This window comes from uncultured Limimaricola sp. (assembly GCF_964022235.1).
In the GTDB taxonomy this organism is placed as follows: Bacteria; Pseudomonadota; Alphaproteobacteria; order Rhodobacterales; family Rhodobacteraceae; genus Limimaricola.
Genome location: NZ_CAXHZL010000004.1, coordinates 111,489 through 168,069 on the forward strand (window position 1 = coordinate 111,489; position 56,581 = coordinate 168,069).

General features: G+C 67.0%; 52 protein-coding genes, 1 tRNA gene and 1 pseudogene (2 of these 54 only partly in view). 39 read left to right on the top strand and 15 right to left on the bottom strand.

Annotated features, from left to right (window positions below; translation table 11 throughout):
- The 6 genes from AADJ02_RS07270 to AADJ02_RS07295 all read left to right on the top strand — a co-directional run.
- Positions 1-839, top strand: partial view of a deoxyribodipyrimidine photo-lyase gene (locus tag AADJ02_RS07270; RefSeq protein WP_341212330.1) — the 3' portion only. It extends 577 nt beyond the left edge of the window; only the last 839 of its 1,416 coding nucleotides appear in the window; its start codon lies off the left edge, out of view; the stop codon is at positions 837-839.
- A gap of 89 nt (positions 840-928) precedes the next feature.
- Positions 929-2,140 (top strand): cyclopropane-fatty-acyl-phospholipid synthase family protein, encoded by a 1,212-nt coding sequence (locus tag AADJ02_RS07275; protein ID WP_341212331.1) that lies wholly within the window; start codon positions 929-931, stop codon positions 2,138-2,140.
- Between the two features lie 29 nt (positions 2,141-2,169).
- Positions 2,170-2,610 (top strand): TrgA family protein, encoded by a 441-nt coding sequence (locus AADJ02_RS07280; protein WP_341212332.1) that lies wholly within the window; start codon positions 2,170-2,172, stop codon positions 2,608-2,610.
- Positions 2,610-3,740 (top strand): NUDIX domain-containing protein, encoded by a 1,131-nt coding sequence (locus AADJ02_RS07285; protein ID WP_341212333.1) that lies wholly within the window; start codon positions 2,610-2,612, stop codon positions 3,738-3,740. The genes AADJ02_RS07280 and AADJ02_RS07285 overlap by 1 nt, the downstream gene beginning before the upstream one ends.
- Before the next feature lie 51 nt (positions 3,741-3,791).
- Entirely contained in the window at positions 3,792-4,826 is a 1,035-nt protein-coding gene (locus tag AADJ02_RS07290) for a cysteine synthase A (RefSeq protein ID WP_341212334.1), read from the top strand.
- Positions 4,823-7,468, top strand: coding sequence for a DUF3772 domain-containing protein (locus AADJ02_RS07295; protein ID WP_341212335.1), 2,646 nt, complete (start codon positions 4,823-4,825; stop codon positions 7,466-7,468). The genes AADJ02_RS07290 and AADJ02_RS07295 overlap by 4 nt, the downstream gene beginning before the upstream one ends.
- 7 nt (positions 7,469-7,475) lie before the next feature.
- On the opposite strand, the gene AADJ02_RS07300 is transcribed toward AADJ02_RS07295, so the two are convergent.
- Positions 7,476-8,600, bottom strand: coding sequence for an AI-2E family transporter (locus tag AADJ02_RS07300; RefSeq protein WP_341212469.1), 1,125 nt, complete (start codon positions 8,598-8,600; stop codon positions 7,476-7,478).
- A gap of 154 nt (positions 8,601-8,754) precedes the next feature.
- On the opposite strand from AADJ02_RS07300, the gene AADJ02_RS07305 reads away from it, so the two are divergent.
- A tRNA-Ser gene (locus tag AADJ02_RS07305) sits at positions 8,755-8,844 on the top strand.
- Between the two features lie 416 nt (positions 8,845-9,260).
- Positions 9,261-9,390, top strand: a pseudogene (locus AADJ02_RS07310) (IS481 family transposase); the annotation flags it as partial.
- A 138-nt stretch (positions 9,391-9,528) separates the two neighbouring features.
- Here AADJ02_RS07310 and gspD read toward each other — a convergent pair.
- From gspD to gspG, 5 genes are read right to left on the bottom strand one after another with little or no spacing between them, the layout of a single operon-like run.
- Positions 9,529-11,466: a type II secretion system secretin GspD gene (gene gspD, locus AADJ02_RS07315; RefSeq protein ID WP_341212336.1), complete on the bottom strand. Its 1,938-nt coding sequence runs from the start codon at positions 11,464-11,466 to the stop codon at positions 9,529-9,531.
- Positions 11,463-12,365: a type II secretion system protein N gene (locus AADJ02_RS07320; RefSeq protein WP_341212337.1), complete on the bottom strand. Its 903-nt coding sequence runs from the start codon at positions 12,363-12,365 to the stop codon at positions 11,463-11,465. Before AADJ02_RS07320 ends, gspD begins: the two co-directional genes overlap by 4 nt.
- Before the next feature lie 9 nt (positions 12,366-12,374).
- Positions 12,375-12,755: a type II secretion system minor pseudopilin GspI gene (gene gspI / locus AADJ02_RS07325; RefSeq protein ID WP_341212338.1), complete on the bottom strand. Its 381-nt coding sequence runs from the start codon at positions 12,753-12,755 to the stop codon at positions 12,375-12,377.
- On the bottom strand, positions 12,752-13,240 hold the full coding sequence (locus AADJ02_RS07330) for a prepilin-type N-terminal cleavage/methylation domain-containing protein (protein WP_341212339.1): 489 nt from the start codon (positions 13,238-13,240) through the stop codon (positions 12,752-12,754). The genes gspI and AADJ02_RS07330 overlap by 4 nt, the downstream gene beginning before the upstream one ends.
- Entirely contained in the window at positions 13,237-13,698 is a 462-nt protein-coding gene (gspG, locus tag AADJ02_RS07335; RefSeq protein ID WP_341212470.1) for a type II secretion system major pseudopilin GspG, read from the bottom strand. The genes AADJ02_RS07330 and gspG overlap by 4 nt, the downstream gene beginning before the upstream one ends.
- Positions 13,699-13,744: 46 nt before the next feature.
- Between gspG and gspL the strand changes: the two genes are divergently transcribed.
- From gspL to AADJ02_RS07355, 4 genes are read left to right on the top strand one after another with little or no spacing between them, the layout of a single operon-like run.
- Positions 13,745-15,013, top strand: a complete 1,269-nt coding sequence (gene gspL / locus AADJ02_RS07340) for a type II secretion system protein GspL (protein ID WP_341212340.1) — start codon at positions 13,745-13,747, stop codon at positions 15,011-15,013.
- Positions 15,010-15,471: a type II secretion system protein GspM gene (gene gspM / locus AADJ02_RS07345; protein ID WP_341212341.1), complete on the top strand. Its 462-nt coding sequence runs from the start codon at positions 15,010-15,012 to the stop codon at positions 15,469-15,471. Before gspL ends, gspM begins: the two co-directional genes overlap by 4 nt.
- Positions 15,468-17,021, top strand: a complete 1,554-nt coding sequence (locus tag AADJ02_RS07350) for an ATPase, T2SS/T4P/T4SS family (RefSeq protein WP_341212342.1) — start codon at positions 15,468-15,470, stop codon at positions 17,019-17,021. The genes gspM and AADJ02_RS07350 overlap by 4 nt, the downstream gene beginning before the upstream one ends.
- A 1-nt stretch (position 17,022) precedes the next feature.
- Positions 17,023-18,240, top strand: a complete 1,218-nt coding sequence (locus AADJ02_RS07355; RefSeq protein ID WP_341212343.1) for a type II secretion system F family protein — start codon at positions 17,023-17,025, stop codon at positions 18,238-18,240.
- A gap of 39 nt (positions 18,241-18,279) precedes the next feature.
- Here AADJ02_RS07355 and gspN read toward each other — a convergent pair whose 3' ends face one another.
- Positions 18,280-18,900 (bottom strand): type II secretion system protein N, encoded by a 621-nt coding sequence (gene gspN / locus AADJ02_RS07360; RefSeq protein WP_341212344.1) that lies wholly within the window; start codon positions 18,898-18,900, stop codon positions 18,280-18,282.
- 35 nt (positions 18,901-18,935) lie between these two features.
- Here gspN and AADJ02_RS07365 point away from each other — a divergent pair, with 35 nt between their 5' ends.
- The 3 genes from AADJ02_RS07365 to AADJ02_RS07375 are packed head-to-tail and all read left to right on the top strand — an operon-like array spanning position 18,936 to position 21,545.
- Positions 18,936-20,069 (top strand): penicillin-binding protein activator, encoded by a 1,134-nt coding sequence (locus tag AADJ02_RS07365; protein ID WP_341212345.1) that lies wholly within the window; start codon positions 18,936-18,938, stop codon positions 20,067-20,069.
- A gap of 34 nt (positions 20,070-20,103) precedes the next feature.
- Complete coding sequence (locus tag AADJ02_RS07370) at positions 20,104-20,691, top strand: prepilin-type N-terminal cleavage/methylation domain-containing protein (RefSeq protein WP_341212471.1); 588 nt, start codon at positions 20,104-20,106, stop codon at positions 20,689-20,691.
- On the top strand, positions 20,688-21,545 hold the full coding sequence (locus AADJ02_RS07375) for a type II secretion system protein GspK (protein ID WP_341212346.1): 858 nt from the start codon (positions 20,688-20,690) through the stop codon (positions 21,543-21,545). Before AADJ02_RS07370 ends, AADJ02_RS07375 begins: the two co-directional genes overlap by 4 nt.
- A gap of 122 nt (positions 21,546-21,667) precedes the next feature.
- Here the strand turns inward: AADJ02_RS07375 and AADJ02_RS07380 are convergent, their stop codons facing one another.
- Together AADJ02_RS07380 and AADJ02_RS07385 are read right to left on the bottom strand one after the other, a co-directional pair.
- Complete coding sequence (locus tag AADJ02_RS07380) at positions 21,668-21,871, bottom strand: hypothetical protein (RefSeq protein ID WP_341212347.1); 204 nt, start codon at positions 21,869-21,871, stop codon at positions 21,668-21,670.
- Positions 21,872-21,892: 21 nt separating this feature from the next.
- Complete coding sequence (locus tag AADJ02_RS07385) at positions 21,893-23,482, bottom strand: DUF4331 domain-containing protein (protein ID WP_341212348.1); 1,590 nt, start codon at positions 23,480-23,482, stop codon at positions 21,893-21,895.
- Between the two features lie 246 nt (positions 23,483-23,728).
- Here AADJ02_RS07385 and AADJ02_RS07390 point away from each other — a divergent pair, with 246 nt between their 5' ends.
- Positions 23,729-24,175, top strand: coding sequence for an A24 family peptidase (locus AADJ02_RS07390; RefSeq protein ID WP_341212349.1), 447 nt, complete (start codon positions 23,729-23,731; stop codon positions 24,173-24,175).
- Between the two features lie 740 nt (positions 24,176-24,915).
- Positions 24,916-26,223 (top strand): flagellar hook-basal body complex protein, encoded by a 1,308-nt coding sequence (locus AADJ02_RS07395; RefSeq protein WP_341212350.1) that lies wholly within the window; start codon positions 24,916-24,918, stop codon positions 26,221-26,223.
- Positions 26,224-26,578: 355 nt separating this feature from the next.
- Here AADJ02_RS07395 and AADJ02_RS07400 read toward each other — a convergent pair whose 3' ends face one another.
- Entirely contained in the window at positions 26,579-26,803 is a 225-nt protein-coding gene (locus tag AADJ02_RS07400; RefSeq protein ID WP_341212351.1) for a hypothetical protein, read from the bottom strand.
- Between the two features lie 600 nt (positions 26,804-27,403).
- Here AADJ02_RS07400 and AADJ02_RS07405 point away from each other — a divergent pair.
- From AADJ02_RS07405 to AADJ02_RS07485, 17 genes are all read left to right on the top strand, one after another.
- Positions 27,404-29,338 (top strand): PrkA family serine protein kinase, encoded by a 1,935-nt coding sequence (locus AADJ02_RS07405; RefSeq protein WP_341212352.1) that lies wholly within the window; start codon positions 27,404-27,406, stop codon positions 29,336-29,338.
- 13 nt (positions 29,339-29,351) lie between these two features.
- Positions 29,352-30,668, top strand: a complete 1,317-nt coding sequence (locus tag AADJ02_RS07410) for a YeaH/YhbH family protein (RefSeq protein ID WP_341212353.1) — start codon at positions 29,352-29,354, stop codon at positions 30,666-30,668.
- Positions 30,661-32,136 (top strand): SpoVR family protein, encoded by a 1,476-nt coding sequence (locus AADJ02_RS07415; RefSeq protein ID WP_341212354.1) that lies wholly within the window; start codon positions 30,661-30,663, stop codon positions 32,134-32,136. Before AADJ02_RS07410 ends, AADJ02_RS07415 begins: the two co-directional genes overlap by 8 nt.
- 89 nt (positions 32,137-32,225) lie before the next feature.
- Complete coding sequence (locus tag AADJ02_RS07420; RefSeq protein ID WP_341212355.1) at positions 32,226-34,520, top strand: bifunctional salicylyl-CoA 5-hydroxylase/oxidoreductase; 2,295 nt, start codon at positions 32,226-32,228, stop codon at positions 34,518-34,520.
- A complete protein-coding gene (locus tag AADJ02_RS07425) occupies positions 34,520-35,278 on the top strand; it encodes an SDR family NAD(P)-dependent oxidoreductase (protein WP_341212472.1) in 759 nt (252 codons plus the stop codon). Before AADJ02_RS07420 ends, AADJ02_RS07425 begins: the two co-directional genes overlap by 1 nt.
- Positions 35,275-35,736, top strand: coding sequence for a MarR family transcriptional regulator (locus tag AADJ02_RS07430; protein WP_341212356.1), 462 nt, complete (start codon positions 35,275-35,277; stop codon positions 35,734-35,736). Before AADJ02_RS07425 ends, AADJ02_RS07430 begins: the two co-directional genes overlap by 4 nt.
- Positions 35,733-36,524, top strand: a complete 792-nt coding sequence (locus AADJ02_RS07435) for an enoyl-CoA hydratase family protein (protein WP_341212357.1) — start codon at positions 35,733-35,735, stop codon at positions 36,522-36,524. The genes AADJ02_RS07430 and AADJ02_RS07435 overlap by 4 nt, the downstream gene beginning before the upstream one ends.
- Position 36,525: 1 nt before the next feature.
- On the top strand, positions 36,526-37,677 hold the full coding sequence (locus AADJ02_RS07440) for an acyl-CoA dehydrogenase family protein (protein ID WP_341212358.1): 1,152 nt from the start codon (positions 36,526-36,528) through the stop codon (positions 37,675-37,677).
- A 69-nt stretch (positions 37,678-37,746) separates the two neighbouring features.
- Positions 37,747-39,369: an AMP-binding protein gene (locus tag AADJ02_RS07445; RefSeq protein WP_341212359.1), complete on the top strand. Its 1,623-nt coding sequence runs from the start codon at positions 37,747-37,749 to the stop codon at positions 39,367-39,369.
- A gap of 14 nt (positions 39,370-39,383) precedes the next feature.
- Entirely contained in the window at positions 39,384-40,157 is a 774-nt protein-coding gene (gene kynA / locus AADJ02_RS07450) for a tryptophan 2,3-dioxygenase (RefSeq protein WP_341212473.1), read from the top strand.
- Positions 40,158-40,192: 35 nt separating this feature from the next.
- A complete protein-coding gene (locus AADJ02_RS07455) occupies positions 40,193-41,329 on the top strand; it encodes an ABC transporter substrate-binding protein (RefSeq protein ID WP_341212360.1) in 1,137 nt (378 codons plus the stop codon).
- A 54-nt stretch (positions 41,330-41,383) separates the two neighbouring features.
- On the top strand, positions 41,384-42,304 hold the full coding sequence (locus AADJ02_RS07460) for a branched-chain amino acid ABC transporter permease (RefSeq protein WP_341212361.1): 921 nt from the start codon (positions 41,384-41,386) through the stop codon (positions 42,302-42,304).
- 41 nt (positions 42,305-42,345) lie between these two features.
- Positions 42,346-43,326, top strand: a complete 981-nt coding sequence (locus AADJ02_RS07465; RefSeq protein WP_341212474.1) for a branched-chain amino acid ABC transporter permease — start codon at positions 42,346-42,348, stop codon at positions 43,324-43,326.
- A complete protein-coding gene (locus tag AADJ02_RS07470) occupies positions 43,319-44,068 on the top strand; it encodes an ABC transporter ATP-binding protein (protein ID WP_341212362.1) in 750 nt (249 codons plus the stop codon). The genes AADJ02_RS07465 and AADJ02_RS07470 overlap by 8 nt, the downstream gene beginning before the upstream one ends.
- Positions 44,065-44,754: an ABC transporter ATP-binding protein gene (locus tag AADJ02_RS07475; RefSeq protein ID WP_341212363.1), complete on the top strand. Its 690-nt coding sequence runs from the start codon at positions 44,065-44,067 to the stop codon at positions 44,752-44,754. The genes AADJ02_RS07470 and AADJ02_RS07475 overlap by 4 nt, the downstream gene beginning before the upstream one ends.
- A 4-nt stretch (positions 44,755-44,758) precedes the next feature.
- Complete coding sequence (locus tag AADJ02_RS07480; protein WP_341212364.1) at positions 44,759-45,214, top strand: thioesterase family protein; 456 nt, start codon at positions 44,759-44,761, stop codon at positions 45,212-45,214.
- Positions 45,204-45,602 carry a RidA family protein gene (locus tag AADJ02_RS07485; RefSeq protein WP_341212365.1) on the top strand — a complete coding sequence of 133 codons (399 nt, stop codon included), beginning with the start codon at positions 45,204-45,206 and terminating at the stop codon, positions 45,600-45,602. The genes AADJ02_RS07480 and AADJ02_RS07485 overlap by 11 nt, the downstream gene beginning before the upstream one ends.
- Here AADJ02_RS07485 and AADJ02_RS07490 read toward each other — a convergent pair.
- The 3 genes from AADJ02_RS07490 to AADJ02_RS07500 are packed head-to-tail and all read right to left on the bottom strand — an operon-like array spanning position 45,599 to position 49,180.
- Entirely contained in the window at positions 45,599-46,342 is a 744-nt protein-coding gene (locus AADJ02_RS07490; RefSeq protein WP_341212475.1) for a metallophosphoesterase, read from the bottom strand. The two genes, AADJ02_RS07485 and AADJ02_RS07490, sit on opposite strands and share 4 nt — an antisense overlap.
- A gap of 46 nt (positions 46,343-46,388) precedes the next feature.
- Positions 46,389-47,918 (bottom strand): CRTAC1 family protein, encoded by a 1,530-nt coding sequence (locus AADJ02_RS07495; protein ID WP_341212366.1) that lies wholly within the window; start codon positions 47,916-47,918, stop codon positions 46,389-46,391.
- On the bottom strand, positions 47,915-49,180 hold the full coding sequence (locus AADJ02_RS07500; RefSeq protein ID WP_341212367.1) for an ROK family protein: 1,266 nt from the start codon (positions 49,178-49,180) through the stop codon (positions 47,915-47,917). The genes AADJ02_RS07495 and AADJ02_RS07500 overlap by 4 nt, the downstream gene beginning before the upstream one ends.
- A gap of 214 nt (positions 49,181-49,394) precedes the next feature.
- Here AADJ02_RS07500 and xylF point away from each other — a divergent pair, with 214 nt between their 5' ends.
- The 4 genes from xylF to AADJ02_RS07520 all read left to right on the top strand — a co-directional run bounded on the left by xylF (position 49,395) and on the right by AADJ02_RS07520 (position 53,827).
- Positions 49,395-50,426, top strand: coding sequence for a D-xylose ABC transporter substrate-binding protein (xylF, locus tag AADJ02_RS07505; RefSeq protein ID WP_341212368.1), 1,032 nt, complete (start codon positions 49,395-49,397; stop codon positions 50,424-50,426).
- A 99-nt stretch (positions 50,427-50,525) separates the two neighbouring features.
- Positions 50,526-51,851 (top strand): sugar ABC transporter permease, encoded by a 1,326-nt coding sequence (locus AADJ02_RS07510; protein ID WP_341212369.1) that lies wholly within the window; start codon positions 50,526-50,528, stop codon positions 51,849-51,851.
- 1 nt (position 51,852) lies between these two features.
- Positions 51,853-52,635 carry an ATP-binding cassette domain-containing protein gene (locus tag AADJ02_RS07515; RefSeq protein ID WP_341212370.1) on the top strand — a complete coding sequence of 261 codons (783 nt, stop codon included), beginning with the start codon at positions 51,853-51,855 and terminating at the stop codon, positions 52,633-52,635.
- Positions 52,636-52,852: 217 nt separating this feature from the next.
- Entirely contained in the window at positions 52,853-53,827 is a 975-nt protein-coding gene (locus tag AADJ02_RS07520; protein WP_341212371.1) for a hypothetical protein, read from the top strand.
- A 4-nt stretch (positions 53,828-53,831) separates the two neighbouring features.
- Here AADJ02_RS07520 and AADJ02_RS07525 read toward each other — a convergent pair whose 3' ends face one another.
- Positions 53,832-54,548: an endonuclease/exonuclease/phosphatase family protein gene (locus AADJ02_RS07525; protein ID WP_341212372.1), complete on the bottom strand. Its 717-nt coding sequence runs from the start codon at positions 54,546-54,548 to the stop codon at positions 53,832-53,834.
- A 21-nt stretch (positions 54,549-54,569) separates the two neighbouring features.
- On the bottom strand, positions 54,570-55,958 hold the full coding sequence (locus AADJ02_RS07530; protein WP_341212373.1) for a phospholipase D-like domain-containing protein: 1,389 nt from the start codon (positions 55,956-55,958) through the stop codon (positions 54,570-54,572).
- 168 nt (positions 55,959-56,126) lie between these two features.
- On the opposite strand from AADJ02_RS07530, the gene AADJ02_RS07535 reads away from it, so the two are divergent.
- Positions 56,127-56,581, top strand: partial view of an LLM class flavin-dependent oxidoreductase gene (locus AADJ02_RS07535; RefSeq protein ID WP_341212374.1) — the start only. 580 nt of this gene lie beyond the right edge of the window; the window shows 455 of its 1,035 coding nt (coding positions 1-455); it begins with the start codon at positions 56,127-56,129; its stop codon lies beyond the right edge, outside the window.

Consider the following 56,581-nt stretch of genomic DNA (forward strand, 5'->3'; position numbering starts at 1 on the left):
GGGCGGTCGTGGCGAAGTACCTCACCGTGGGTGAGGCCGCGGCACGCGCGCGGCTCGATCGCTTCATCGCCGAGCGGATCGAGGATTACGGCCTCGCCCGCGACAGGCCCGACATCGATGGCACCTCGGGCCTGTCGGAAAACCTCACCTATGGCGAGATCTCGATCCGCACCTGTTACCGCGCTGCTCTTGCCGCGCGCGAGGCGGGGGCGAGCGGGGCCGAGACCTTCCTCAAGGAGCTGATCTGGCGCGAGTTCGCCTATCACCTGATGCACCACACACCGCGCCTGATCTCGCGCAACTGGCGCGCCGAGTGGGACCGGTTTCCGTGGTCCGAGGACGCAAGCAGCGCGGAGGTCACAGCCTGGACGCAGGGCCGCACCGGCATGCGGTTCGTCGATGCCGCGATGCGCGAGATGTATGCGACGGGGCGGATGCACAACCGGGCGCGGATGATCGTGGGCAGCTATCTCACCAAGCACCTGATGACGCATTGGCAGATCGGCCACGACTGGTTCGCCGACTGCCTCGTCGACTGGGATCCGGCCAACAACGCGCTGGGCTGGCAGTGGATCGCGGGTTCCGGCCCCGACGCCGCGCCCTATTTCCGGGTCTACAACCCCGAGAGCCAGCTGGGCAAGTTCGACCCCGAGGGGGCCTATGTCCGCGCCTGGATCGCCGAAGGGCAGGCCGCGCCGCCCGAGACCGCGCTCGATTTCCTGGCCGCCGCGCCGCGTCGCTGGGGGCTTTCGGCACAGATGGACTACCCCGAGCCGATCGTCGGCGCGGCCGAGGGGCGCGAGCGGGCGTTGGCCGCCTACAAGGCGCGCGATACCTAGGCTTTGGGCCTTTGGGCGCTCCGCCACGCGCCGCGTGACAACTTCGCAGCCTCGGGTAGTCTGAACCCTGCAGGACAGGGAGCGCGCGCATGACGATCCTGACGAGCACCGAGGGCCAGACGGATCTGCCGCGCTACTTTGCGCAGGTCTTCGCCATGACGCGCTCGATCAGGCACGGGCGGCTCGACATCGTGCTTCCCGACGGGCGACGGTTTCGCGCCCAAGGGGCCGAGCCGGGCTTTGCCGCCGAAATCGCGGTCCACGACCCCGATTGCTTTGCGCGGCTGATCCGCGAAGGGGATCTGGGGTTTTCGGAGGCCTATGTCGATGGCGCCTGGTCCTCGCCGGACCTGCTGGCGCTTCTCGATCTTGTCCATGACGAGGTCGAGGCGCTGTTTGACGGGTTTCCGGGCCGTGGCCTGCTGCGCGCCTTTGAACGCCTGCGCTTCTGGCTGCACGCCAACAGCCGCGCGCAGGCGCGGCGCAACATCAGTCATCACTACGATCTGGGCAACGCGTTCTACGCGCTCTGGCTCGACGAGACGATGACTTATTCCTCGGCGCTGTTCGACGGCGGCCAGCAAAGTCTCGAGGCGGCGCAGCGGCGCAAGTATGACAGCCTGCTCGACGAGATCGGGGCCAGACCCGGCGATCACCTGCTCGAGATCGGTTGCGGCTGGGGCGGGTTCGCCGAGCACGCGGCGCGAGAGCGCGGAGTGCGGGTGACGGGGCTGACCATCAGCCGCGCGCAGTTCGACCACGCGCAGGCGCGCATCGCCCGTGCCGGTCTCGGGGACCGGGTCGAACTGCGCCTGCAGGACTACCGCGACGAGCGTGGGGTCTATGACGGTGTCGCCAGCATCGAGATGTTCGAGGCGGTGGGCGAGGCCTATTGGCCAGTCTATTTCGACAGGCTGCACGACCGCCTCCGACCCGGTCGCCGCGCGACCTTGCAGGTCATCACCTTGCAGGATCACCGCTTCGCGCAATACCGCCGCGGCGTCGACTTCATCCAGAAACACATCTTTCCGGGCGGCATGCTGCCCAGCCCCGCGATCCTGCGCGGCCTGACCGAGGCGGCGGGCCTGCAGGTCGCACACTCCCTGACCTTCGGCGAAAGCTATTCGCGCACGCTGCGCCTGTGGCACGACCGCTTCAACGACCGCTGGGACGAGATCGCCGCGCTCGGCTTTGACGCAAGATTCAGACGCATGTGGAATTTCTACCTCTGCGCCTGCGCCAGCACCTTCCGCTCGGGCAATTGCGACGTTACCCAGTTCACCGTGACCCGCCCGGCCTGAACGATCCCGCCGCCCCCAAGGAGTGCCCCATGCCCACCGCCGCCAAGCTCGTCGGAGCCCTGCTTTTCGCGGCACTGGGATACGTTGCCACGCTTGTGGCCGTGCCGTTCCTGTCGGGGGTCTACATGGTGGCCTCCGCCCCCGTCATCAACGCGCTGATCGGGGCGATCACCGGCTGGTTCATCGCCGGGCCACGGGCCGGCGAAGGATGGCAGGGGGGGATCAGCAACGGCGTGACGGCGACCATCTCGGGGTTGTTGCTGGTGGGGCTGGTGCATGGCGTGATCTTCATGTGGCGCAGCTCGATGCGGGGCCGCTACCACGATCCGATGGATGCGCTGGAGGCGACGGCCGAGTTCTGGCTCACGGTGGCGGGGCGACTGGCGGTGCCGCAGATGATCGGTCTGCTACTGGTCGGCGGGGTCGTTATTGGGCTGGCGCTCGAATTCACGCGCGTGCGGGCGCACTGATGCAAAAGCTGTTTCTCGTCGGGCCTCTCGCGGCAGAGGGTGTCTTCGAGGCCGTCACCGGTCTCGTGGCCTCGCAGCGTCCCGCCCATTTCGCCGGTCATGCGCTGGTCGGGGCCCTTGACGCCGCGCCGGCCGTGGTCGCGCGGCAGGGGGCTACGGTGAAGGGACGTCTTGTTGCCCGCCCCGAAGGTACGGCGCGGGACCGGTTCGAGAGCTATGCCGCGGCGTTGGAGCTGACCGAGCACACCGTCGAGGTCACGCTGCCGGACGGCGACGTCGCCGCCGCCGCGCTCTGTGCCCCGATGCCGGACGGGGACGCGCCCGATTGGCACAGCGAGGATTGGCAGGACCGCTGGGCCGAGATCTGGCCGCTCATCGCCGCCGAGATCGCGGATCATGCGCCGCCCCTGTCGCCGGGCAGCTTTGCGCGGCAAAGGACGATGATGGCGGTGCGGGCAAGCGCGCGGCTGCGCGCGAAGCGAGATCCCGCGCCCGCCACGCTGCGCCGCGCGGCCAGGCCGGGCGATTTCGCATGGCGGGCGGACGCGCCGCTCTCGGGTGAGTTCTTCAAGCTGGCGGGGCTGCGGATAGAGCATCTGCGATTTGACGGCGGGCGTGCCGAGGCGCTGCCCCGCGAGGTGCTGGTCGGGGTCGATGCGACCCTCGTGCTGCCCTATGATCCCCGCCGCGACCGGGTGCTTCTGGTCGAGCAGTTCCGCACCGGGCCCGCCCGGCGCGGCGCGCCCAACCCATGGAGCCTCGAGCCTGTGGCGGGGATCGTCGATCCCGGTGAGACGCCCGAAGCCGCGGGCCTGCGCGAGGCGCGCGAGGAGGCGGGGCTGGCGCTCGATACGCTGATCCCGATCTTCAGCGGCTATCCCTCGCCGGGCTCGAACACCGACTACTTTCACTGCTACCTCGCGCTCACAGATCTGCCGGCCGAGGAAAGCTGGCGCGGCGGCCTCGCCGAAGAGCACGAGGACCTGCGGTTGCACGCGGTTTCGTTCTCGCGCGCCATGGATCTCGTCCAATCGGGCGAGATCGACGTGATCCCGGTACAGGGCATGCTCTATTGGCTTGCACATCATCGTGCGCGGCTGCGAGCCGACGCGGGGGTGTCTGACGCTTGAGTTCTGCGCCCGCGCTGCATATTGCTCAGGCAACACAGGAAAGGCCGCCAAATGGACATCAAATCCGATCTCGCCGCCGCCGTCGGCAACACCCCACTGATCCGGCTGCGCGCCGCCTCCGAGGCGACGGGATGCGAGATTTTGGGCAAGGCCGAGTTCCTGAACCCCGGCCAGTCGGTCAAGGATCGCGCGGCGCTGTGGATGATTCGTGACGCGATCGCGAAGGGCACGCTGAAGCCCGGCGGTACCATCGTCGAGGGCACCGCTGGCAACACAGGCATCGGTCTGGCGCTTGTGGGTGCCTCGATGGGCTTCAAGACCGTCATCGTGATCCCCGAGACGCAGAGCCAGGAAAAGAAAGACATGCTGCGGCTGGCCGGCGCCGAGCTGGTGCAGGTGCCCGCGGCCCCCTACCGCAACCCCAACAACTATGTGCGCTATTCGGGTCGCCTCGCCGAAGAGTTGGCACGCACCACGCCCGAAGGCGTGCTCTGGGCCAACCAGTTCGACAATATCGCCAACCGGCAGGCGCATATCGACGGCACCGGCCCCGAGATCTGGGAACAGACCAAGGGCAAGGTCGACGGCTTCATCTGCGCCGTCGGCACCGGCGGTACGCTGGCGGGCGTCGGCATGGCACTGCAGCCCAAGGGTGTGAAGATCGGTCTTGCCGATCCCGAAGGCGCGGCACTGCACAGCTTCTACACCACGGGTGAGCTGAAATCCGAGGGCGACTCGATCACCGAAGGCATCGGGCAGGGCCGGATCACCGCCAACCTCGAAGGCTTCACGCCTGACTTCAGCTACAAGATCCCCGACGCCGAGGCGCTGCCGATCGTGTTCGACCTGCTGCAGCACGAGGGCCTTTGCCTCGGTGGCTCCTCGGGCATCAACATCGCGGGTGCGATGCGCATGGCGCGCGATCTGGGGCCGGGCCATACCATCGTGACGGTGCTGTGCGACTATGGCACGCGCTACCAGTCCAAGCTGTTCAACCCCGACTTCCTCAAGTCCAAGGGGCTGCCGACGCCGGACTGGCTCGATCAGGGCCCGTCCTCCATCCCGGGCGTCTTCGAGGACGCATGAGCGCCCGCATCCCGGCGGCCCGCAAGGGATCGCGCTTCGCCGGTCGGCTGATGCTGACCATCTGGCTTGCTCTTGGGGCCGGCCCCGTTCTGGCGCAAGGTATCTCGCCCGCGCCGGGCGGGTTGTTCGACGCGCCAGAGGCCGAGCCTGCAACGCCGCCCGAAGCCGTCCCGTCGGACGCCCCGGCCGCCAGCGTCGATGAGGCGCTGAGCGTCGAGGCGACGGACGAGGCTTCCCAAGGGGACGCTGCGGAGGGGGATGTGCCAGAGGGCGGGGCGGAAGGCCAAGCGGCCGAACCCGACATCCTGACCCCCGTCACCGCCTATACCTCGGGCAGCACCAGCTTGCCGGGCACCGGGCCATTGTCGGCGGTGCTGGCCGAAAGCGGCGTGAACTGGGAGAGCTGGGAGCGCACGGCGGCGCGCAGCGAAGCCATTTCCGAGCGCGGACAGGGCTCCGATTTTGCGCTGCAGCGGCTGCGCGAGGATCTCGTGGTCTGGCGCGACAGGTTCCAGCAGGCGCGCAGCGCCAACAGCGGGCGCATCGGCACCGTCGAGGCGCAGCTCACCGCGCTGGGGGTCGCGCCCGAAGCCGGGGCCGAGGACGAATCCCTCGCTGCGCGCCGCGCGGCACTCACCGATCAATTGATGCGGCTGCGCGCGCCCGTGCGTCTGGCCGACGAAGCCTATGCCCATGCCGACGGGCTGATCCGCGAGATCGACCGGCTGATCCGCGAACGGCGGGGCAGGGCGCTGGGCGATCGCGGCGTCTCGCCGCTCAACCCCGGTCTGTGGCCTGCGGCTTTGGTCGTGGTGTTCGAGCGAGCCGAGGCGCTGCGTGCCGAGCTTTGGGCCGGCTGGACCTCTTCGTCGCGCCGCGACGCGCTGCGCGGGGTTCTGGCCGAGGTGCTGCTTTTGGGGCTGATCGGTGGGCTGCTGATGCGGGCGGGCCTCTGGGCCCGGCATCTACGCCGCCGCATTCTCGTCGCCGACAGGCGCGGATCGCGTGCCATGGGGTTCGGCGTGTCGCTGGGACAGGTGGCGCTGCCCTTTGCGGGGCTGGTGCTGATCGCGCGCGCGCTCGACCTCGCGGGGATGAACGGGCCGCGGGCGGGCGCTCTGCTGGCAGCGTTGCCGATGGCCGGGCTCGCCGTGCTGCTGGCGCGCTGGATGGCGGGGCAGTTCTTTGGCCCCGAGGCGGCGCAGCCGATCGCGGGCATCGCCGTCGCGCGCCAGACCCGCGCGCGACGACAGCTGATGATGCTTGGCTGGGCCATCGCTCTGGCGCAGGTGTCACAGGCCTTGATTGCCACGGCGGATGCCCCTGAAGGGGCCGAGGCCGCGCTTTATCTGCCGCTGCAGCTGCTGATGGCGATCCCGCTGTTCCTGCTGGGCCGTACGCTTGCGGGTGTGGCGCATGACGGTGCGCCCGCCACGGCGGTCTCGACCCCGCAGCCAGAGGCCGCGCGGCGCGACACCACCGGTTTCCGACAGGGGCTGCTCTCCGTTTTGGGCAAGGTGGCGATGGCCGTGGCGCTGGTGGCCCCCTTGCTGTCAATCCTAGGCTATGCGGCGCTGTCGGATGCGCTGCTGATCCCGGCGATCAAGACCATGATGCTGATCGGCGTTCTGGTGCTGTTGCAGCGGCTGGTGTTCGATTTGTGGACCGTGGCGACAGGCTCCGAGGATGTGGCGCGCGACGCGCTGGTGCCGGTGCTGATCGGGCTGTTCCTGATTCTCGCCGCTGTCCCGGTGCTGGCTCTGATCTGGGGCGCGCGCTCCGAGGATCTGGCCGAGGTCTGGACCCGCTTCCGAGAAGGCTATTCCTTTGGCGAGACCCGCCTGCAGCCGACCGACCTCATGTGGCTTCTGGTGGTCTTCGTGATCGGCTACGCGCTGACGCGGCTGATCCAGCGGGCGTTGCGCTCGGTGGTGCTGCCGCGCACCAAGCTCGACCTCGGCGGCCAGAACGCCGTCGCGGTGGGCTTTGGCTACGTCGGCATCACCACCGCGGCGATCCTCGCCATCACCACAGCCGGGCTGGATCTGTCGAACCTCGCCATCGTCGCCGGTGCGCTCTCGGTCGGCATCGGTTTCGGCCTGCAGAACATCGTGTCGAACTTCGTGTCGGGGATCATCCTGCTGATCGAGCGCCCTATCGGCGAGGGCGATTGGATCGAGGTGGGCGGGCAGTCGGGCTATGTGCGCGACATCTCGGTGCGCTCGACCCGGATCGAGACCTTCGACCGCACCGATGTCATCGTGCCCAACGCCGATCTGGTCTCGAACCAGGTGACGAACTGGACGCGCGGCAACTCGGTGGGCCGGGTCATCGTGCCCGTGGGCGTGGCCTTCGGAAGCGATCTGGTAAAGGTGCAGGAGATCCTCATGGAGGTCGCCGAAGACCACCCGCTGGTTCTGGCCAACCCGGCACCGGCGGTGCTGTTCCGCTCCTTCGGCCCCTCGAGCCTCGAGTTCGAGATCCGCGCGATCCTGCGCGACATCAACTTCCTCGTCGCGGTGCAGTCCGAGATGAACCTCGACATCGCGCGGCGTTTCAAGGCTGCGGGGATCGAGATCCCCTTCCCGCAGCAGGATCTGTGGCTCAAGAACCCCGAGACATTGCGCTCGGACGCGAGCTGAGGCGGCGCTACTCCGCCGCTTCCTGCCGGGGTCCGTTGTCGCGCGTCTCGGTCTCGGGCTCTGGCAGACCCTCTCGTGACAGCAGGATCGCGAGAGGGCGCAGCGCCGGTATCTCGGAGCAGACGATCATCGCGGCCACGGTGATCGGCACCGACAGGAACATCCCCGGAATGCCCCAGACCGCCCCCCAGAAGGCGAGGCTGATGATGATGCCGAAGCTAGACAGCCGAAGCGCGCGACCCATCATCATCGGATCGAGCACGTTGCCGTTGATGAACTGGATCGTGCCGGTGATCGCGAAGATCGCCCCGGTCGCGGCCGGATCTCCCAGCTGCACATAGGCCACCAGCGCTACCAGCGCCGTGGCGACAATCGAGCCGATGTTGGGGATATAGTTCAGAATGAAGGTGAGGATGCCCAAGGGCACCGCCAGCTCGAGCCCGAACAGCCCCGCCAGCGCCCAGACCATGACCCCGGTCATCAGCGACACCAGCGTCTTGACTGCGAGATAGCGGTTCACCCGCCGGATGATCGAACCGATGATCCGGCCCACGCGGTCGGCCTGCACCGGGTCGCCCACGAAGTTCACCAGCTTTGTCGAGAACCAGACCCGCTCGGCAAAGAGAAAGCCGACGAAGAGGATCACCAGCACCGTGCCCTGCATCAGGTTGCCGGCCTGGCTCGCGAGCGTGCGGATATAGCCGCCCAGCTCGACCGTGCGCAGCGAGTTGAGCACCGCCGCTTCGGTGTTCTGTCCCAGCCACGAGAACAGCGCCGCGATCGCCTCGGGCGCCTGGTCGGCATAGCTCAGCGTCGTGATCAGCACGGTGTTGATCTGCGCCAGAACGATCGAGGTGAGCGTCAGCAGCGTGGCGGCGATGGCCACGACCGCGGCGACCGAGGCCAGCCAGTTCGGGATCGCCAGCGGCCCGATGCGGGCGCGGGCGATGAAGTTGATCGCATCGCTCATAAGCGAGAAGATGACGATGGCTGTCACGAGAGAGATCAGCAAAAACCGCGCCTGCACCAGCAGAAACAGCACCACCGCAAAGGCGATGATGATGAGCGCGACGTCCTGCACCCGGTGCGGATCGCGGGGCGAAAGATGCGATCTCGAGCGATCGGATCGCAGAGTCTGGCGGGGCGGTTCGTTGATCAACTTGGAGGTCTCGCGTGATGTTGCCACCTTACTATGCGGGAGCGGCGGGCCGGTAGCAATCAACGCGCGATATTGCGCCCCGTCGGCCCTTGCAATGCTCTTCCGGCTTAGCTACTGAGCCCGCAACGGAGCGGTGGCCGAGTGGTCGAAGGCGCACGCCTGGAAAGTGTGTAGGCGGGGAACCGTCTCGAGGGTTCGAATCCCTCTCGCTCCGCCAAGACCTCATTTCCTGCCACATAGTCTGGTAGCGATCAGGTCATATTTCTTGATCACGCCGTAATTGAATCGCGCCGCAACACATGGGCGCGCTGCTTCCGGTCGCGATTTATTGCTAACTACTATCGCGCGGGGCAATGAATCGCAGCAGACGACATTACCATTTCACTTGCCCTATGCTCCCGACCCCAAGTGTATAGTCTCGCAAACAAGTGTTGCGATATCCGGCTTTGATATGAAGGCGGTTCTCGCCAGGTTCCCGATGGCAGCGCCCGAACGGCAGCGGCAGTTCGTCGAGAAAACCGAGGTAGTGAAAAGAGTATAGGGCCGCTCACCCGGTGATATGGAAACAGCCCGACAACGATGCAGATGTTATGCAAGCACCCTCCGATCGCCGACCCGTCGAAGGGGGCATCAGACCCCCGCTCGGAGGTGCTGAGCGCCAAGGAAGGGGGCCATCATCTTCGCCCCTAGGCGGCATTCTCTGCCGTCTAAGGGCGACTGCCTTTATGCGCTGCAGCCCGCCATCTCGGAATTGAGGCGCTCCGCCCCGAATGGGCTCTTTTTCATCGCCCGTCTCCTCACGTGGAAAACAGGCGCATGTCAAAGCGCAGTCATTTCAGGGCGAACAGTTCACCGAACAGGTCCACGTAGAGACGTGCGACGTGGCCATGGGATCAAACACCTAGTACAGCCCCTCGATTTCGAGCGGCAATTGACGCACTTCGCGCTGGGTCAACAGGGACTTTGGCAGGGGCGTGACATCTGCGGCCTGCAGCTTGTCGTAGCGTTGCTCCGCCGCCTCGCGGATGTCGCCGCGGTCGCGAAGGATCGTTGGGCGCAGGAACACGAACAAGGTGCGCGTGGTCTTTTGCGCGTTGCGCGATTTGAACAGGTTGCCGATCACCGGGACATCGCCGAGGCCGGGCACCTTGGCATCCTGTGACTGGCGGTCATCGGTGATGAGACCGCCCAGAACGACGGTGCCGCGGTCGTCGGCCAGAACGGTGGTGTTGATGACCCGGCGGTTGGTGATGAGATCGGCGGCCCCTTCGACATTGGCGTTCACAAGGCTCGACACCTCCTGTTCGATCATCAGCTGCACCACGTTGCCGGCGGTGATGCGCGGCACCACGTTCATGGTGATGCCCACGTCGCGGCGCTCGATCGTGGTGAAGGGCGTGGCGGTGTTGCCGTCGGTGGCGAAGCTGCCGGTGCGGAACGGTACGTTCTGGCCGACCACGATGGTCGCCGGCTCGTTATCGAGCGTGGTGACGCTCGGCGTAGACAAGAGCCGCGCCCGGCTCGACTGCGCCAGAGCCTGCACCAGCGCGCCGAAATCGTTGTTTCCCGCGCCGACGGTCAACCCCGTCGACAGCGCGACCGAGCTGGTGGCCCCGAGGGCGGCTAGCACGCCTTGCAGCGACACGCCGCCATTGCCGAACGAGGTCGCGGCAATTCGGCCCGGCGGTGCGGCGTTGCCAAAACCGAGCTGCACGCCGAGCCTCTCGGCCACATCGCCCGACACCTCGACAATCGCGGCTTCGATCATCACCTGCGGGCGGCGCACGTCGAGCGCATGGATCAGCCGGCCGACCTCGGCGAGCTGTGCCGCCGTGCCGCGAACGATGACCGAATTGGTCTCGACAGAGGCTTGTATAGCGACCGCGGTGGGGGTGGCGGGCGTGGCACGATCGAGTGCCACGAAGCCCTCGCCATCGTCCCCGCCGACAGCTGCGCCCTGATCGATGGCGACGGGGTTGCTCAGCTCGACCGCGTCACCAAGGGTGCCGCGAAGGATCTCGGCCACGACGGCAGCATCGCCGAACTGCATGCGGAACACCTGCGTCGAGATGGTTGCCTGCGGACTTTGCCGTTGTGCCACATCCATGGAGCGGGCCAAGTCGCGAATCTCGAGGATGTCGTCGGGGCTGCCGCGTACCAAAAGCTGGTTGGTTGAGGCGTTGACCGACAACCGCGCGCCGGTGCCCGCTTCGCCCAGCACTTCGACGATCGCGGCACCGACGGCGACCGCATCGGCATTTGCAAAACGGATCACCTCGGCGCGGACGTTCTCGTCACTGTCGAAGGCGCGAGCGATGGCGGAGATGCGGTCCACATTGGCGCGAGTGTCGGTGATCAGCACGGCGTTGGGATCGGCGATCGCCTCGATATACCCCGACTCTGCGATCAGCGGAGCCAGCACCCGCACCGCTTCGGCCGAGGGCAAGCGGGCAAGGCGGAGCATCGTCGTCACGAAATCCTGGCTGCCCGCCTCGGCGTTGGTCGTCGAGCCGCTGATCGTGCGGGCCCGAGCCTCGGGCACCACCTGCCACGCCGTGCCCGATTGCACGGCAACATAACCGCGGACCTGAAGGATCGATTGGAACAGCGCCCAAACGCCGTCCTCGTCGAGCGGTTCGGCCGAAACGACGCTGACGTCGCCCGCAAGATTGGGATCGAGCACGAGCGTCCGGCCCGTGATCTCGGACACCTGCTCTGCCAGTACAGAGATCTCGGCGCCGCGCAGGTTGATGACAAAGGTGTCTTGCGCTTGGGCCGGCAAGGCAAGCGGCAAGCACAGCAGGACACCCAGGGCCGATCGCAGGAAAGGGCTTTTCATCGAAGCGGGAACGACATGCTGATGAGACGCCCGTCGCGCTCGATCTCGATCTGCGCGAGGCCCGAGGCCGCCACCTCGTCATAAAGGCGTCGATCGCTATCGACGTCTCCGACTGTCTGTCCATTCACGCGTGTCACCAGATCCCCTGCCAGCAGGCCCGCGCGGCCTACGCCGCTGTCGTGGTCATCCGCCACCCTATACCCCTTGTCGGTCGGGATCAGCCCAATGCTATCGAGAACCTCCGCGGGGTTCTGTCTGATGCGTTCGCGCCACATGTCGATATAGTCCTGTGGAGTCTCCAAGCCGCGGTCAGCTTGATCGTTCTCGGGCGCATCCGCCGTCTCCGCCCCGGCGGTCTGCGCCGCCACGAGAGCCTGCAACCGCCCGAGCCCCTCGGATGGCTGCTCGAAAGCCGGTTCTGTTGCATCCTCGCCACCGGGAAAAGACAGCGTCTGCAATTCGCCCGCGACCTCGAGCACGACATGGCGAGCCGCGACCTCGATCAGCTTCGCCGCTCCGGCCACTTCATCGCCGAGACGGTAGCCTTCGTTGGTGCCATTGGTGCCGATGAAGGCCATCGACCTGGCCGGATCGCCGCGCAGGACCACCCCGTGCAGCACCAGATCGAGCGTCGTTTCCCCGACCGGGCCGGCGGGCTCGGAGGGCGGGGCCGTCACGCTGCCGAACGGTGCAAGTGCCAGCACCGGGCCGAGATCGGCGGGGGCAGCCTCCACAGTCGCCTGGGCAGGCGCCGCTCCGACGGGCCGGGCGGGCAGGGCTTCGGAATGCCCGGCCAGATGCCACAGTACCGGCGGCGCGGTGACCGCCGTTCCAAGCAGCACTGCAAGCGTCGCGAGCGACCGCACCGGCAGGGGGAAATGTGTGAGCGAAATGGTCATCATGTCAGCCTACCCGTCGCGTGCCGTATCAATATAGCCCGTCAGCCTCACATTCGCGCCATCCGCCTTCGCCGGGGCCACGCGGACCTCGATCCGGTCAAGCGCGATATCCGGGGTGGGAGTGGCCTCAACCGTCACACGCCACGCGCGGCCGAACATTTCGACCTCTTCTTGAGCATGGGCCTCGTCGATTTCGGGCAGCCCGAGCCGCCACGCGGTCAGCCGCTCCTCGGCGACCCATCGTGCGACGGTGCGGTCGGTCAGATCGCCGATCCGGGCGCTGTGGCCCTCGGTCGCTCCGAGGAGCGACACGGCCCCCACCGCGAGCACGGCCATCGCGATCAGCGCCTCGATCATCGAGAAGCCTGCCTGCGGGTCGCGGCGGCTCATGGGGCGGGCTCGCGCCGTGCCGAGACACCGTCCCAGACCAACCGCTCGGCCCCGGCGGGCGCGCCTTCACCGACGCTCAGCACCAGCGGCGTTCCCTGCGCGGGCAAGAGCTGCGCGGTGACCATGAACACGCCTTCGCGCGCCTCTTCCCGGCGCAACCGGATCGCATCCGGAAGCGCGTGCGGCGTGCCAAGGATCTCGACCTCGTGGGGGGCCCAGCCCTCCGGGGTCCAGCTCAGAAACCGGTAACCGTTCTGGCTCCAGGCAAAGGCTACCGGCGCCCCGGCCAGAAGCGCTTCGTCCGAGGCGCGCTCCATTCGGGCGCGCAGCAGCGCCAACTCCGAATCCAGCGTCGCCTCGCTGCGTCCCGGTCCGAGGTTGAGCCCGACCGCGCCCGCGACCGTGGCGATCAGCACCAGCACCACCAGCACCTCGACAAGCGTAAGCCCTGCGTCTCCGTCGCGGAGCGGTGCGGCGCGTGTCAATTCTCGACCATCGCCTGCCCATGGATGATATCGGCATCCGCCCCGTCGCCGCCGGGCTGCGCATCCGCCCCTAGCGAGATCAGGTCAAAGCCGCCGTTGTCGCCGGGAGATCGATAGGTATAGGCGTTGCCCCAAGGGTCGACCGGCACTGCGCCGAGATAGCCGCCCGCCGCCCAGTTGGGGGGCTGCGGCGGCGCGACGGGTTCGCGGACAAGGGCGTCGAGGCCCTGTGCGCTGGTAGGGTAGGTGCGGTTGTCGAGGCGATAGAGCTCAAGCGCCGAGCCAATGGCGCGGATGTCGGTTCGGGCCACGGCGACCCGCGCCTCATCGGGGCGACCGATCACGTTGGGCACGATCATCGCGGCCACGAGGGCGATGATCACCAGCACCACCATCATTTCGATCAAAGTGACGCCGGCGTCGGGGGATCGAGTCGCGAGAGACCGGGTTTCGGGCATATGGCGCGCGCGGCGCGCCATGGCTCCGATAAAGAGCTGGCGGATCATGAAACCTTTGCCTCTTGGGGGACGTATATGTAGTAAGTCTACACCAGTGGCGAGGTCTTGGAAAAGGCAAAAGCTCGTGAAAAATCAGGCGGTTCCAAGGGAAAAAGCGGCTCCTGAGCCGGGGCGCGACGCGTTGTCCGGCGACCCCCAACCACTTGTGACGCCCTTTCCCCGCTCCGGCCCATCCTCGGCGCCGCTGTCCGAGCGTTGCACGGCGGCCGCAGCTCGGCTGCGCCGTCCGGCACCTGTCCTGATCGGATCAGAGGTCGTGACAGCGCTACGAGTGGATTTGCCCGATGCCCCGGCGCGGCAGCGTCGGGCGCTTCTGACCTTTGCGGTCGAGGAACGCCTCGCCATGCCGATCGAGACGCTGGTAGTGTTGCCGGGCCCATTGTCCGGCGCACCCAAGAGCAGCGCTCTGGCACTGGTGGTCGACCGTGTCGCCCTCGCGACCGTCGAAGCCACCGCACCGCTGGGGGCGGCGATCCTGCCCGATTTTCTGGCCATTCCGCGCCCCGATGCAGCGGCGGGCGGTCCGAGTTGGGCGGTCTGGCGCGACGGCGCGCGCTGTGTGGTGCGCGTCTCCGACGGCACCGGTTTCGCGGTGGCGACCGAGATGCTGCCACTTGTCTGGCGGCGGGGCGGCCAGCCGCCAATGACCAGCCTCGGGGCGGCGCTGCCGTCCAGCCTGACGGCTACCGACCTGTCGCAGACACCGCCGCCGCCGGACCCCGCCGATCTGGCCTTCAGCTTCTCGAGCCGTTCGCGGGGCGAGGCGACACAGGCGTTGCGTCGCAGGAGCCTCGTGGCCGCGGGCATCCTGGCGCTGGGGCTGGCTTTGCAGTTGGGGCTGGCGGGGGTCGATGCCGCCGCGCTGAGCCGGATCGCGCAGATCGAGCGGCGTGCCGCCGAGGCGGCGTTGGAGCAGGTCCTTCCCGGTGTCGCCATTCCGGCCGACCCGACGCCGATCCTCGCCCGGCTTGTCTCGAACGTGGCCCAAACCGAGCGGGGCGACCTGTTGCCACTGCTGTCGGAAGTGTTCGAGGCCCTGATCGCGGCGGATGAGACGGTGTCGTTTCGCCGGATGTCATGGGGCAAGGCCGATGGGGAATTGATCGTGCAAGTGCAGGCGTTGGGGCTGGAGGATCTGCAGCGTGTGCAGCGGGCGCTGCAGTCTGGCGGGTTCACCGTGACCAGCGGTGCTGCGAATGCGGGCGACGGGATGGCCGAGGTCGAGATGCGCATCCTGAGAGGGTCGGCGGGATGAGCGCGCTGTCGAGGCTTAACCCGCGTGAACGAATGCTGCTGTTCGTGGTCCTGCCGGTGGCTCTGATTCTGGCGCTGATCTGGTTCGTCTGGCTGCCCCTGAACGAGCATCGCCGCTCGCTCGGTGCCGAGATCGCCAACTATCGTCTGGTCGAGGCCAGCGCACGGGCCGCCGCCGCCCGGCCTGCAACTCAGCGCCCTGAACTATCGCAAGACCGTGCGCCGCTCGCGGCGCGGGTCACCCGAAGCGCGGAGGCGGCGGGGCTGCTGCTGCGGCGGCTCGAGCCGGACGGCGGGCTGCTGAGGGTCACCATCGACGAGGCGGCCTTTGACGCGGTGATCCTGTGGATCTCGGATCTCGAAACCGATGAAGCGGTCGGCGTCGTCGCGATCGAGGCCGAGCGGCGGACCGAGCCGGGGGTGGTGTCGCTGCGCCTGACGCTGGAGGAGATGGGATGACCGATACGACGAATGCTACACCGACCGTCACCATGGCTGACCCGTCCTCCGGGCCGGCGGAAAGCGCGCTGCCCCGGCTGGGCTATGGCTTTGCCAATGCGGGCGGGGTGATCTTGATGCGCGACCCCGACGGGCGGGCGGTCTGCCGTCACCGCCCCGAGGCGAGCCTCGAGTCGATGATCGAGGCGCAGCGCGTGGCGGGCCGTCTGGTCGCTTTCGAGGAGATTGCGCCCGCAGCCTTTGAGGAAGAGCTAGGCCGCATCTACCGCGACAGCTCGTCGGAGGCGGCGCAGGTCGCGGCGGATGCCGATGGCGATCTCGCCCTTCTGGCTGACAGCGCAGCCTCGGTCGACGACCTGCTCGATCAGAAGGACGACGCTCCGGTGGTGCGCCTGATCAACGCGCTGCTGCTCGAAGCGGTGAAGGAAGGCGCCTCGGATGTGCATATCGAAACCGAGGAGCGCCGTCTCGTGGTGCGCTTTCGCATCGACGGCGTGCTGCGTGAGGTGATCTCGCCCAAGCGGGCGTTGGCTTCGCTTTTGGTGAGCCGGATCAAGGTCATGGGCAAGCTCGACATCGCCGAGAAGCGGATGCCGCAGGACGGTCGGGTATCGCTGCGGGTCGGCGGCTACGATCTCGACGTGCGGGTTTCGACCATTCCCTCGCAGTTCGGCGAAAGGGTGGTGCTGCGCCTGCTCGACCGGGGGCAAACGCTGCTCGGGCTCGATCACCTCGGGCTGTCGCCGCGCGACCTCGAGACGTTCAAGAGGATGCTGGGCCGCCCCGACGGGCTGGTTCTTGTCACTGGACCCACCGGCTCGGGCAAGACGACCTCGCTCTACGCAGCCCTCGATCTGCTCAACGATCGCCAGCGCAACATCATGACGGTCGAGGACCCGATCGAATACACGATGGACGGCGTCGGGCAGATGCAGGTCAACGCGCGCACCGAACTGAGCTTTGCACGCGGGCTGCGCGCGATCCTGCGACAGGACCCCGACGTCATCATGATCGGCGAGATCCGCGACCGCGAAACCGCCCAGATCGCGGTGGAATCGGCGATGACCGGCCACCTTGTGCTGTCGACACTGCACACCAACACCGCCATCGGCGCGGTCTCTCGCCTCGTCGAGATGGGGGTAGAGCGGTTCTTGCTGGCGCCGATGCTGCGTGGGCTGGTGGCGCAGCGGCTGGTGCGGCGGATCTGCCCGGACTGCGCCGCGCCGCATACGCTGACCGATACCGAGAGCGGACTGCTCAACGGGCTCTTGCCACCGGGCGCGCCGGTGTCGCGCGGCGTGGGCTGTTCGCAGTGTCACGGCAGCGGCTATCGCGGGCGGCTGCCAATCTACGAGATCATCGAGATCGACGGCGCGTTGGAGCGACTGGTGCACGAGGGCGCGTCCGAGGCACAGCTCACGGCAGCGGCACGCAAGCGCGGGCCGGGGCTGCTTCAGGACGGCGTCGAAAAGCTGCGCGCCGGGCTGACCACGGTCGAGGAGGTCGCGCGAGCGGTCCGCGAAGACACGACGTTGCCGGAGATCGCCTGACATGGCGGCTTTCGCCTATCGCGCCGTCGACGCGAAGGGCCGCACCGCCAAGGGCATCGTCGAGGCGTCGAGCTCGGCCGCCGCGCGGCAGGCGCTGCGCGCGCAAAAGCTGTTGCCGGTCTCGGTCGAGCCGACGGCGGCGCGGCGGGGGCCGGGGGCGGGCGCGGTACGGCAGGGGCGCGGCGGCATCGGGCTGCGCACGCTGACGCTCGTGACCCGCCAGCTCGCCACGCTGATCGGTTCGGGCATCCGGGTCGAGGACGCGCTGCGCACCGTGGCGGCGCAGGCGGAATCGACCCGCGCCTCGTCGCTGCTGCTGAACCTGCGGGCCGCCGTGCTCGATGGCCGAAGTTTTGCCGCAGCGTTGGGAGATTACCCACAGGTTTTCGGGGATTTCTACCGCGCCTCGGTGGCGGCGGGCGAAAGCTCGGGGCAGTTGGGGCAGGTGATGGAGCACCTGTCGGGTTTCGTCGAAACCCGTGCCAAGAATCGTCAGACGGTGCAACTTGCCCTGCTGTATCCCGCGATCCTTGCGGTGGTCTCGCTGGCCGTGATCGTGGCGCTCTTGACCTTCGTGGTGCCGGATATCGTGCGGGTCTTCACCTCGCGCGGGGCAGAATTGCCGTTTCTCACCCGAACGCTGATAGGACTGAGCGATCTCATCAACGACTGGGGCCTCGTCATGGCTGCGCTGATGGGGGGTGTGGCGGGGGGCGCGGCGCTTGCGATCAGACGGCCTGCCGTGCGGATGCGCTGGCACCGCCTGCTTGCCACCGCGCCGGTCACCCGGCGCTTCGCGCTCAAATCCAATGCGGCGCAGTTCGCGGGCACGCTTGCCACCCTGACGGTGAGCCGGGTGCCCCTGATCGAGGCGCTGGGGGCGGCGGCACAGACCGTGCCCAACCTGTATATCCGCAAGCGGGTGGAGATCGTCTCCACCCGGGTCCGCGAGGGCGTGGCGCTGTCGACCGCCCTGACCGAGGCGGGGGTGTTCCCGCCCATGATGATCGCCATGGTCGCCAGCGGTGAGGCGGGCGGCGTACTGGGCCAGACCCTGACCCGCGCCGCCGAGGACCAGTCGCGCGATCTCAATGCGCTGGTCGCGGCCCTCGTGGCGCTGGTCGAGCCCGCGGTCCTGCTGATCATGGGGGGGATCGTGATGCTGCTGGTGCTGTCGATCCTGCTGCCGATCGTCAACCTCAACAGCCTCGTGGTCTGACGCCGATCTTTTGGGGCGGCCCGCGTCGGAACGGCCTGGCTAGAACGGCAGGGCGAGCGAGGTCGCAGCCGAGCTTGGCATGCCGGGCACGAGGGCGGCGCCCTGCGGCTCCACCGTCACGCGCAGGATGCGGTCGCCTGTGACGGCGAGGCGGGCCAGAGTGGTGCCCTTGTCATCGCTCAGGATCGCGTTGGCATCAGCGCCTTCGGTTGAAAGGCCCATGACCATGGCAGGCACCGGAATCTCGTTGCCGTTTCGGTCGAGGCAGATGCCCTGCGACGTCTCGACCATGCCCCGCGCACCGAAACCACGCCGCCCGGCCGAGAGGCTGTCGATGGCCACCACCGCGCGCGGGTTGCATCCTTCGACCGCGAGACGCGGAAACAGCGCCAGCAACCCCGCCCCCGCACGCCCCCGCAGGTCTCGGGCGGTGACCGCAAAGGGGACGGCCTCGACCCGACCTTCGAGGCGCGTATCTGAGCCTTGAAGTTCGATCCCGACGGCGATCCTGCCGGTGATCAACTCGCGCGGAGACCATGTCCAATCAAGCGTATATCCGCCCATCAGACCGGCCCGGCCCCGGCTCAGGCTGCCCGATAGCGTCTCGACTTGGGGGGGCAGGACAACTAGGGTCCGCACGACCGATGCGGGCATCGTCATGACCAGTGTCGCGCCAAATACGAGGGCCGTGAGACATGCCAAGACAACCCCTGTTCCAATCCCTTTCAGCCAGCGCCGAGCGCGGTTCGCGGGGCCTGTCGCGGCGGAGATTTCTGGGGCATCTAGCTGCATCATCGGCCCTTCTGGGGGTGGCGGGTTGCGGCGCCAGCGGCGAGGCCGTGGTGCCGCCGCCCGGAACGGTGGGGCGCGCGGCCCTGCTCGCGCCGCTCTCCGGCCCGCAGGCCAGTATAGGCCAGATCATGCGCGAGGCCGCAAGCCTTGGCGGCGCGGTCGGCGGTGCGCAGGCCGAGATCGACTTGCGCGACGCTGGCACCACCGATGAGAGCGCCGTCGCCGCGGCGCTGCAGGCGGTCGAAGCGGGGGCGAAGATGCTTCTGGGGCCGTTGTTCTCGGGCCAGAGCCGGGCCGTGGCGCAGGCGGTGGGCCGCAATGTACCGGTTGTCTCGTTTTCCAACGACAGCGCCATCGCTGGCGGCAATCTCTATGTCTACGGCGTCACGCCATTGCAGTCGGCCAAATCGGTGATGGGCTTTGCCGCGGCGCGCGGTCTGCGGCGTATCGCCGTCGTGGCCCCGCCGGGCGAGTTTGGCACAAGGTCCATCGCGGCGGCGCAGGCGGCGGCGCAGGGCTACGGCATTACCTTGTCCGAGCCGGTCGTCTCCGATGGCGCCGAAGACCTCGCCGCCCGGCTGAGTGCGGCGTCGGGCGGGCAACTGCCCGACGCGGTTTACCTGCCCAGCGTGCGCGGCGGGTTCGAGGCGCAGGCCGCGGCGATCGGCGCGGCAGGGGTGCAGATCCTCGGCTCCGACCAGTGGGCGGCGATCACGCCGCAGCGGGTCCCGGCGCTGCAAGGGGCATGGTTCGCGGCTCCCGATCCGATCGGGTTCGAGGCTTTTGCCATTGCCTTGGAAGAGCGAGTCGAGGCCGAGGCCGGGATCGTTGCCGGGCTGGCCTTCGACGCGATCGAGATGGCCCGGCTGCTGGGACGGCTCGGTCAGCAGACCGCCGAAGGATTGCAGCGCCCGGCGGGCTTCAACGGCGTTCTCGGACCCTACAAGATCCTGCCTTCGGGCCTCGTCGAGCGCGGTCTCGCGGTTCTCAAGGTGACCGACGGGGCCACGACGCTGATCGGTGCTCCCTCGGTATGAGCTGCGCCGCGTCCCGGCGCCGGCCACCTCGGTGATGAACCCCATGCCCGGTCAGGCGCGGGACAATCGGACGCGGGACAGTCGGGCGCGGGTCGGGCAGGCCGGGTTCACCCTGATCGAGATGCTGGTGGCTCTGGCGCTGTTCGCGTTGGTGGGTCTCGCGTCCTTCGCGGTGCTCGACACGGTGATCCGCACGCGCGAGCGCACCGAGGGTCGGCTCGAGGCGGTGGCGCAGATCGACCGGGCGCTGATCCTGTTCGGGCGCGACGTGGCGCAGAGTGATGTTGTTGGTCTGCGCCTCGAAGAGGGGCGTCTCGTGTTGGCCGGGCCAGACGGCAGCGCGCTGGATTGGGCGGGCGAGGCGGGCGTGTTGCGGCGCCGCGCGTTGGGTCCCGATGGCGGGGTGCAGGTGTCACAGGCCTTGGTTTCTCCGGTGGATGAGGTGGGCCTGCGGGTTCTCGACGCCGGGGGGCTTTGGCATGAGGCATGGCCACCCGAGGGCGGTTCCGCCTCGCCCATAGGGGTCGAGCTTCGCTTTACCATCGCCCCGGGCGGACCGCTGGGCCGCGAGACGCTCAATGTGCGGCGTCTGGCCGAAACGTCGCGGCTGGTGGAGCCATGAATACGCGCGAGGCCGAGGCTGGCGTCATCCTCGTCAATGTTCTGGTCACGCTGGCCATCGCGTCCTCCCTCGTCGTGTTGATGCTGACCTCGCAGGACAGCCTGCTCGACCGCGCGCGTCGGGTCTCGGCCACCGTGCAGGCCGAGGCGCTGGCGCTCGGGGCCGAAACTTCGGTTCTGGTGGCATTGCGGCGCGACATGGAGACGGGGCCCGATACCGATCACTATGCCGAAGCCTGGGCATCGGTGGCGCAGCAGGAGGTGGAGCTCGAAACTGGCCGGTTCTCGGTCGAGATTCGCGACGCTCATGCGCGGCTCGACTTGAACGGGCTGGCGGCGGGGGGGATCGCTCAGACGCAGATCCTGTCGCGGCTGATCGAGGAGTTGGAACTGCCGCCCGAGACGGTGCCGCGCATTTTGACTTTTCTACGCAATCGTGGCCCGGCGACGTCGTTGGAGCAGATCCCCGGTCTCGACTCCGTGGCCATCGAACGGCTGCGCCCCGTGGCCGACGTGCTGCCGGTTCCGGGGGAGATCAACCTCAACACCGCCGATGCCCTGGTGATCGGAGCGGTGCTCCAGAACCGGACGGCAGCGCGCCGGTTGGTGGCGCTGCGCGAGCGGAACGGCGGCTGGGTGGAGACCGATGATATCGCCACCTTGGGTCTGATCGCTCCGGGGGCGGGGCTCGTGTCCGACCTCTTCGACGTCATCATCGTGGCCGAGGTCGACGGGATGAAGGTCAGGCTCGAAAGCCGACTCTTGCGACGGCAAGGCATAGGCACACGCGAGGTGGTGGTGATCTCTCGGCGCTTCGGATCGGCAGGCGACGAGGTTCTGCCGCCCGTGCCATAGACTTGGCAAGCCCAAGGACAAAGACGGGATCGACGCTCGCGGCTGCGGACCAACCATATTCAATAACGCGACAGGCGCGGCCCTCACGGGCCGCGCCTGTCCTTGGTTTGAGGATCGAGCGATCAGGGATTGAAGGGCTCGATGGTTCTGGTCATCGCGATTTTGAGATCCGAGATGTCGCTCGGCTCGGCATTGCGATCTTGATTGAAGACCTGCAGGAAGCCAAACCCAAGCGAGGCGATACCGCGCGTGCTGTTGTTGTCATCGCAAGCCGCAAGCAGAAGGACTAGCGAGGACAGGCCGACGAGGCTCAGTCTTGTTTTCATGGCGTCTCTCCTTTCAGCTCCTTAGGAGCGTGCGCCGGGAAGCGGCGTGTTCAAGTAGGGGAACGCGTTCATGAACTCGGTTGCCTTGAGCGGCGCGCCATCGGTGAAGGGCTGGTTGCCCACGGGAGCGTCGGACGGCTTGCACAGGCCGAGATTGACCAGATCGCTGTCGGTGTCCTCCGCAGCGCCCTCGACACCAAGCTCGGCGCCCAGCGGCACGTCGTGACACAGCGCCCCCATGACGACCCGCAGCGCGATGTCGACGGTGTCATCACCCGGACGACGACCGTTCGGGAAGCCGGCGAGATCCTCGGCCACGACGCCGAAGGTGTGCTGCTGCTGGACCGGGGTGGCCGGCACGGCAGTGTTGAGGCGCATCATTTCGGACGGCACGGCATCCGGGTTGGACGAGGCGTTGAAGCCCGGGAAGCCGGTCAGGAACGCCGCGACGAGGTCATTGCGCGGGAAGTTCGACGGCGCGATGTTGTCCGTGGCGCCGACGGCGTCGCGGAACAGCAGGTCGAGCAGGGCGGGAAGAGTCGGGTTGGTCACATAAGTGGCCAGCGCCCCGTCCTGGGTCGGTTCCGCGGCGTTGAACAGGTTCTTGTCGGGAAGACCGATGACGACCTCGTTCACCAGCGGCGCCGAAAGACGCGACTGCTGCACCCAGGCGCCGCCGAACTTGCTGTCCTGCTCATAGCTGGGCGAAGGATCCTCGACCTGGCCCTGCGGCAGGCTTGCGGTGGTCCAGGCGCCGATCACCGGATCGCTGCCCGTGGTCAGACAGGAGATCGGCACTTCGATGGCGATCGAGGTGACGTTGGCCTTGCCGATCAGATCGTCGTTCGAGCGATCTTGTTCGATGCCGCCCGGGAAGGGCGAGGCGGTGTTGTATTGGGGCCATTCGCCGCTCGGAGCGCCTTGGACTGGCACGAGGTTCACGAGGTCGAAGATCTCACCGAGATTGACAGCGAAAGCCTCGGCGCGCTGGCCGACGAAGACCCGCGCATCGCCTTTGCAGCCGGGAACCTCGACCTTTTGATAGACGAACTGCTCGGCATAGCGTTTATAAGCAGGAAGCGTCTTGTTGCCGATGTTGTCGATCGGCTTCACGAAACGTTTGCCGGAGCGAGGGTTGGTCAGATCGGACCGTTCGCCGCTGCGACGATCGCCCTTGATCATCGTCACTGTGTAGCGCTCGGTCTCATTGAGCGCGCCGAAGGGGTCCTTGGCAGTAATCTGCCCAGCCTGACGCAGCGGGATCGCAACATTCTTGCCACCGATATCAAGGGTGATGCCCTTGCCGTCGTTGGTCAGGTCGTTGTCGAAGTCGAACTGGAAGGTGATGTCCTCGATCGCATCGCCGTCGTTGTCGATATGGATCTCGTAGATCGCGTCGGGGTCCATCGTGAAGTAGTTCGGGCCACCATAGGGAGCTTGCACCGGCTGATAGTTGGCGATCAGCGTCACATAGTCTTCCCGGCCCGGCTCGTAGCTGCGGAACATATAGAAGTCGGTGCCGTCGATCTTCGGTGTCTCCGTGATCGCGGGGGCTTCGCGGTGGGACGAAGCCCAAGCGGAAGAGGCCGCAAGCAGGGCCAGTGCCGTCATGGCCCCTGTCTTGATTGTCGTTGGTTTGATCAACATTACTCATTCACTCCCATGATCCGTCCACTGCGCAGTCGAACGGTCGAGTTTCCGCCGGTACCCGCCATGATTGTTCCAACCTGCGACCCGACGTCACAGACACCTAGCTCGGGGCAAAGAAGTTTCAGTATCACGATAATTTTTTTGCGTGACCTACATACACTTTATGGTTTTCAAGGGTTTAAATGACACAGCCATGATCGGGAAAGCATGAGCGAAATGTGGCTGACCTTGGCTCTCGGTGGCGGACTCCTGCTGCTATGCGTGATCGACATCCGGGAGCGGCGGCTTCCGGATGCGATCACCCTCCCGTTGATTATCATCGGTCTCGTCCAAGGTGCGTTGGAACTGGGCGGATGGCCCACGGCGCGGATCGTCGGAGCCTGCTTGGGTTTTGGCGTCTTTTGGGTCATCGGCGAAGTGTTCTGGCGCTTGCGGGGGGTCGAGGGTCTCGGGCAAGGCGATGCCAAGTTGCTTGCAGGGGCGGGGGCATGGTTGGGCTGGGCGGCGCTACCGGCCGTCGTGCTTGTCGCATCTCTCGGAGCCTTGCTCACGGAGCTGGGGCGGGGAGCCGTGCCGGGCCGGCGTATCGCGTTCGGCCCTTGGCTGGCGGGTGCTTTCTGGCTCTCGTGGCTGTGGCAGTCGGGGATATGGTAAAGCTCTCGGCCCTGGTCCAGCGTGGATTATGGCATCGGGGCGGAGGGCGAATGCTGCGATCGAACGGTATGCGAGAGGACCGTGCGACAGGCATCGCGGGCGGCGTATTGGTGATCGACGCCGCGCGCGCCATCGTTGCATTGGCGAGCTGAGGGGTCAGAGGAACCTGGCAACGGTCCGCGAGATGATGCCACCGTCCTGGCGGTGCTGTGTCCGGTCGGACGTCCCTTTTGGAGACCGTGTTCCATCTGTATCTGGAGCAGCGCGGCGGGCGTCCATGATCGGGCACTGGCAACAGCGGCGAGGCACCTGCTCACCGCAGAGGACCGCCCGCGCGCAGACATCATGAATGACGTCGTCCGAGGGAGCTTCCGGGGCCAGAAACGCGGTTGACCCGGCCCTTGTAACGCGCGACTGCGGTAGCGGTATGGGCCGTCAGGCGTGCTGCGATGTGCATTCAAGCCGCCTCAGAGCGCGCGACGGATAGCCGGACCCGGGACAACCTCGGCTGTGACCAATATCTTCCGCCACGGCAACTCAAGGAGGGCGCGATATCGTACGGCTCACGTCTTGGCTGAAATGTGATCGCCGCGGTCACAATGTCGCCGCAATTCGATGAGTCTGCTAAGCCGATAAAACCAATACAATAAAACCTCAGGCAGCGGCTTTGACCCACTCACCTCGGCGACCTAGTTCCATCGTCGAAGAGTCAGACCACTGACCTCCAGAAGGGCAAGACAATGAGCATTTCCTATGCCATGCAGACCGGCGTCAGCGGTCTTCGGGCCAATTCGACCGCTGTCGGCCGGATTTCGGAGAACATCGCCAACGCCAATACCGACGGCTATCGGCGCAGCTTCGTGCAGATGGTGACGACGAGCACGCTGAGCAATTCTGCCGGCGTCTCGCCCTCGGGCGTACGGGCGGCGCAGGGGGCGGATGTCTCGACCGAAGGGGCGGTGCGCGCCACCAACAGCTCGACCGACCTCGCGATCGGCGGTGCCGGCTTCTTCGTGGTGAGCAAGCAGCCCAATGAGACCAACGAGGCCAACTTCTTCCTGACCCGGGCGGGCTCGTTCTTGCCGGACGAGAACGGTGATCTGCGCAACGCGGCAGGCTATTATCTCTCGGGTTTCCCCTATGATCAGACCGCCTCGCTCGGGGTGATCGACCGCAACCAGTTCGGCGATCTTCAGACCGTCAACCTGGGCAGCCTGTCGCAGACCGGATCGCCCACCGGCAACATGACCGTGAGCGGCAACATCCCCGCCCAGCAGACCGGGCTGGCCACACCGGGCGAGCCCTTCATGAGTTCGGCTGAGTATTATTCGCCTTTGGGCGAGGCCGAGCGGATGCAGCTGTCCTGGCAGCCCACCGACGTCTCCAGCCGCTGGGTGCTATCGATGTCCGGATCGGACGGGGCGCAGTACGGCGATGTGACGGTTGATTTCCACGACAGCGGCCCGCTCGCCGGGGCGCCGCGCGCCTATTCCGCCGCCACCTCGACCGCGACCGCGCCCGCGGGCTTTGCGTTCAACGCAGCCACCGGCACCGCGACGCTGACGATCGACAACGGCACCGTGCCGCAGACCATCGAGGTCTCGATCGGCGCGCCCGACACCCACACCGGCATGACCCAGTTCGCGGGCGACTACTCGGCGCTCAAGATCGGTGCCGACGGGGCCGAGAGCGGCGTGCTGGTGCGCACCGAGATCGACGAGCGCGGCGACGTCTACGGCGTGTTCAACAACGGCAGCCGCAAGCCGCTCTACAACATCCCGCTGGCCGAAGTGGCCAACCCCGACGGCCTGTTGGCCGCCGATGGCAACGCCTACGCGCTGTCGCGCCAATCGGGCAAGTTCAGCCTGAACCAGGCCGGGCAGGGCTCGGCGGGAACGTTGACGGCGGGGGCGCTGGAAAGCTCCAACGTCGAGGTGGCGCAGGAGCTGACCGATCTGATCAGGACCCAGCGGGCCTATTCCTCGAACGCCAAGATCGTCACTACGGTCGACGAGATGCTTCAAGAAACGACGAACCTGAAGCGATGACGGGGCCCCGTAAGGTGGTGCGGACCAGCAAGAGCGCGAATGATGACAGGCCACCGGAGATCCGTATCGAGCGGATCAGCGCGGCGCGTCTGATCGAGGCGCTTTGTGACAAGACCGCATTTGACGCCCGGTCCTCGGTAACCGGCGAAAGCGTCGCCGGGCCGCAAGGCTCTCGGAACGACACCAGGAGATCGGGGACTGACGGCCAAGAGCCGCTCGCTAAGGAGCGGATGTCGATCGGACGGTCTGACCGGCGCTAACGCCGTCTCGATCCGCCTTGGCCGCTTTCCTGTGCAAGGGGAAGGCGGCCAAGGCCGACATCAGCTTCGAAAAACTCGCCTCAGCTGCGCGCTGCTCAATAAAAGAACACACCGGCGTCAACGATCAGCTTGGGCGCGTCCTGACGCACCTTCACCTCGTAGATTTCCCCGTCGATGACCATCTCGACGGTCTTGAAATCGGACGCCGTGATCGTCGTGTCGGCATCGGCGTCACGCGTGAAGGCAAACTCGCCAAACAGGCCGGCGCACAGGGCGATGGCGAGGGTCAGAGCGATGGGGCGAGTGGGGGTGGTGAACACGGCGGGGTTCCTTTTTGGTTGGGTTTTTACTCGACCTGATGGAGATTTACTCAACTTGGATTATTAATCCGTAGGGCAGGAATGTGGCCGTCTTTCGGGACGTAACGTTCTGGCGGGAACGGACGTCACGTCCCAAGCAGGATTGGTGTTTTTGCCATAGGGCGGCGGCTGCGGGCGGGCCGCTGTTCGACCGGGTGTGCTGGCGAAAAACGCATCGACCCTGCCGATGATTCATCTGCGGTCGCATGCATCGGGCGCTTGGATTTCGCCCGCTTGCCTGATCCCATCGACGCCGCGCCCATGGGTCATTGGCAAGGCGCGCAAGCTCTTCGACCGCAGCCTTACATTTCACGACCCGCTCACGCAGGACGTGTCGACACCGCGCGCCATGAGGCGCGCGCCGCCGGTCACACACCATGCCGCGCGGGACAATTCGTGCAGATCACCTCACGCTCTCTGAAACATGATCCGTGACGCACCGTAAATCTCCGTGATTTGCCAGAATGGCGTCACCACATAATATGATGGAAAGAAAAAGATTCGCCTGATGGGACGGTGACCGTGCGCTTGGGGCGCGCCAACCGACGAGAGAATGGGCCAATGGATGTCTTTACCCGCTACGCCGAAAGTTATGCGAGCTCCCGCATCGAGGAGCTGACGCTGCAGGAATACCTGTTGCGATGTCGCGAGGATCCCTTGGTGCGCGCGACAGCCGCAGAGCGGATGATGCGCGCCATAGGCGAGCCGGAACTGGTCGACACCAGCCACGACCAGCGGTTGGGTCGGATCTTCTTCAACCGCACCGTAAAGATCTACCGCGCCTTCGAGAGCCTCTATGGCAACGAGGAGGTGGTCGAGCGGATCGTCGGGTTCTTCCGCCATGCGAGCCAGGGGCTCGAGGAACGCAAGCAGATCCTCTACCTTCTCGGCCCCGTGGGCGGCGGCAAATCGACCATCGCCGAAATCCTCAAGGCGCTGATGGAGAAGGAGCCGATCCACGTCCTCAAGGCAGGCGATCAGATCAGCCCGGTCTACGAGAGTCCCTTGGGCCTGTTCGACCGCGAGCGATTCGGCGAGCTGCTGGAGGACAAGTACAACATCCCGCGTCGCCTGCTCACCGGGCTGATCAGCCCATGGGCGGTGAAGCGGCTCGAGGAGTTCGGCGGCGACATCTCCAAGTTCTCGGTGGTGCGCATGCAGCCCTCGCGGCTGCGTCAGATCGGCATCACCAAGACCGAGCCGGGCGATGAGAACAACCAGGACGTCTCGGCGCTGGTCGGCAAGCTCGACATCCGCAAGCTCGAACACATGGGGCAGGACGATCCCGACGCCTACAGCTATTCGGGCGGGCTTAACCGCACCACGCAGGGGCTTTTGGAATTCGTCGAGATGTTCAAGGCGCCGATCAAGGTGCTGCACCCGCTTTTGACCGCGACGCAGGAGGGCAGCTACACCGGCACCGAGAACATCGGCGCGATGCCCTATCAGGGTCTGATCATCGCCCACTCGAACGAGGCCGAGTGGCGCCAGTTCAAGGGCAACCGCAACAACGAGGCCTTCCTCGACCGGATCTCGGTGGTGAAGATCCCCTATTGCCTGCGCGCCACCGAAGAGGCGCGGATCTACGACAAGCTTTTGCGCGAGAGCTCGCTCGGGCAGGCGCCCTGCGCGCCCGAGACGCTGCCCATCCTCGCCCGGTTCTCGGTGCTCACGCGGCTTCAGGATCACGAGAACTCGACGCTCTATTCCAAGCTGCGCACCTATGATGGCGAAACGCTCAAGCACACCGACCCCAAGGCCCGCAGTTTGCAGGAATACCGCGACGCGGCGGGCGGCGACGAGGGCATGACCGGCGTATCGACCCGATTTGCCTTCAAGGTGCTGGCCGAGACGATCAACCATGACGTCGACGAGGTCGGCGCCGATCCGGTACACCTGATGTATGTGCTCGAACAGGCGGTGCGGCGCGAGCAGTTCGCTGAGGAGACCGAGGCGCGCTACCTCGACTTTCTCAAGAGCGATCTGGCGCCGCGTTATGCCGAATTCATCGGCGAGGAGATCCAGAAGGCCTATCTCGAAAGCTACTCCGACTACGGTCAGAACCTGTTCGATCGCTACATCGCCTATGCCGACGCCTGGATCGAGGATCAGGATTACAAGGATCCCGACACCGGGCAGATGTTCGACCGCGACGTGCTCGAGGCCGAGCTCGCCAAGATCGAAAAGCCCGCCGGCGTGTCGAACCCCAAGGACTTCCGCAACGAGGTGGTGAAGTTCGTGCTGCGCGCCCGCGCCGAAAACGAGGGGCGCAACCCCGACTGGCGTGGCTACGAGAAACTGCGCCGGGTGATCGAGAAGCGGATGTTCTCCCGTGTGGAGGATCTGCTCCCCGTGGTGAGCTTTGGCGCCAAGCGCGACAAGGACACCGACGCCAAGCACGCGGAGTTCGTCGAGCGGATGGGCGAGCGGGGCTATACGCCGCGTCAGGTCAGGAGGCTGGTGGAGTGGTACATGCGGGTGAACAAGTCGGGCTAGGGGGCGGACGGTCATGACCCATTTCATCGACCGTCGTCTCAACCCCAAGGGCCGCAGCACCGGCAACCGCCGCCGCTTCATCGGCCGCATCAAGGCGCATGTCCGAGAGGCGGTGGACGCCAGCGTGCGCCAGCGCGGCATCACCGACATGGAGGCGGGAACCGAGGTCACCGTGCCGCGCGACAGCCTGTCGGAGCCTTCGTTCCGCCATGCTTCCAAAGGGGGTGTGCGCGAGGGTGTGCTGCCCGGCAACCGCAACTTTCGCGCGGGCGACGAGATCGAGCGCCCGCCGCCGGGCGGTGGCGGGGCAGGGCGAAAGGGGGCGCCGGATGGCGAGGGTGAGGATGATTTCGTCTTTGCCCTGTCGCGCGACGAGTTTCTCGACATCTTCTTTGAGGATCTCGAACTGCCCGATCTGATCAAACGCAGCCTTACGGGAAGCTCGGTCGCGCGGCCGCGGCGCGCCGGGCTGTCGGTCACAGGCTCGCCCGCCAATCTCAACGTCGGGCGCACCATGCGCCGTGCCATGGGCCGCCGCATCGCGCTGCGCCGCCCCTCCGACGCGGTGCTCGACGAGTTGCGCGAAAGGCTCTTCGCGCTCGAGGCGGTGTTCGAGCCCGACGCGGTCCAGCGCGCCGAGATCATCCGGCTTCAAGCCGAGATCGAGGCCGCGACCGCGCATCGCAAGCGCGTGCCCTATCTCGACCCGCTGGATCTGCGCTACAGCCATTTCGAGCCGCAGCCCGAGCCACGTGCGCAGGCCGTCATGTTCTGTCTGATGGATGTGTCGGCTTCCATGGGCGCGCGCGAGAAGGACCTCGCGAAGCGGTTCTTCGTGCTGCTGCACCTGTTTCTGACACGGCGCTACGACACGGTGGACCTCGTGTTCATCCGTCACACGCATCTTGCCGCCGAGGTCGATGAACAGACCTTCTTTCATTCGCGCGAAAGCGGCGGCACCATGGTTTCGACCGCGCTGGCGGAGATGCACCGCGTACAGTCCGAGCGCTACCCGGCGTCGGAGTGGAACATCTATGCCGCCCAAGCCTCCGATGGCGACAACTACCAAGGCGATAGCCGCGATTGCCAAATCTGGCTCGAAAGTGAGCTTTTGAAGATCTGCCAACACTTTGCCTATGTCGAGATCATCGGCGAGGCCGAGGCACGCATCCTGCGCGATGCGGCGCGGGGCACCGAGCTTTGGATGGCCTACCGCGAGGTGGCCGATCGCTGGCCCAACTTCGCGATGCGGCGCGTCGCGGGCGCGGCCGATATCTACCCCGTGTTTCGCGATCTCTTCGCGCGTCGATCGGAGGCCGCCCATGGCTGAGCTACTGTTCGACGGACCGGATTGGAACTTTGACACGCTGCGCCGCACCACCGAGGCGATCGAGCAGATCGCGCGCGAGGATCTCGGGCTCGACGTCTATCCCAACCAGATCGAAATCATCTCGACCGAACAGATGCTCGACGCCTATTCCTCGACCGGCATGCCGTTGATGTATCGCCACTGGTCCTTCGGCAAGCAGTTCATCCACCACGAGCGGCTCTACTCCAAGGGCGCCCAGGGCCTGGCCTATGAGATCGTCATAAACTCCGACCCCTGCATCTGTTACTGCCTCGAAGAGAACACCATGCCGATGCAGGCGCTGGTGATCGCCCACGCCGCCTTTGGCCACAATCATTTCTTCAAATCCAACCACCTGTTTCGGCAATGGACCGATCCGCGCGGCATCCTCGACTACCTCGACTACGCCCGCAATTTCCTGAGCCAGTGCGAAGAACGCCACGGGCCGGGGCAGGTCGAGCACACGCTCGATGCGGCGCATGCGCTGATGAGCGCGAGCGTGTTTCGCCACCGCCGCCCGGCGCAACCGTCGCTGCGCGCCGAGGCCGAGCGTGCCGAAAAGCGCATCGAGGACGACGAGCGCGCCGCGCATTACCTCTGGAGCCGGATCGAGGCCGAGCAGCGACCGCAGGATCACGAGAGCGAGGCCGTGGCGCGGCGCCGCGCGCTGGGCCTGCCGGAAGAAAACCTGATCTACTTTCTAGAACGCCACAGCCCGATACTCGAACCTTGGCAGCGGCAGGTTCTGCGCATCGTGCGCAACCTCGCGCAGTATTTCTATCCGCAGCGCCAGACGCAGGTGATGAACGAAGGCTGCGCCTGTTTCGTGCATTTTTACATCCTGAACAAGCTGCACGAACAGGGCCGGATCGGCGACGGCGCGATGCTCGAGATCCTGCACAGCCATTCCAGCGTGCTGTTCCAGCCCGGCTACGACCACCCGGGCTATTCGGGCATCAACCCCTACGCGCTGGGCTTTGCGATGATGCGCGACGTGCAGCGCATCTGCGAGGCCCCCACGCAAGAGGATCGCGACTGGTTTCCCGCCATCGCCGGGGCGCGCGACTGGCGCGGCGTGCTGAAGGACGCTTGGGCCAACTACCGCGACGAAAGCTTCATCCAGCAGTTCCTGAGCCCCAAGGTGATGCGCGACCTGAGGCTGTTCAGTCTGCGCGACGCCGAGACCGAGGAAACCATGAAGGTCACGGCGATCCATGACGCGAGCGGGTACCACGCACTGCGCGACACGCTGGCGCGCAGCTATGACCTGTCGAACCGCGCGCCGGACATCGAGGTGCTCGACGCCGATCTGGCAGGCGACCGCACGCTGCGGCTGCGCCACACCTTGCGCAACGAGGTGCCGCTCAACGCACGCGACCGCGAGGCGACGCTGGCCTGCCTGCGCGATCTATGGGGCTACGGGGTCGAGATCGAAGAGGCGGCAAGTTGAGAAAACTGGATGCTTCAAGCAAATATATTTTAAACTTGAAATGAATCGGAACGCGTCCTAGCCTCGCTCCAACAGCTCGGGGAGGGGCCATGAGGATCGCGTGCATCGGAGGGGGACCGGCCGGGCTCTACTTCGCCATATCGGCCAAGCTGCGCAATCCGGCCCATGAGGTCGTGGTGATCGAACGCAACCGCGCCGACGACACCTTTGGCTGGGGTGTGGTGCTGTCGGACGAGACCTTGGGCAATCTAGCGGCCAACGATCCGGTCTCTGCGGCGACGATCCGGGACCACTTTGCTTATTGGGACGACGTCGCGGTGGTCAAGGACGGCGCGCGTATCGTTTCGACCGGCCACGGCTTTTGCGGCATCGGGCGCAAGCGGCTGTTGCTGATCTTGCAGGAAAGGGCGCGCGCGCTGGGGGTCGAGCTGCGCTTCGAGACGGAAGTGGGGGCCGCGTCCGATTACGCCGCCGACTACGATCTCGTGGTGGCCGCCGACGGGCTGAACTCGCGCACCCGCACCGAGTTCGAAGAGGTGTTCCGCCCCGAGATCGACCGACGGCTTTGCCATTTCACATGGCTCGGCACGACCCAGACCTTCGCCGACGCCTTCACCTTCATCTTCGAGAAGACCCGACACGGCTGGGTCTGGGCGCATGCCTATCAATTCGAGCCGGGCACCGCGACCTTCATCGTCGAATGCGCACCCGAGACCTACCGCGCCTGGGGCTTCGACAAGATGAGCCAGGACGAGTCCATCGCTGTTTGCGAGGAGATCTTCCGCGAGCATCTGGGCGGCCACGCGTTGATGACCAACGCGCGTCACATCCGTGGCTCGGCTTGGATCAACTTCCCTCGCGTGCTCTGCCAGCGTTGGTACGCGGGCAACATCGTGCTCTTGGGCGACGCCGCCGCCACCGCGCATTTCTCGATCGGGAGTGGCACCAAGCTCGCGCTCGAATCCGCGATCGCGCTGGCCGAGGAGATCACCCGCGCCCCCGATCTGGCCGCCGCGTTCGAGGCCTATGAGGAGGCGCGCCGCGTCGAGGTGCTGCGTCTGCAATCGGCGGCGCGCAACTCGATGGAGTGGTTCGAGGAGGTGGGCCGCTACCTCGATCTCGATCCGGTGCAGTTCAACTACTCGCTGCTCACCCGCAGCCAACGCATCAGCCACGAGAACCTGCGCCTGCGCGATCCCGATTGGCTCAAGGGGGCCGAGCGCTGGTTCCAGATCCAAGCCGGGTTGCCCGAGGACGCGCCCGTGCGCGCGCCGATGTTCGCGCCTTACAGTCTGCGCGACATGGCGCTGAAGAACCGCGTCGTCGTCTCGCCCATGGCGCAGTACAAGGCCGTGGAGGGCGCGCCCACCGACTGGCACCTCGTGCATTTGGGCGAGCGGGCCAAGGGCGGCGCGGGGCTCGTCTATACCGAGATGACCTGCGTGTCGGCGCAGGGCCGGATCACGCCGGGCTGCCCCGGCCTCTATGCGCCCGAGCACGAGACGGCGTGGACCCGGATCACCGATTTCGTCCATGCGGAAACCGAGGCGAAGATCTGCTGCCAGATCGGCCATTCGGGGCGCAAGGGCTCAACCCAGCTTGGCTGGGAGGAGATGGATGCGCCGCTAAAAGCGGGCAACTGGGAGACCATCTCGGCCAGCCCGATCCCGTGGTCCGACAGCAACCCCGCGCCGCGCGAGATGACCCGCGCCGACATGGAGGAGGTGACGGCGCAGTTCGTGGCGGCCACCGAAATGGCCGAGCGCGCGGGCTTCGACATGATCGAGCTGCACGCCGCGCATGGCTATCTCGTGTCGTCCTTCATCTCGCCTGTGTCGAACACGCGCTCGGATGAATATGGCGGTAGCCTCGAGAACCGCCTGCGCTGGCCGCTCGAGGTGTTCCGCGCCATGCGGGCCGCGTGGCCCGAGGCCAAGCCGATGTCGGTGCGTATCTCGGCCAACGACTGGGTCGGAGAGCACGGCGTGACGCCCGACGACGCGGTCGAGATCGCGCGCGCCTTCTCGGAGGCCGGGGCCGATCTGATCGACGTTTCGGCGGGTCAGACGAGCATCGAGGCGCAGCCGGTCTATGGCCGCATGTTTCAGACGCCATTCTCGGATCGCATCCGCAACGAAGCAGGCATCGCCACCATGGCGGTGGGCAACATTTACGAGGCGGACCACGTGAATTCGATTTTAATGGCGGGGCGCGCCGATCTCGTGGCCATCGCCAGACCGCATCTGGCCGATCCCTATTGGACGTTGCATGCCGCCACCCAGATCGGCGACCGGCACGAGGACTGGCCCGCGCCTTACCGCGCCGGGCGCGATCAGGCATGGCGGCTCGCCGATCGGGCCGATCAGATGGCGGGGCCGGTATGATGAGACTGCAAGGACACCATGCGCTGGTCACCGGCGGCGGCACCGGGGTGGGGGCGGCGATCGCTCGCGCCCTGACCGCCGAAGGAGCGAGCGTCACGATCACCGGACGGCGCGAGGCGCCGCTTCGAGAGACCGCCGAGGGGCAGGCGGCGATGGGCTGGGTCACGGGGGATGTCACACAAGCGGCCGAGATGAGCCGCGTCGTGGCGCAGGCGGCGCAAGACCGCGGCCCCGTGACCCTTGCCATCGCGAACGCAGGCGCGGCGGACAGCAAGCCTTTCGCCAAGATGACGCCCGACGACCTCGACGCGATGCTGCGCGTCAACCTGCATGGCGTGTTCAACCTGTGGCATGCGGTGCTGCCGGCGATGCGCGAGGCGGGCCGAGGCCGGCTCATCGCCGTCGCCTCAACCGCCGGGCTCAAAGGGTACTCTTACGTCTCGGGATATGTCGCGGCCAAGCACGCGGTGGTGGGTTTGACCCGTTCGGTGGCGCTCGAGCTGGCCCGCACGAAGATCACCGTCAATGCGATCTGCCCCGGTTTTGCCGAAACGCCGATGCTCGAGGAAAGCATCGAAAACATCATGGCCAAGACCGGACGGTCCCGCGAGGAGGCGGCAAAAGCGCTGGCCTCCGGCAACCCGCAGGGCCGCTTCGTGCAGCCCGAGGAGGTCGCCGACGCGGTGCTCTGGCTGGCGGGCGAGGGGGCGAGCGCGGTGACCGGTCAGGCGATTTCCGTCTCGGGGGGCGAGGTATGAGCATGGAAGTGCAGGCGAAGATGGGCAAGACGCGGCTGCGGCTCTGGTTGAAGCTCCTGAAGACCTCCAATGCTGTGGAAAACGCGCTGCGTGACCGGCTGCGCACCGAATTCGGCACCACCTTGCCGCGCTTTGACGTGATGGCGGCGCTGGCGCGCAGCCCCGAGGGGCTCAAGATGTCTGAGCTGTCGCGGCGGCTGCGGGTGTCGAACGGCAACGTCACCGGCATCGTCGACCGGCTCGAAGTCGAGGGTCACGCCGAACGCCACGCCGTGGAAGGCGACCGCCGCGCCATGGAGGTGCGGCTGACCCGCAAGGGGCGCGGCCACTTCGACAAGCTGGCGGCGGCGCATGAGGAATGGGTGAACGAGCTGATGGGGGCGATCCCCGAGGCCGAGGCGGCGCGGATCATGGACGATCTTGATCATGTCGCCCACGATCTGGAGACAAAACGATGAGCGCGCATTTCAGGATGGAGCGCGAAGGCGCGGTCGCCGTGGTCCGGCTCGACCGCCCCGAGCGCAAGAACCCCTTCACCTTTCAGAGCTACGCTGCGCTGCGCGACTGGTTTCGTGACCTCGTCGAGGACGAGGAGATCCACGCCGTCGTCATCGCTCCCAACGGCGGCAACTTCAGCTCCGGCGGTGATGTCGAGGATATCATCGGCCCTCTGACCGAGCTCGACATGAAGGGACTCTTGGGCTTCACCCGCATGACCGGCGATCTCGTGAAGGCGATGCTGAACTGCGGCAAGCCGATCATCGCCGCCGTGGACGGCGTGGCGGTTGGCGCAGGCGCGATCCTCGCCATGGCCTCGGACATCCGGCTTGCCACGCCCGAGGCCAAAACCGCCTTCCTGTTCAACCGCGTCGGGCTGGCGGGCTGCGACATGGGCGCTTGCGCGATGCTGCCCCGGATCATCGGGCAGGGGCGCGCGGCGGAGCTGCTCTATACGGGGCGGGTGATGAGCGCCGATGAGGGCGAACGCTGGGGCTTTTACAACCGTGTCGTCGGCGCGCACGAGTTGGAGGCCGAGGCGATGAAGCTGGCCGCCCGCATCGCCGCCGGCCCGCGTTTTGCCAACATGATGACCAAGACCATGCTCTTGCAGGAGTGGGACATGGGGCTGGAGCGCGCGATAGAGGCCGAGGCGCAGGCGCAGGCGATCTGCATGCAGACCGAGGATTTCCGCCGCGCCTACCGCGCCTTCATGGCCCGCGAAAAACCCGTTTTCGAGGGGGACTGACATGGCCGACCGCAGCTATCTCGACTGGCCCTTCTTCGAGGAGAAGCACCGCGAACTGGCAGAGGCGCTGGAGCATTGGGCCGGGCGCAGACTGGGCGGGATCGATCACGCCGACACCGACGCCGCCTGCCGCGCGCTGGTGGCCAAGCTGGGGCAGGGCGGCTGGCTGGAGCACGCGGCCTCCGAGGATGGCAAGCTCGACGTGCGCAGCCTGTGCCTGATCCGCGAAACGCTGGCGCGGCATGACGGGCTCGCTGATTTCGCCTTCGCGATGCAGGGGCTGGGTTCGGGTGCGATCACGCTGTTCGGATCGGATGCGCAGAAGGCCGAATGGCTGCCGAAGGTGCGCAGCGGCTCCGCGATCTCGGCCTTCGCGCTGACCGAGCCGCAATCCGGCTCGGATGTCGCCAACCTCGCCATGACGGCGCGGCGCGACGGCGACGAATGGGTGCTGGACGGCGAAAAGACATGGATCTCGAACGGTGGCATCGCGGATCTCTACGTGGTCTTCGCACGCACCGGGGAGGGGCCGGGCGCCAAGGGGTTGTCGGCCTTCATCGTGCCGGCCGACACGCCGGGGCTGAAGATCGCCGAGCGGCTCGACACCATCGCACCGCACCCTCTGGCAGGGCTGTCCTTCGACGGCGCGCGCTTGCCTGAGGCCGCGATCATCGGCGCGCCGGGCGAGGGCTTTCGCATCGCGATGTCGGTGCTCGACGTGTTCCGCTCCACGGTGGCGGCGGCTGCACTCGGCTTTGCGCGGCGCGCGATGGACGCAAGCCTCGAGCGGGCCGGGAGTCGCGAGCTGTTCGGCGCGCCGCTGTTCGAGATGCAGATGGTGCAGGGGCACATTGCCGAGATGGCGCTTGGCATCGACGCGGGCGCGCTGCTGACTTACCGCGCGGCGTGGGTGAAGGACAGCGGCGCCGCGCGGGTCAGCCGCGAGGCGGCGATGGCCAAGCTGTTCTCGACCGACGAGGCGCAGAAGATCATCGACGCGGCGGTGCAGATCCACGGCGGCGACGGGGTGCGCAGAGGCTCCGTGCCCGAGACGCTTTATCGCGAGATCCGCGCGCTCAGGATCTACGAGGGCGCTAGCGACGTGCAGAAGATCATCATCGCCCGCGCCGCCATGGCAGCGCACGGTCGCTAGAGGGACGAGAGGCTGCGCCGCCGGGGAAGGGGAGAGCCCCGACGCTGCGGATCAGGGGAGGAAAGACAGATGCTGGGACCGACGGCGCATGAGGATACGTTCTCGCGCGACAACCTGCCGCCATTCAACCAATGGCCGGAGATGCTGCTCGATGGCTTCGACTACCCCGAGCGGCTCAACGCCGGGGTCGAGCTGTGCGACCGGCTGGTCGAGCGGGGCATGGGCGACCGGATGGCGCTCATCGGTAACGGGCGGCGGCGCAGCTACAAGGAGCTGATGGACTGGACCAACCGCATCGCGCGGGTGCTGGTCGAGGATTACCATGTGAAACCCGGCAACCGGGTGCTGATCCGCTCGGCCAACAACCCGGCGATGGTCGCCTGCTGGCTGGCCGCGACCAAGGCGGGGGCGGTGGTGGTCAACACCATGCCGATGCTGCGCGCGGGCGAATTGTGCAAGATCGTCGACAAGGCCGAGGTGAGCCTTGCCTTGTGCGACACGCGATTGATGGACGAGATGGTGGCCTGCGCCAAGCAAAGCCCGCATCTCGCCAAGGTCGTGGGTTTCGATGGCACCGCCAACCACGACGCCGAGCTCGACCGCGCCGCCCTCGACAAGCCGGTGACGTTCCAGGCGGTGGAGACGGGCCGCGACGACGTGGCGCTATTGGGTTTCACCTCCGGTTCGACCGGCGTGCCGAAGGCGACGATGCATTTCCACCGCGACCTGCTGATCATCGCCGACGGCTACGCTAGGGAGGTTCTCGGCGTGACGCCGGACGACGTCTTCGTCGGCTCACCACCCTTGGCCTTCACCTTCGGCCTGGGCGGGCTCGCGGTGTTCCCGCTGCGCTTCGGGGCGGCGGCGGCGCTTCTGGAGACGGCCTCGCCGCCCAATATGATCGAGATCATCGAGAAGTACCGCGCCACCGTCTGCTTCACCGCCCCCACAGCCTACCGCGCCATGCTGCGCGCGATGGACGAGGGCGCGGACCTGTCGTCGCTGCGCTGCGCCGTCTCGGCGGGCGAGACGCTGCCCGCGCCGGTCTATCGCGAATGGATGGAAAAGACCGGCAAGCCGATGCTCGACGGCATCGGCGCAACCGAGCTTTTGCACATCTTCATCACCAACCGGCTCGACGACAGCCATCCTGGCTGCACTGGGCGTCCGGTCACCGGCTATGTCGCGAAGGTGGTGGATGACCAGATGAACGAGGTGCCACGCGGCACGGTTGGACAACTCGCGGTCAAGGGGCCCACGGGCTGCCGCTACCTCGCCGACGAGCGGCAGCGCGAGTATGTCCATGGCGGCTGGAACCTCACCGGAGACGCCTTCGTGCAGGACGAGGACGGGCGCTTCCACTTCGCCGCGCGGTCGGACGACATCATCCTATCGGCGGGCTACAACATCGCCGCGCCCGAGGTCGAGGCGGCGCTCCTGTCGCATGAGGCGGTGGTCGAATGCGCCGTGATCGGCTGCGCGGACGCGGAGCGCGGGCAGGTGGTGCAGGCGCATGTGGTGCTGACCGAGGGCACCGAGCGTTCGGACCTCACGGCAAAGCTGCTGCAGGATCACGTGAAGGCGCAGATCGCGCCTTACAAGTATCCGCGCTCCGTCGTGTTCTGCGACACGCTGCCCAAGACCGAGAGCGGGAAGATTCAGCGTTTCCGCCTACGCGAGGAGGCCAAGTGACCGACGATCCCGTCATGCGGTTCGAGGACAAGATGTCCTACACGGATTATCTCGGCCTCGACGCCGTGCTCACGGCGCAGCATCCGCGCACCCAAGAGCATGACGAGATGCTGTTCATCGTGCAGCATCAAGTGACCGAGCTGTGGATGCGGCTCGCGCTGCACGAATTGGACGCGGCGCGTATCGCCCTCTCCGAGGACCGGCTGCGCCCGGCCTTCAAGATGCTGACCCGCGTGGCGCGGATCTTCGAGCAGATGAACGCCGCATGGGACGTTTTGCGCACCATGACGCCCAGCGAATACACCCGCTACCGCGACGCGCTGGGGCATTCCTCGGGCTTCCAGTCTTGGCAGTACCGGCTGATCGAGTTCACGGTGGGCAACCGCAACCGCGCCCTGCTCGGGCCGCACGCGCACCGGCCCGATCTCGTGGCGCAGCTCGAGGCCGAGCTGGCCCGGCCGAGCCTTTACGACACTGCCATCGGCTGTCTGGCGCGGGCCGGCTTCGACGTGCCGGAGGCCGGGGCGCATCCCGACGACCGGGTCATGGCGGCCTGGACGCAGGTTTACCGCGACCCCGAAACGCACTGGCCGCTCTACGAACTGGCCGAGAAGCTCGTCGATTTCGAAGACTACTTTCGCCGCTGGCGTTTCAACCACGTCACCACGGTCGAGCGGGTGATCGGCTTCAAGCGGGGCACCGGCGGCACCGGCGGCGTCAGCTATCTCAAGCGGATGCTGGAGGTCGAACTCTTCCCAGAACTCTGGCACTTGCGTACCAATCTATGACCGGCCCCAAGACCGGCATCCACAGGGAGACGAGAATGACGAAATATCTCACGACGACCGCGCTGGCGCTGTCTATGATGGGCACGGCCGTGATGGCCGAGCCGGTGAAGGTTGGCATGATCACCACGCTTTCGGGCGGCGGAGCCAGCCTCGGCATCGACACGCGCGACGGCTTCATGCTGGCGGTCGAAGAGGCGGGCAACGCCGATCTGGAGGTCGTGATCGAGGACGACCAGCGCGAGCCCGAGGTGGCGGTGCAGCTTTCGGACAAGATGATCCAGTCCGAAGAGGTCGACGTGCTGACCGGCATCGTCTGGTCCAACCTTGCCATGGCGGTGGTGCCGGGGGCGGTGCGTCAGGGCAAGTTCTATCTCTCGACCAACGCGGCACCCTCGCAGCTTGCAGGCAAGGGCTGCCACGAGAACTACTTCTCTGTCAGCTACCAGAACGACAACCTGCATGAGGCGGCGGGGCAGTATGCCACCGACGAAGGCTTCGGCAGCATGTTCATCATGGCGCCGAACTATCCCGCAGGTCAGGACAGCCTCTCGGGCTTCAAGCGTTTCTACGAGGGCGAGGTCGCGAGCGAGGTCTATACCCAGCTCGGCCAGACCGACTACGCCGCCGAGATCGCCCAGATCCGCGACAGCGGCGCCGACGCGCTGTTCTTCTTCCTGCCGGGCGGCATGGGCATCTCCTTCATGAAGCAGTGGGCCGAGGCGGGCATCGACATGCCGGTCGTGGGGCCCGCATTCTCGTTCAGCCAGGACATCCTCCCGGCGATCGGCGAGGCGGCCATCGGCGTGAAGAACACCGCCCAGTGGTCGAAGGACATCGACAACGCGGCCAACGCGCATTTCGTCGAGGCCTTCGAGGCGAAATATGACCGTCTGCCCTCGCTCTATGCGGCGCAGGGCTACGACACCGCGCAGCTGCTGCTCTCGGCGATGGACAAGGCCGACGTGTCGGACGCCGACGCCTTCCGCGAGGCGCTCCGCGCGGCCGAGTTCGACAGCGTGCGCGGCAAGTTCTCCTTCGGGCCGAACCAGCACCCGGTGCAGGACATCTACGTGCGCGAGGTGGTCAAGGAGGGCGAGGTGCTCACCAACCACATCGTCGGCACCGCGATGACGGATCGCGGCGACGCCTACGCCGACGAGTGCAAGATGTGACCCGCGGCGGCGGGCCTGCCGGCCCGCCGCACCCCTGTTGAGAGGCACAGCCCCATGTCGATGATCCTGTTGATCGAACAGCTCTTGAACGGGCTTCAGTCCGGGCTGATGCTGTTCTTGATGGCCGCCGGGCTGACGCTCGTCTTTGGCGTCATGGGGCTGATCAACCTCGCGCATGGCTCGCTCTACATGGTCGGCGCCTTCGCCTGCGCGGGCGTCGCCGCCGCCACCGGCTCGTTCTGGCTCGGCCTCGCGGCCTCCATCGCGGCGGCCGCGGCGGCGGGGGCGATCGTCGAGGTCGCGGTGATCCGCAGGCTTTACGCCCGCGACCACTTAGATCAGGTGCTCGCGACCTTCGCGCTGATCCTGATCTTCTCGGAAGGCACGCGCTGGCTCTACGGCTCCTTCCCGCTCTATCTCAACGTCCCGCCCTCGCTTTCGGGCAGCGTGACGCTGCCGGGCGGCATCCAGTATTCTTTGTTTCGTCTCGCCATCATCGGCGCGGGGCTCGCGGTCGCGGCAGGTCTGTTCCTGCTCATAGGCAAGACCCGGATCGGCGTGCAGGTCCGCGCGGGCGAAGCTGACCGCGAGATGATCGCGGCGCTGGGCGTCGACATTCGCCGCCTTTACACGCTGGTCTTCGCGCTGGGCGCGGCGCTCGCGGGCATGGCGGGCGCGCTCGTGGGCACGATCCAGTCGGTGCAGGTCGGCATGGGCGAGCCGGTGCTGATCCTCGCCTTCGTGGTGATCGTCATCGGCGGCATCGGCTCGATCAAGGGGGCGCTGATCGGTGCGCTGCTGGTCGGGGTCACCGACACGATGGGCCGGGTGCTGCTGCCGTCGGCCTTCGCGCTGGTCATGGAGACCTCGGCGGCCACCAGCATGGGCGCGGCGCTGGCCTCAATGGCGATCTACATCCTCATGGCAATGGTGCTCATCGTGAAGCCCGGCGGATTGTTCGGAGCGCGGGCATGAGCGCGGTGGAGATCACGGCGCCCGGTCGCCGGGCAGGCCGCATGGGCCGCGCGCAGATCGTCAACGTGGCCTTGGCGCTGGGGCTGGTGGGTTTCGGCCTCGGGGCCTGGGCCACGGGCGAGACCTTCTTGATCACGCTGGCGACCAAGGTGGCGATTCTGGGCATCGCGGGGGCGGGGCTGAACCTCGTGCTGGGCTTCGGCGGGCTCGTGTCCTTCGGCCATGCGGCCTATTTCGGCTTGGGCGGCTACGCCTCGGGCATCCTCGCGCATCATGCCCTGAACTACACGCCGATGTTCGAATGGCCCTTCGTGTTCGAAGGCTCGACTTCCATGCCGGTCATCTGGATCACCGCGATGCTGGTGGGCGCGTTGGCGGCGCTGCTGATCGGGGCGCTCTCGCTTCGTACCACGGGCGTCTATTTCATCATGATCACCTTGGCCTTCGGGCAGATGATCTTCTACTTCGCCATCTCATGGCCCGCTTACGGAGGCGAGGACGGCCTGCCGATCTATGTGCGCAACGGCTTTCCCGGCCTGAACACGCTCGATCCGATCCAGTTCTTCGGTCTGGCCTGTGCCGTGCTTTTCGCGGTGCTGGGCGTGACCGCCATGCTGGTGCGCTCGCGCTTCGGTCTCGCCCTTCAGGCGGCGCGGCAGAACCGGCAGCGGCTGATGGCGGTGGGCATAAGGCCCGGCGGCGTGCTGCTGGTGGCCTTCGTGATTTCGGGCGCGATCACGGCGCTCGCGGGCGCGCTCTATGCCGATCTCAATCGTTTCGTCAGCCCCTCGATGCTGTCGTGGCACCTTTCGGGCGAATTGCTGGTGTTCCTGATCCTCGGCGGCACGGGGCGGCTCTTTGCGCCGCTCGCGGGCGCAGGGCTCTATATCGTACTCGAACATCTGCTGGGCGGGGTCAGCGATCATTGGCAGTTCTTCTTCGGCCTGATGCTCCTCGGTGTCGTGCTCTTCGCGCGCGGCGGCGTCATCGGCTTTCTCGCGGGGGGCAAGCGCAATGGCTGAACCGATCCTCGACATCCACCACCTCTCCAAGAGCTTCGGCGCGCTCAAGGCCACTGACGACGTGTCGCTCGACCTACGAGCGGGCGAGATCCACGCTCTGATCGGGCCGAACGGCGCGGGGAAATCGACGCTGATCAAGCAGATCTCGGGCGAGATTTCGCCCGACGCGGGCGAGGTCCGGCTCAATGGCCGCTCACTTGCGGGCATCGATGCGGCGGGCCGGGCGCGGGCCGGAATGGCCCGCAGCTTTCAGGTCTCCTCGGTCGCGCCCGAGTTCACGGTGCTGCAGAACGTGATGCTGGCCGCGCAGGGCGCGTCCGGTGCGACATTCCGCTTCTTTCGTCCGGTGATGCGGGACGCGGGCCTCCTCAAGACCGCGCGCGATTGCATTTCGCAGGCGGCTCTGTCGGGGCGCGCCGATGTGCCCGCCGCCGAACTGGCGCATGGTGAGCGGCGTAAGCTGGAGATCGCCATGGCGCTGGCGCTCAAGCCCATGCTGTTCCTGCTCGACGAGCCGATGGCCGGGATGGGGACCGAAGGGGCCACCGCCCTTGGCGATCTTCTGGACCGGCTGCGCCAGCGCGCGCCGATCCTGCTGGTCGAGCATGACATGGACGCGGTGTTCCGGTTGTCGGATCGGGTCTCGGTGCTGGTCTACGGGCGCATCATCGCCACCGGCACGCCGGACGAGATTCGTGCCGACCGCGAGGTGCAGCGGGTTTATCTGGGAGAGGAGGCATGAGCGCGCTTCTCGAAGTCGAGGGACTCTGCGCGTCCTACGGCGCGAGCCAGGCGTTGTTCGGCGTGTCGTTCACCTTGCGAGAGGGTCAGGCACTGGCGCTGATGGGCCGCAACGGCATGGGCAAGACCACGACCATCGCCTGTATCACGCGGATGATGGCGGCGAACTCCGGGCGCATCGCCTTTGCCGGGCAGGACCTCGCGCGGCTGCCGTCGCACAAGGCGGCGCAGCTCGGGCTGGGCCTTGTGCCAGAGGGGCGGCGCGCCTTTGCCGGTCTGACCGTGCGAGAGAACCTGACGGCCGCCGCGCGCCGTGGCGAATGGAACATGGAGCGCGTCTGCGAGCTGTTTCCGCGCCTCGCCGAGCGGGCCGGGCAGCGCGCCGAGACGCTTTCGGGCGGCGAACAGCAGATGCTGGTGATCGGGCGCGCGCTGATGACGAACCCGCGACTCTTGATCCTCGACGAGGCGACCGAAGGGCTGGCCCCCGTGGTGCGGTCCGAAATCTGGGTGGCGATCCGGGCGCTGAAGGCGCGCGGCCTGTCGATCCTCGTGGTCGACAAGTCGCTGCGCGAGCTCTCGTCGGTGGCCGACGACTGCGTAGTGCTCGAGCGCGGGCGCGATGTCTGGCACGGGCCACCCGCAGCCCTCACGGGCGATCTCGCGCAGCGCTGGCTCGGGGTCTGAGCCGATGATCTTCACCACCACGCGCAAGGTGCGGTTCGAGCATTGCGACCCGGCGGGGATCGTCTTTTATCCGCGCTATTTCGAGATGCTGAACGCCTGCATCGAGGACTGGTTCGAGGCCCGTCTAGGCCGCAGCTTCGGGCAGATCCACGTCGAGGGCGGCCACGCCGTGCCGACCGCGCGCTGCGAGGTGCGCTTCACCGCGCCGAGCCGGATCGGAGATCCACTGGCGCTTTCGCTGCGGCCCCTGCGGGTCGGGCGCTCCAGCCTCGATCTGGAGGTCGACATTTTCAGCGCGGGCGAGGCGCGGCTGCACGCCGATTTCACGCTGGTGCATGTCAGCCAGCAGACCGGGCGGCCGGTGGCCTGGCCCGAGGCGCTGCGCCGCGCCATCGACACGGACATCGCCCGGACGGGCGGGACACAAGACACCGAAGGAGAGGCCCCGCATGGGACATGAGATCATTCACCCCGAGGGCTGGGCGCCCGCCCGCGGCTATGCGAACGGCGTGATGACGCCAGAGGGGCACCTGTTCGTCGGCGGGCAGATCGGCTGGACCGCTGACCAAGTATTCGAAAGCCAAGACTTCATTGGCCAGATGGAGCAGGCGCTTCGCAACATCCTCGCGGTGGTCGAGGCGGCAGGCGGTGGGCCTGAGCACATCACCCGGCTGACGTGGTTCGTGATTGACAAGCGCGAATACCTCGCGCGGCAAAAGGAGGTCGGCGCGGCCTACCGCCGGGTGCTGGGGCGCAACTTTCCGGCGATGACCATGGTGATCGTCGCCGGTCTGGTCGAAGACGAGGCGCTTCTAGAGATCGAGGCGACGGCGGCGATCCCGCGCTAGTCGGGGTCGGGCCGCATCAATTCACGCCCCTCGGTGGTGAGCAGGAACACGTCGCGCCCTTCGATCACCGCCGCCGCAAGCGGCCGCCCATAGGCCGCGCCGCCGTCGAGATCGACCCGGTTGCCGAAATGGCGCGGCGCCTCGAGCGCTGTGTGGCCATGCACGACGAGTGGGCCGTGATCGGAGGTGTCCTCAAGCCAGCCCTTGCGGATCCAGACAAGGTCGTCCTCGGTTTGCTGGTCGAGGGCGACGCCGGGACGGATGCCCGCGTGGACATAGAGCACCGGGCCGCGCTCGACATGGAGCGGCAGGGCTGCGAGGAAGGCGCGATGCGCCTGCGGGACGGCTTCCAGCGCCTCGCGGTGCACCTCCCGTGGGTCGCGTCCGGCCACGGGCGCGATGCCGTAGCTCTCGAGCGTCGTGTCGCCGCCGAGCCGGGGGTTGAGCCAGTCGAGATCCTCGCGCAGGCAGGGATCGTGCCAATTCGGATCGTCGAGAAACCGTGCGAACATGCGGTCGTGGTTGCCCAGAATGACGCTCCACGGCGCGCCGCCGTCGATGCCCTCGATCAGAATGTCGATCACGCCCCGGCTGTCGGGGCCGCGGTCGGTGAGGTCACCTAGATGGATCACCGGGCTTTCCACGTCGCCCGTGCGGGCGCGGTCGGCGGCGATGAGGTCGTGCGCCATCCGGAGCTTTTCGGGATGGCCGTGAATGTCGCCGATGGCGTAGCTGCGTATGCTCATGAGCCCGACCCTAACGCCGCAGGCGGCGGGGGCAAGCGGATCAGCCGGGCAGGGCGTCGCGGTCGAGGGTGGTGACGCGATCCGCCTCGATCTCGTGCGGACCGGTGCTGGTGCCATCGGGCCATTCGACGGAAACACGTGCCCGCGTCGCGGCCCCGAGCCCGACGTGCAAAGGACCGAGCCGTCCGCCCGCGTGACCGCCGCCCACGACTCGTTGCAGCACCTGCCGCCCCTGATCCGTCTTCACCGTCACCACCGCGCCGATGGCATCGCGATTGCCGCCCGTTTGCATGAGGTCGAGCGCAAGCCAATGGCCGGTCCCTTCGGTCACGTTGCGCCACAGCTCCATCGGCGCGCGCCGGTTCACGACCACGAGGTCGAGCCGCCCGTCGCCGTCGAAATCGGCCAGCGCCGCGCCACGCGACCGCTCGGTGGTGGCGATGCCCGCCTCGATCGAGGCTTCGGCAAAGGTGCCGTCGGGGCGCTGCATCAACAGGTTGTTGGGATCGCGCATGGCGTTCGACGGCATCTGATCGACGTTGCCCTTGGCGATGAACAGGTCGGGCCGACCGTCGTTGTCGATGTCCCCGAACTCGGCGTGCCAGCCGGTCGAGGGGCGGCCATCGTCGCCGATATGCGGGCGCTGCGCGTAGGAGCCGATGGAAAAGGGGGCTGCGGCATAGCGGCCATCTGGCTGCGCCAGTTGCAAAAGTTGATCGCCCATTGAGGTGAGCATCACCTCATCGCGCCCGTCGCCCGTCAGATCGCGGCTGGCGATGCCCATCCCCCAGAGCGAGACGGTGGGCCAGCCGTCGGCCTCGCCAAGGAAACGGCGCGCTTCGATGTCCCACATCTGCTCATGGCCGCCGCGCACATAGTAGTGCCGGTCGTTGGAGATGCGCAGCGTCGGTCGCCCGCGCGCGTCGCGCGCCGCCAGCATCGACAGCGCGCAGAAGCCGGGGGCGAGCGTCTCTTCGCGCCAACCGGTGTCGTCGGGCCGCAGGACCGCGTTCTCGTCGCAGGCTTCGAACGGCCCTTGGGGGTCGTCTCGGTCGACATAGTTGCCGATGGCCATGACGGGGCGGGTGTCGTCTTCCCACCATGCGGTGAAAGCGGTGGTCCAGGCGTTGCCGGCGGGCAGGCCCAGCGCCCCAGTCGCCTCTTCAAAGCGGCAATCGCCCAAGCCCCGCAACATCAGGTTCGAACCCGCGCGCATCACGAAGAGGTCGGGGTGGCTGTCGGCGTCGACGTCGAGCGGGTAGGCCCCGGTGACGCCGGTCAGATCGGGCAGGGGGGCCGCATCAAAGGCGAAATCGCCCCGGTTGCGCAGGAGCAGCGCCGGGTTTTCACCGCCCGCGGCAAAGATATCGGGCCACGCGTCGCCGTCGCAGTCGAACACGGCGACGCCACCGCCCACGAAATGCTCCCATCCGCCGGCATAGATGTGCTCGGGCAAGGCCGATGAGCGATCCTCGAAGCGCGGCCCGGCGATGGAGGGTCCTGCCGAGAGAATGACGGCCAGCCCGAAAAACGCGGCCCCTCGCGCGCCGTCGCGCAGAAGCACCCTCATGCCGCCCGTGCCTCGGCCAGCACCGTTTCGGTGACGGCGGCGAGAGCGAGGGCGCTGGCGCCGCGCGCCCAGACCAGATCGCCCCAAGCGTGGATCTCGATCCGTGCGGGGGCGCGCCCTTCGACGAGGGTGAGCGCCCGCATCTCCGCGAGCACTTCGTCGGCATAGAGGTAGTCGTAGCGCATCCGCTCTCCCGACAGGATCACCAGCCCCGGGTCGAAGATCTGGATCACGTTCGACAGGCCAAGCGCGAGGTAGCGCCCGGCGCGGTTGAAGATCGAGCGGGCGGCGCGATTGCCGCCCTTGGCTTCGGCATAGAGCGCGTCGAGCATGACCTGCGGGCTTTGCGGCGCGCGACCGAGCGCCGTGGCCGCCTCGCGCGCCAGTGCATAGTCGGCGACATAGGCCTCCAAGCAGCCGCGCTTGCCGCATCGGCACAGCGCCCCGTCGAGTTGCACCTTGGTATGGCCAAGCTCCAACCCCATGCTGCGCTCTCCGCGATAGAGGCGGTTGTCGATCACCAGCCCCATGCCAACGCCATGCTCGATCGTGACGACGGCGAAATCCGACCTTTGCCGCCCGACGCCGAACCACAGCTCGGCCAGCGTCAGCATGTTGGCGTCGTTGTCGATCAGCACCGGCAGGCCGAAGCGACGGCTGGCCTCGGGGCCGAGAGGCATGTCGGGACCGAGATGTGGCGACCACAGCACCGTGCCGGTCTGATGGTCGACCATGCCCGACAGGCCCACGCCCACGCCGAGCAGGTCGGCACGTGCGCATCCCGCTTGGTCGAGCACCGCGTCGATCAGCGCGCCTATCTCGTCGCAGGTCTGGTCCAGCGAGCGGCGCATGGGCGAGGCAGGGCGGGCGGCGTCGGCAAGGACCGTACCCGCGAAATCGACCAGAACGGCGGTGTTGCGCTCGTCGGAGATCTTGATGCCGATGACGAGCCGCCCTTCGGACACCAGCTCCAACGCCACGGGCGGGCGGCCGCGCGCGTTCGGCGCGGCGGCGGTCGCCTCGACCTCGCGCAGAAGGCCCAAGCCGATCAGCTCGGAGGTCAGCGTCGTGACCGATCCCGCACTGACGCCCAGCGCGCGGGTGATGTCGGCGCGGGCCGCGCGACCGGCGGCCCGGACATGTTCGAGAATCTGCTGTCGCAGGGGGCGTGCCTCGCGCTGGTTGCCCGGCAGCAGCGGCCCGACGCCATGTTGCGGCTGTGCAACATCTGCGGCCGACTCCGCCGGTTGCGTGTCGATCATAGTTCGATCCCCGAATTATCTGCGAGCCTCCTCCGGCCGATCTTTGCACATTGCCCAAGATCCGACGCGCCCACCACAGATTGTTAGCGTCATCGGGCAGGGTTTGGCAAAATATATTTTGACAATCGAATTAAATATGCGACTGTACTGCTCAACCGGCCTCAGGAGGGGTCGGCATCCCGGTGGGACGGGATACATCTTTGGGAGGATATCTATGCGCAACGCAATCATGGCCGCCGTCATCGCGACGGCCGGTTTCAGCACGACCGCGATCGCCGAACAGCACGGCATGACCGTCGGTGTCAGCTGGTCCAACTTCCAGGAAGAGCGCTGGAAGACCGACGAAGCCGCGATCAAGGCCGCGCTCGAAGAAGCGGGCGCGGAATACGTCTCGGCCGACGCCCAGTCGTCCTCCTCCAAGCAGCTGTCGGACGTCGAGAGCCTGATCGCCCAAGGCGTCGACGCGCTGATCATCCTCGCGCAGGACACGCAGGCCATCGGCCCCGCCGTCACCGCCGCCGCCAACGAAGGCATCCCGGTCATCGCCTATGACCGCCTGATCGAGGACGACCGCGCCTTCTATCTCACCTTCGACAACGTCGAAGTGGGCCGGATGCAGGCCCGCGCCGTGCTCGAGGCCGCGCCCGAAGGCAACTACGTGATGATCAAGGGCTCGCCCACCGATCCCAACGCCGACTTCCTGCGCGGCGGCCAGCAGGAGGTCCTGCAGGAAGCCATCGACAGCGGCAAGATCACCATCGTCGGCGAGGCCTACACCGATGGCTGGCTGCCCGCCAACGCCCAGCGCAACATGGAGCAGATCCTGACCGCCGAGGACAACGCGGTCGACGCCGTGGTCGCCTCGAACGACGGCACCGCCGGTGGCGCCGTGGCAGCACTGACCGCGCAGGGCCTGGACGGCATCCCCGTCTCGGGTCAGGACGCCGATCACGCAGCACTCAACCGTGTCGCCCAAGGCACGCAGACCGTCTCGGTTTGGAAGGACAGCCGCGAGCTTGGCCGTCAGGCCGGCGAGATCGCCGTGGCGCTGGCCTCGGGCACCGAGATGAGCGCCATCGAAGGCGCGGAAGAGTGGACTTCGCCCGCGGGCACCACGCTCACCGCGAAGTTCCTCGATCCGGTTCCGGTGACCAAGGAGAACCTCGACGTGGTGGTCGAGGCCGGCTGGATCGATCAGGAAACGCTCTGCCAGGGCGTCTCGGGCGACGTCGCCGCCTGTAACTGATGCATAACGCCCCCGGCCCGGGCAACCGGGCCGGGGGCGCACTGCCGCATTTCGCGCGCGCTCCCCCGCGCCGCCCCACTCCGGTCAGGAGCACCCCAGATGTCCGATACCGATACCGTCCCCAACGCCGCGCCCTCGGGCCAGCGGCCGGCGGACAAGGCGCCCGCGCGCTCCTTCCTCAACCAGCTCGAACTCGACCTGCGCCTTCTGGGCATGGTCGGGGCCTTTATCCTCGTTTGCGTCGTGTTCAACGTGCTAACGGACGGGCGCTTTCTCACGCCGCGCAACATCTTCAACCTGTCGATCCAGACCGTCTCGGTGGCGATCATGGCGACCGGCATGGTGTTCATCATCGTCACACGCCACATCGACCTTTCGGTCGGTGCGCTGCTGGCGACCGCGTCGGCCGTCATGGCGATGATGCAGACCCGCTGGCTGCCCGACATGATGGGCCTGCCGCTGGGCCATGCCGCGCTGCCGTGGCTGTCGATCCTCGCGGGCCTGATCACCGGTGCCGTGATCGGCGCCTTTCAGGGCTGGCTCGTGGGCTATCTCACCATTCCCGCCTTCATCGTGACGCTGGGCGGCCTGCTGATCTGGCGCAACGTCGGCTGGTACATCACCAGCGGCCAGACCATCGGCCCGCTCGACGAGACCTTCCAGGCCTTCGGCGGCATCAACGGCACGCTGGGCGCGCAGTGGAGCTGGATCTTCGGCTTCGTCGCCGCCGCATTGGCGGTGCTGGCGCTGATCTCGGCGCGGCGCAACAAGGTGGGGCATGGCTTCCCGGTCAAGCCGATCTGGGCCGAAGCCGTGGTCATGGGGATCATCGTCGCGGCGATCCTCGGCTTTGTCGCGATCCTCAACGCCTACGAGATCCCGTCCCGGGTTCTGGCCCGTGACTTTGCGGCACGCGGTGTCGAGATGCCCGAGGGCTATTCGGCCGCCTACGGCATTCCCTATTCGGTGCTGCTGCTGATCGCCGTCGCGGTGGTGATGACGGTCGTGGCGCGCAAGACGCGGCTCGGTCGCTACATCTTTGCCACGGGCGGCAATCCCGACGCGGCAGAGCTGTCGGGGATCAACACCCGGCTGCTCACGGTCAAGGTGTTCTCGATCATGGGCATCCTCGTGGGCATCTCGGCCGTGGTCGCCTCGGCCCGTCTGACCAACCACTCCAACGACATCGGAACGCTCGACGAGCTTCGGGTCATTGCGGCGGCCGTCATCGGCGGCACGGCGCTCTCGGGTGGCATCGGCACGATCTACGGCGCCATCCTCGGCGCGCTGATCATGCAGTCGCTGCAGTCGGGCATGGCCATGGTCGGCGTCGACGCGCCCTTGCAGAACATGGTCGTCGGCACCGTCCTCGTGGCCGCCGTGCTGATCGACATCATCTATCGCCGCCGCGTCGGAGGGAAGTGACATGGAAACCAAGACCGATCCCCGCGCCAACGGGGCCAAGCCTCTGGTCGAACTCAAGGACATCCGGATCGCCTTTGGCGGTGTCCAAGCGGTCGACGGGGTCTCGCTCGATCTCTATCCGGGTGAAGTCGTGGGCCTTTTGGGTCACAACGGCGCGGGCAAGTCGACGCTGATCAAGATCCTGTCGGGCGCCTACAAGGCCGACAGTGGAGAGATCCGCATCGAGGGCGAGAAGGCCACGATCAACTCGCCCCGCGACGCGCGGCGCTACAACATCGAGACGATCTACCAGACGCTTGCTCTGGCCGACAATCTCGATGCCGCCTCGAACCTGTTTCTGGGCCGCGAGATCACCACCAAGGTGGGCTTTGTCGACGATGCCAAGCAGGAGGCCGAGACGCGCAAGATCATGGCGCGGCTCAACCCCAACTTCCGCAAGCTCTCCGAGCCGGTCTCGGCGCTGTCGGGCGGGCAAAGGCAGTCGGTCGCCATCGCCCGCGCGGTCTACTTCAACGCCAAGATCCTGATCATGGACGAGCCCACCGCCGCCTTGGGCGTGCACGAGACGGCGATGGTCGCGGATCTGATCAAGGAGCTGAAGGCCCAGGGCCTCGGGATTTTCCTCATCTCCCACGACACGCGCGAGATGATGGATCTGTGCGACCGCGTCTCGGTGATGAAGAACGGCCAGCTCGTCGGTACCGAGCGGGTCGAGGACGTGACCGAAGATGACATCCTGTCGATGATCATCATGGGCAAGAATCCCAAGCGCGAAGCCGCCTGACCGCGCGCGACGCGCGGCGATACAGCGCCGATCCCGATGTCGCCCGCCGCCCTATCGCGGCGGGCGTTGTCGTTCGGGCGGCGCAAACAGGGGCTTGCGCAGCGGCACTCGGCTATGGCCAAGCCATGTCGGCACCGCATGACGGGAACCGCTTGCCGTCGCGGCATCGACCGCTAGGGTCTGGCGCAGCCGGGCGGTCCGACCCGAGGAGCAGCAGATGCAGAGCGACGAGTTTCGTGAAATCGTGTCCGAGGCGCTTTCGGCGCCCTCCGCGCTCAACACCCAGCCAGCACGCTGGCGGCGCAAGGGTGACACGATCCTGATCGGTTGCGACCCCGCGGCAATGCTGAAGGTAAGCGACCCGCAGGGTATCGCTGCGGGACTGGCCTGCGGGGCGGCAGCCGAAGCCACGTTTCTCGCTCTCTCGGCGCGGCGCATGGGGGCGGGCTTTACCGATCTCTGGGCGCAGGACGACCGCACGACCCTGCCGGGGATGCGTCTGGCCGCAAGGATCACCCTCGAAGCGCAGACCGATCCCGACCCACTGGCCGCGCAGCTCTCCAAACGGTTCAGCCACCGCGGCCCCTACGAGCCCGGACCCGTCGACCTCTATGGCTGGACCCGCCGCGACGCGGTTCTCGTTACCGACGCGGCCAGACGCGGCTGGCTGGCCGAGTTGCACGACCGCACCATGATGGCGCAACTGCGTCGCCCCGAGATCCGGCGCGAAGTCCTATCGTGGCTGCGGCTGTCGCCGCGCCATCCGCGCAAGCGGTTCGACGGTCTCGACCGGTCAATGATGCGCCTGAGCCCGAGGGCCGCCGCCGAGGCGCGCGCGGTGCTGGGACCGATGTGGCGGGTCGCCGACATGATGGGGCTCACCGATCGCCTCGCCGCCGAAGCCGCGCAGATCCGCTCCGCCGCCGTCATCGCCCTGTTCCACCGCCCCGTCGACAACAGCCCCGTGGCCGCCGGCAGGCCCTATCTGCGGCTGTTGCTCGAAGCGTCCAAGCTGGGTCTCGCGGCTTGGCCGATGGGCGTGCTCACCGTGGATCGCGCAGCGCGCGAGGAGATCGCAACCACCGTGGGCCTCGACCCAGAGCGGCAGCTGATGCAGGTGATCCGTCTTGGCCCGGTGGCCGAGCGGCCCGAGGCCCGCGCGCGGCGACCGCTCGATGAGGTCATCGTCTGACGCGTCAGACGTGGTGCAGATCGGCCCAGATCGGCAGGTGATCCGAGGCCGCAGGGGCGGGCTGTTCGTGCCAGACGCCGCTTTGCGCGATGACGATGCCTTCCCCGGTGGCGATCCGGTCGAGAGCGGCCACCGGCCTGCGCGAATGAAAGCTGCGCCCCGGCGCGTGGATCGAAAACCGCCGCGCCAGTCGGCCCAGACCCACGCGCTCGGACCATTCGTTGAGATCGCCCGCCAGCACCGTGGGGCGCGGGTCCATGCGGTCCAGCTCGTCCACGATATGGCTCAGTTGCAACCGGCGCGAGCCGCGCAGCAGCCCCAGATGCAGCCCGCCCACGCGCAGCGGCCCGGCCGGCGTCTCCAGATCGGCAAAGATCGCGCCGCGCGGCTCGAGCCCCGGCAGCACCATCTTGTGCAAGGTGCCGATCTCGATGCCCTCGCGCACCAGCATCGCGTTGCCGTGCCAGCCCAATGACCGCACGGATTGCCCGAAGTCGACCGCCCGCAACCCGCCGAGCTGCGACAGCTCGGTCATCGGAATCGCGGCGGGCCGCGCGCCGAGCCGCAGGTCCGCCTCCTGCAACAGCACGATGTCGGCCTCCATCGCCTCGATGACGTTGCAGATCCGCGCCGGGTTGCGGCGCCGGTCCGTGCCAAGCGCCTTGCGGATGTTGTAGCTTACCAGCCGAAGCCGTCCGGGGCGCAGATGGGGGTCGGTCATGATATCCTCACAGGATCGGGCTCACAGCATGGGCGCGCCAAGGCGGAACACGCCCTCGGCCAGCCTGCGGCCCAGCTTGGGACGACGCACGCCTTCGCGGCAGATCGCGGTTTCAGCGGCGAACCAATCGGCCAGAAGCGCCACCGACGGCGCGTCATAGACGAACACCGCCACCTCGAAGTTGAGCAGCATCGATCGCACGTCGAAATTGGCGGACCCGGCCCAAGCGGCGTCGTCGATCACACCGGCCTTGGCATGGGTCATCTGGCGCGGCAGTTGCAGCACACGCGCGCCGGACTCGGCCAGCGTTCGCAGATAGGCGCCACGTGCGAAATCGGCAATGCGCTGGTTCGAGCGGGCAGGCACCATCACCCGCACATCGACTCCGCGCCGGGCCGCCGTGCACAGCGCCGCGTTGAGCGGTTCGGTCGGCAGGAAATAGGGCGTGGCGATCCAGACGCGACGGGTGGCGGCGTGGATCATCTGCACCAGCACGTCGTGCAGCGGATCGAGATAGGTGTCGGGGCCGGAGGGGACGACCTGCACCGTCGCCTCGCCGGGCCGCTCCTCGACGTGCAGCTCGGGCAGGGGGTCGACCTCGCCTTCGGCCACGCCCCAGTCGGCGCGAAACAGGTCCCACAGCACCTCGACCGAGGGGCCATGCAGCGTGAAGGACAGGTCGCGCCACAGTTCGGGGTCGCCCTTTTCGCGGCGCGCATGGGGAGGGAAGCCCATGTATTCGCAGCCGACGTTGCGGCCACCGGTCCAGGCGCGGGCGCGGTCGGCGATGATCATCTTGCGGTGGTTGCGCAGGTTCATATGGCCCTTGAGCGGCCAGTTGAGGAACGGCTGGTGCCAGCGCAGCTCGCCTCCCGCCGCCTCGAAGCGGGCAAGCGCCGCGCGCGGGCACCAAAAGCCGCCCAGACGGTCGATGATCAGGCGCACCTGCACGCCGTCCTCGACCCGCGCGGTCAGCAGGTCGACGAAGTCGCGGCCGACGGCGTCGTCGTGGATCAGGTAGAAGGTGATGTCGAGTTCGTGGCGTGCGCTTTCGACCATCTCGCGCATCGCTTCGCGGGCGTGCTTGGCGTCGCGGTGAAGCTCGATCCGGTTGCCCGTGGTGGCCGCCGGCACGCCATAGGCGCGAAACGCCTCGGCCGGGCCACGCGACGGATCGGCGGGGGCGTCGCCCGGCGGCGTGGAAAAGCGGATCGTCGGGTGGCGGCCGCCCTTCTTGCGAAAGCCCAGCGCGAAAAACAGCGGGATCGCCACCCAAGGCAGCAGGATGATCGCGAGAATCCAAGCGGCGGCGGACTGCGGCGTGCGCCGCTGCTGCAACAGCATCACCGTGGCGAGAAGCGCGAGGCCGACGCCGAGCAGCGTCAGCAGGAAGGTGTCATAGGTGAACAAGCGCCTGAAATCCCCAAGTGTCGCCCTGATGTGGTCGAAACGCAGCAGCGGCGCAACGGGGTTCCGCGTGTTCGGGCGGCCGCGCACAGGCGTTGCGCGATTGCGGCGGTTGGACGGGGGCAAAGGCGCGTCTAGCTCTAGGGCAACGCCAAGCTTCGGGAGAGCGAGATGGAACTGGGCCTATACACATTCGGCGACGTGGGCACCGACCCGGTCACCGGCGCGCGGGTCGACCCGAGCCTGCGGTTGAAGCAATTGGTCGAGGAGATCGCGCTGGCCGACGAGGTGGGTCTCGACGTGTTCGGCTTGGGCGAGCATCACCGCCCCGATTACGCCGTCTCGGCCCCTGCCGTGGTGCTGGCAGCGGCGGCGGGGCGCACCAAGCGTATAAAACTTACCAGCGCCGTGACGGTGCTCAGCTCGGACGACCCGATCCGGGTGTTCCAGCAATTCGCGACGCTCGACGCGCTGACAGGCGGTCGGGCCGAGATCATCGCCGGACGCGGCTCCTTCATCGAAAGCTTCCCGCTCTTTGGCTTTGATCTCGATGATTACGAGGATCTGTTCGAGGAAAAGCTGCAGCTCCTGATGGCGCTGAACGAGGGCGAGGTGATCCGCTGGCC

Coding starts and splice junctions, on each gene's coding strand:
- AADJ02_RS07425 (WP_341212472.1), top strand. CDS start 34,520: ATGAGACTGCAAGGACACCATGCGCTGGTCACCGGCGGCGGCACCGGG.
- AADJ02_RS07435 (WP_341212357.1), top strand. CDS start 35,733: ATGAGCGCGCATTTCAGGATGGAGCGCGAAGGCGCGGTCGCCGTGGTC.
- gspG (WP_341212470.1), bottom strand. CDS start 13,698: ATGCCCGAAACCCGGTCTCTCGCGACTCGATCCCCCGACGCCGGCGTC.
- AADJ02_RS07375 (WP_341212346.1), top strand. CDS start 20,688: ATGAATACGCGCGAGGCCGAGGCTGGCGTCATCCTCGTCAATGTTCTG.
- AADJ02_RS07285 (WP_341212333.1), top strand. CDS start 2,610: ATGCAAAAGCTGTTTCTCGTCGGGCCTCTCGCGGCAGAGGGTGTCTTC.
- AADJ02_RS07520 (WP_341212371.1), top strand. CDS start 52,853: ATGCAGAGCGACGAGTTTCGTGAAATCGTGTCCGAGGCGCTTTCGGCG.
- gspM (WP_341212341.1), top strand. CDS start 15,010: ATGAGCGCGCTGTCGAGGCTTAACCCGCGTGAACGAATGCTGCTGTTC.
- AADJ02_RS07355 (WP_341212343.1), top strand. CDS start 17,023: ATGGCGGCTTTCGCCTATCGCGCCGTCGACGCGAAGGGCCGCACCGCC.
- AADJ02_RS07395 (WP_341212350.1), top strand. CDS start 24,916: ATGAGCATTTCCTATGCCATGCAGACCGGCGTCAGCGGTCTTCGGGCC.
- AADJ02_RS07475 (WP_341212363.1), top strand. CDS start 44,065: ATGAGCGCGCTTCTCGAAGTCGAGGGACTCTGCGCGTCCTACGGCGCG.
- AADJ02_RS07390 (WP_341212349.1), top strand. CDS start 23,729: ATGAGCGAAATGTGGCTGACCTTGGCTCTCGGTGGCGGACTCCTGCTG.
- AADJ02_RS07495 (WP_341212366.1), bottom strand. CDS start 47,918: ATGAGGGTGCTTCTGCGCGACGGCGCGCGAGGGGCCGCGTTTTTCGGG.
- AADJ02_RS07385 (WP_341212348.1), bottom strand. CDS start 23,482: ATGACGGCACTGGCCCTGCTTGCGGCCTCTTCCGCTTGGGCTTCGTCC.
- AADJ02_RS07455 (WP_341212360.1), top strand. CDS start 40,193: ATGACGAAATATCTCACGACGACCGCGCTGGCGCTGTCTATGATGGGC.
- AADJ02_RS07290 (WP_341212334.1), top strand. CDS start 3,792: ATGGACATCAAATCCGATCTCGCCGCCGCCGTCGGCAACACCCCACTG.
- AADJ02_RS07405 (WP_341212352.1), top strand. CDS start 27,404: ATGGATGTCTTTACCCGCTACGCCGAAAGTTATGCGAGCTCCCGCATC.
- AADJ02_RS07480 (WP_341212364.1), top strand. CDS start 44,759: ATGATCTTCACCACCACGCGCAAGGTGCGGTTCGAGCATTGCGACCCG.
- AADJ02_RS07445 (WP_341212359.1), top strand. CDS start 37,747: ATGCTGGGACCGACGGCGCATGAGGATACGTTCTCGCGCGACAACCTG.
- AADJ02_RS07320 (WP_341212337.1), bottom strand. CDS start 12,365: ATGACCATTTCGCTCACACATTTCCCCCTGCCGGTGCGGTCGCTCGCG.
- AADJ02_RS07470 (WP_341212362.1), top strand. CDS start 43,319: ATGGCTGAACCGATCCTCGACATCCACCACCTCTCCAAGAGCTTCGGC.
- AADJ02_RS07280 (WP_341212332.1), top strand. CDS start 2,170: ATGCCCACCGCCGCCAAGCTCGTCGGAGCCCTGCTTTTCGCGGCACTG.
- xylF (WP_341212368.1), top strand. CDS start 49,395: ATGCGCAACGCAATCATGGCCGCCGTCATCGCGACGGCCGGTTTCAGC.
- AADJ02_RS07350 (WP_341212342.1), top strand. CDS start 15,468: ATGACCGATACGACGAATGCTACACCGACCGTCACCATGGCTGACCCG.
- AADJ02_RS07410 (WP_341212353.1), top strand. CDS start 29,352: ATGACCCATTTCATCGACCGTCGTCTCAACCCCAAGGGCCGCAGCACC.
- AADJ02_RS07515 (WP_341212370.1), top strand. CDS start 51,853: ATGGAAACCAAGACCGATCCCCGCGCCAACGGGGCCAAGCCTCTGGTC.
- AADJ02_RS07295 (WP_341212335.1), top strand. CDS start 4,823: ATGAGCGCCCGCATCCCGGCGGCCCGCAAGGGATCGCGCTTCGCCGGT.
- AADJ02_RS07485 (WP_341212365.1), top strand. CDS start 45,204: ATGGGACATGAGATCATTCACCCCGAGGGCTGGGCGCCCGCCCGCGGC.
- gspD (WP_341212336.1), bottom strand. CDS start 11,466: ATGAAAAGCCCTTTCCTGCGATCGGCCCTGGGTGTCCTGCTGTGCTTG.
- AADJ02_RS07440 (WP_341212358.1), top strand. CDS start 36,526: ATGGCCGACCGCAGCTATCTCGACTGGCCCTTCTTCGAGGAGAAGCAC.
- AADJ02_RS07465 (WP_341212474.1), top strand. CDS start 42,346: ATGGGCCGCGCGCAGATCGTCAACGTGGCCTTGGCGCTGGGGCTGGTG.
- AADJ02_RS07275 (WP_341212331.1), top strand. CDS start 929: ATGACGATCCTGACGAGCACCGAGGGCCAGACGGATCTGCCGCGCTAC.
- AADJ02_RS07510 (WP_341212369.1), top strand. CDS start 50,526: ATGTCCGATACCGATACCGTCCCCAACGCCGCGCCCTCGGGCCAGCGG.
- AADJ02_RS07525 (WP_341212372.1), bottom strand. CDS start 54,548: ATGACCGACCCCCATCTGCGCCCCGGACGGCTTCGGCTGGTAAGCTAC.
- AADJ02_RS07365 (WP_341212345.1), top strand. CDS start 18,936: ATGCCAAGACAACCCCTGTTCCAATCCCTTTCAGCCAGCGCCGAGCGC.
- AADJ02_RS07370 (WP_341212471.1), top strand. CDS start 20,104: ATGAACCCCATGCCCGGTCAGGCGCGGGACAATCGGACGCGGGACAGT.
- AADJ02_RS07430 (WP_341212356.1), top strand. CDS start 35,275: ATGAGCATGGAAGTGCAGGCGAAGATGGGCAAGACGCGGCTGCGGCTC.
- gspI (WP_341212338.1), bottom strand. CDS start 12,755: ATGAGCCGCCGCGACCCGCAGGCAGGCTTCTCGATGATCGAGGCGCTG.
- AADJ02_RS07500 (WP_341212367.1), bottom strand. CDS start 49,180: ATGATCGACACGCAACCGGCGGAGTCGGCCGCAGATGTTGCACAGCCG.
- AADJ02_RS07420 (WP_341212355.1), top strand. CDS start 32,226: ATGAGGATCGCGTGCATCGGAGGGGGACCGGCCGGGCTCTACTTCGCC.
- gspL (WP_341212340.1), top strand. CDS start 13,745: ATGAAACCTTTGCCTCTTGGGGGACGTATATGTAGTAAGTCTACACCA.
- AADJ02_RS07380 (WP_341212347.1), bottom strand. CDS start 21,871: ATGAAAACAAGACTGAGCCTCGTCGGCCTGTCCTCGCTAGTCCTTCTG.
- AADJ02_RS07460 (WP_341212361.1), top strand. CDS start 41,384: ATGTCGATGATCCTGTTGATCGAACAGCTCTTGAACGGGCTTCAGTCC.
- AADJ02_RS07415 (WP_341212354.1), top strand. CDS start 30,661: ATGGCTGAGCTACTGTTCGACGGACCGGATTGGAACTTTGACACGCTG.
- kynA (WP_341212473.1), top strand. CDS start 39,384: ATGCGGTTCGAGGACAAGATGTCCTACACGGATTATCTCGGCCTCGAC.
- gspN (WP_341212344.1), bottom strand. CDS start 18,900: ATGACGATGCCCGCATCGGTCGTGCGGACCCTAGTTGTCCTGCCCCCC.